Consider the following 51,643-nt stretch of genomic DNA (forward strand, 5'->3'; position numbering starts at 1 on the left):
CTCTACGAGGGTGGACTGCTGGCCGCCGCGCGCCAGGGCACGCTGTTCGTCGACTGCTCGACCATCGACGTCGCCGACGCCCGCACCGCCCACGAACTGGCCGAGCAGGCCGGGCACCGGAGCGTCGACGCGCCGGTGTCGGGCGGGGTCATGGGGGCCGCGGCCGGCACCCTCGCGTTCATGGTCGGCGGCGCCGACGAGGACTTCGAGGCGGCGCGTCCGCTGCTCGAGGTGATGGGCCGCAAGGTCGTGCACTGCGGCGGACCCGGCGTCGGGCAGGCCGCGAAGATCTGCAACAACATGATCCTCGGCGTCTCGATGATCGCGATCAGCGAGGCGTTCGTGCTCGGCGAGAAGCTGGGCCTGAGCAACCAGGCGCTGTTCGACGTCGCGTCCAACGCGTCGGGTCAGTGCTGGGCGCTCACCACCAACTGCCCGGTCCCGGGTCCGGTTCCGGCGAGCCCCGCCAACAACGACTACCAGCCGGGCTTCGCGGCCGCCCTCATGGACAAGGATCTCGGACTGGCGGCGAACGCGTTGCGTGCCAACGGTGTCGACGCCGAACTGGGTATGCGGGCCGCCGAGCTGTACCGGAGGTTCCACGAGACCGGGCACGGCGGCGAGGACTTCTCGGCGATCATCAGGGACATCAGGGACAGGTCGAACGGAGAGACTCGATGACGGACTACCAGACCATTCAGGTCGGACGCACCGGCCGCGTGGGCATGATCACGCTGAATCGGCCGGAGGCGCTCAACGCGCTCAACGCCCAGCTGATGTCGGAGGTGGTCGCGGCCGTCGACGACTTCGAGAAGGACCGCGGCATCGGCGCGATTCTCCTCACCGGGTCGGAGCGGGCGTTCGCGGCCGGCGCCGACATCAAGGAGATGCAGAGCAAGTCCTTCATGGACATGTACCTCGACGACTGGTTCTCGGCGTGGGACCGCCTCGCGGCGGCACGCAAGCCGATCGTCGCCGCCGTGTCGGGCTACGCGCTCGGCGGTGGGTGCGAACTGGCGATGATGTGCGACGTGCTGATCGCGGCCGATTCGGCCAAGTTCGGCCAGCCGGAGATCAAGCTCGGTGTGCTGCCCGGCATCGGCGGCTCGCAGCGACTCACCCGCGCGATCGGCAAGGCCAAGGCGATGGACCTGTGCCTGACCGGCCGCACGATGGACGCGGAGGAGGCCGAGCGCGCCGGGCTGGTCGCCCGCATCGTCCCGGCCATCGGCCTGCTCGACGAGGCGATCGCGACGGCGTCGAAGATCGCGGACATGTCGCTGCCGATCGCGATGATGGTCAAGGAATCGGTCAACCGGGCATTCGAGTCGACCCTGTCCGAGGGCGTCCGGTTCGAGCGGCGCGTGTTCCACTCCGCATTCGCGACCCAGGACCAGAAGGAAGGCATGGCCGCGTTCACCGAGAAGCGCGACCCGAACTTCGGGCACCACTAGGCATACGGCGCAGTGCAACTCGGCCCCGCATCGACGTGATCGATGCGGGGCCGAGGCGTGTCAGGGGCCGGTCAGTGCCACTTGCCGGGCTTGTCCCCGGTATCGAAATCGCCTGCGCGGTAGCGCAGTTCGGCGAGGATTCGGACGAGGGAGTCGAGCCGGTCGGGGGCCAGGCCCGGTTCGGCGAACACCTTGGCGTTCAGTTCCTCCGTGGCGCGCAGCGACAGCTCCCGCCCCTCTTCGGTGATCTCGACCAGCGTCGCCCGGCGATCGGTGGGATGCGGGACGCGGCGCACCAGGCCCGCGGCCTCGAGGCGGTCGACCGCGTTGGTCACGCTCGTCGGGTGCACCTGGAGTCGGGCGCTGGCCTTCGCCATCGGCAGCGCGCCGCTGCGGGTGAAGGTCAGCAGTGTCAGGAGTTCGTACCGGGAGAACGTCAGGCCGAACGGCTTGAGCGTCTCCTCCACGCGCGCCATCATGATCTGTTGTGCGCGCATCACCGACGTCACCGCGGCCATCCCGTCCGCCACCGCGCCCCAGCCGTGCTGCGTCCACTGACGGTGCGCTTCCTCGATCGGATCCAGTGGCAGCGGAGACGGTGACGGCATGCCCCGATCATCCCACGTGCAGGGGACCGGAGCGTGCACCGGTTGCGGTATGACCGGTCATCCCTTCCGGTCGCCGGTTGCCGGTGCCCGAGACGTCCGTCAGACGCCGCGGCGCGCGCTGGCGAGCATCGTCGCCAGCGCGATGGCCAGGCACGCCGTCATGCTCGCGACGACGGCGGTGCTGGTGTTGCCGAGCAGTCCGACCAGCGGCGCGACGACCGCGCCGACCGCGTACTGCAGCGACCCCAGGAGGGCGGCCGCGGTGCCCGCGGCCTCGCCGTGCCGGGACAGCGCGAGCGCGGGGGCGTTGGGCAGCACGAAACAGACGGCGCCGAGCATGATCCACAGTGCGGCGACGAAGCCGGCCATCCCGCCGATCTCGCAGAACGCCACTACCACCGCGACCAGGCCCAGGGCGACCGCCACCGTCAACGACCACTGCACGATCTGTCGCGGCGACCACCGTCGCAGAAGACGGACGTTGAGTTGCGTCGCCCCGATCATCGAGAAGGCGCCGGCGCTGAAGACCAGCGCGAACTGCTGCTGGTCGAGGCCGAACTGGTCCTGGTAGACGAACGACGCCCCCGAGACGTACACGAAGAGCGACGCCATCACCACGCTCGCCACGAGCGTGAGGGACACGAAGGTGTGGTCACGCAGCAGCATTCCGTAGGTGCGAAGCACCGGCCCGAGCCCGCCGGGCCGACGCCGTTCGGGCGGAAGCGATTCCGGCAGTGCGAAGATCGCGATCAGCGCAATGACCACCCCGATCAGCGCGAGGACGACGAAGATCCCGCGCCAGTCGACGGTCACCAGCAGAGCCCCGCCCACGCTCGGCGCGATCACCGGTGCGACGCCGAGAACGAGCATCAGACGCGAGATGACCACCGCGACCGTGTTGCCGGAGTAGAGGTCTCGCACCATCGCCATCGTGATCACCGCGGCCGCGGCGGCCCCGACGCCCTGGAAGACGCGGAGGACGCCGAGCATCGTGACGCTGGTGGCGAAGACCGCGAGGAAGGCGGCGACGACGTGCAGCGCGATCCCGGCGACGAGTGGTCGCTTGCGGCCCAGCGTGTCCGACAGCGGACCGATCACCAGCTGTCCGAGCGCGAGCCCGATGAGTGTGCCGGTGATCGTCAGCTGCACGCCGGACGGCGAGGAATCCAGTGCGTCGGCGATGTCCGGCAGCGCCGGCAGATACATGTCGATCGTGAAGGGACCCAGGGCGGTCATCGATCCGAGGGCCACGATGGTGCCCACGCGCGGATGCTCCTGCCCGCTGGCGGACGCCGTGCCGACCGGGGCGTCGGAGGCGATCGGCTGCAGGGTGTCGTCGGCTGTCATGCGCCGACGATGTCGGATGTGTTCTCCCTCATGCCAGTTCCGTCCCACAGGACGGAAACCCGGGTGGCGCCGCTCCGACCCGGTCCCTGAACGCGGAACGGGCCGGACTCGCTGAGCCCGGCCCGTTCTGCGTGTGTGGGAGCAGTCAGCTCATGGAGCTGAGCTGCTGGAAGATCGCCATGATGGTCTTGACGCTGTCGATGACGGCGCTGAGCGTGGTGAAGGAACCCATGTTTCACTCCTCTGAGGTGAGATCGGCTGGACGTGGCCCTTTGCCACTGGCGGTAAAGCTAGCAGCCGTTCGAGTGTTTTGGGTGAATTGCACGAAAACATCTGGACGTTTGTCCATGTCGGTTTCCGTGTGGACGGAACCGGACGAATGCCGGAAATCCCTCCCTGCGTGCTGTCGTGTGGTGTACAACAGGGCTTCGGCGCCGGTCGGCGTCCATGCACGAGGGGGATCGGTGATGCTGTCCGGGCTGAGTCGAGATGAGGGGCCGGTCGGCTACGGCGGCTATGGAGTCCTCGGAATGGGGATGTACGTCCCGCAGCGGGTGGCGACCAACGCCGAGATCGGGGCCGCGGCGGGCGTCACCGAGGAATGGATCGTCGAGAAGACTGGTGTGCTCGAACGGCGCCGGGCCGCGGCGGGGGAGAACACCGCGGACATGGCGGCCGAGGCCGGACGACTCGCGCTGAAGGACGCGCGCGAGCGGGCGTTGACGCCGGAGGCCGCGGACGACCCGGGGATGTTGATCGTGGCGACGTCGACGCCCGATCGCCAGGTGCCCGCGCCGGTGTCGGACGTGCATGCGCGGATGGGGTTGGGGCCGATGCCGGCGCTGAGTCTCGACGGTGGCTGCGCCGGATTCGCGCAGGCGATGGTCACCGCGGACGCGTATCACCGGATCGGCCAGGCACGCACCGCGCTGGTGGTCGGGTCCCACCGCATCGAGAACTTCGTGGTGCCGTCCGACCGCAAGACCATGCCGCTGTTCGGCGACGGGGCGGGCGCCTACCTCATGGGCCCGGTTCCGCCGGGCTACGGGATGCTCACCTACCAGCTCGTCACGGACAGCACGTTCGTCGACGCATTGCGAACCCCCTACCGCACACCGGATTCGGCAGGAGTCGAACCACTGCACATGGACGGCCACGTGTTGGTGGACGTGTTCGTGCGGGAGATCCCCGAACTGCTCCGGAAGTCGCTCGCCGAGGTCGGACTGACGATCGAGGACATCGATCACCTCTTCGTGCACCAGGCCAACGTGCAGATGGTGCGGACCCTCGGCCGCGTCCTCGGCCTCGCGCCCGAGAAGGTGCCGACCAGCGGGGAGTTGGTGGCGAACACGGCATCGGCGTCGTTGCCGATCGGCACCGTCATGGCGGCGCGGGAGCGGCGGATCGCCCGCGGGGACATCGTCGTGATGGTCACCGCGGGCGCGGGTGTCAGCGGCGCGGTGATCGTCATGCGGTGGTACTGACATGACGACCGAGAAGCGGACCGCGGTGGTGACGGGCGGTGCGGGCGGAATCGGGTCGGCGATCTGCACGAGGCTGGCAGACGACGGATTCGATGTGGTGATCGCATACTGCGCCAACGAATCCGGTGCCGAGGACGTCGCGCGCCGGTGCCGGGATGCGGGTGCGGCGGCGGTGACGGTGCAGGCCGACCTGGCCGAGTCCGCCGGCGTGCGGAGGGTCGTCGATGCGGCGGTGGACGGGGTCGGGCGTCTCGACGCGTTCGTCCACAACGCGGCGACCGCGGTATTCGGGTCACTTCCCAAACTGGCCTCCGAGCGGCACGACGAGTACCTGCGGGTGTTCGCGCTCAACACGCACGCACTGCTGGTCGCCGCGGCCGAGTGCTCGAAGCGGATGGAGGACGGCGGCCGCATCGTGAACATCTCGTCGGTCTCCACCGTGCAGGGGCTGTTCGGCGGGGCGGCGTACGCGGCGAGCAAGGCGGCGGCCGAGTCGATCACCCGCACCGCCGCCACCGAGTTGGGTGCGCGCGGGATCACCTGCAACACAATCCAGCTCGGGTTGGTGGACACCCCGACCGCGCAGGAGGTCACCAACCAGCAGGTGATGGACTTCTACGCCATGCAGGCGCCGGTGCGGCGGGTGGGGGCGCCCTCCGACGTGGCCGCCATGGTCAGTCATCTGTTGGGCGCGGACACCGGCTGGCTCACCGGCCAGACCATCGGACTCAACGGGGGTTACCGGTTCTGATGACGCAGTCTACGATCAGTCGAGCACTCGGCGAGGCCGAGTCCGAGGACCTCTCCCGCTGGCTGGCGGACCGCCTGCCGGGCGCGGGCGCGGTGTCGATCGCGCCGCTGGCGCAGACCGCCGGGCGCAGTCACGCGGTCTACCTGGTGACCCGTGGCGATCTGAGGTGGGTCCTCCGGGTCGCGCCGGATCATCGCGAGGCGTCGGTCGGCGGCGCCTTCGACCTGAGTCGGGAGGGGCGGATCCTGGACGCCCTGTCCGGGAGCGGCGTCCCGCACCCGGCCGCGGTCGTCGTCCGCGACGATTCCGCACCGACCCGGCGGGACTTCCTGGTCAGCGAGTTCGTCGACGGGATCACGCTCGATCGGACGCTGCCGGAACCGTTCGCGAACCCGCGCGACGGAAAGGCGATCACGGAATCGATCGTCGACGTGCTGGCGCGGGTGAACGCCGTCGACTGGCGCGCGACGACCCTCGCCGACACCGCGCGCCCCGACGGCTACCTGGCGCGGCAGTTCGACAAGGCCGCGTCAATGCTCGAGAAGTTCCGCACGCGCGAGGTTCCGGTCCTGGACGAACTCCTGGGCGGGCTCCGCCGGGACCAGCCCACGGACTACCGACTGGGGTTGATCCACGGCGACTACAGCGCGATGAACATCATGGTGGCGCGCGAGCGAGCCGAGGTGAAGGCGGTCCTGGACTGGGAGACGGCGACCGTCGGGGACACCATGATCGACATCGGGTACCTCACCGCGCGCTGGGTGCGGCCCGAGGAGGACCCGCTGATGGCCGCCTTCGCCCTCGGCGGCGGCGACCCGGCGGTGCACGACCTGCTGCCGTCGCGCGACGACGTCGCGGACCGGTACGCGGAGGTCAGCGGGCAGTCGATGGACCGGTTGCCGTTCTACCAGGGGCTGGCGATGGCGCGGTTGGCCGTTGTGCTCGAGGGTCGGGTGGCCGCCGCCGGCCGGCGCGGACGCCCCGAGGTTGCCGGGATGTTCGCGGCGATGGCCGACGGTTGCGCCGCACACGGCCTGCGACTGGCGGGCGTCGATGGCTGAGCCGCTGCTCGCCGGGGTGCGGGTGGTCGAGTCGGCGAGCCTGCTCACCGGCGCGACGGTCGGGATGCTCCTGGCCGATCTCGGGGCGGACGTCGTGAAGGTCGAACCGCCGCACGGCGATCTGATCCGTTGGGCGCTGGGGCAGGTGACGCCCGGGTACAGCCCCGCGCACCTGCAACTGAACCGCAACAAGCGGTCGGTCACCCTCGACATGCGGACGGCGGACGGGGCGGCGCGGTTGCGTCGGCTGATCGAGGGCGCGGCGGTGCTCGTCGACGGCAACGCTCCCGGCACCCTCGCCAAGTCGGGTCTGTCCGACGACGAACTGGCGCAGCTGAATCCGGGTCTCGTCCACTGCTCGGTCAGCGGATACGGAGCGAGCGGCCCGTACGCCGCGATTCCGACGCACGGCCTGATGATGAGCGCGCTGGTGGGTGCGAACCCGACGACGGTGTCGCCCGACGGCGGTCTGCTGCCCGGCGAGTGCGAGGGCGCGTCGATCAGCGGCCGGGGCGGGGACGCCGCGATCGCCGCCGGCAGCGCGGCGGCGATGCAGATCTGCGCCGCGCTGGTACGGCGGGAACGGCGTGGCGTCGGCTGCCGGATCGACGTCTCCGGCGCCGACGCGTTGCTGTCCCAGTCGATGATTCCCGTTGTCTACCAGGCAAACTGGGACAGGATTGCCGACACGACGACGTTGCCGATGCTCAGCGACGGCACCAGCGGTCCCCGGTATCGGCTCTACGCCACCGCGGATCGCCGCGCGGTGGCGTTCACGGCGCTGGAGCCGAAGTTCTGGGCCAGGTTCTGCCGAGCCGTCGACCGGGAGGACCTGCTCGACGCGCGTCCCGACGACGCGAGCCTGGAGGGCCCGCTCGCCGAGATCTTCGCGACCAGGACCCAGCAGCAGTGGATGGACCTCGCGATCGCCGCCGGCCTCGCGATCGGCCCGGTGCGCAGCACGCTCGACGAGATCGTCGGCGACGAGCACCTGCGGCACCGTGGCATGTTCGTGGAGTCGGAACATCCGGTCGCGGGCGCGTTCACCCACGTCGGCATGCCGGGACTGATCGACGACGCGTCCTTCGGTATCCGTCTGCACGCCCCGGGCCTCGGCGAACACAACGACGTCTTCGAGGACGGCTGGCCCGCCTGAGCTCGGCGGAGAGGCCGAAGGCCGGGTTCCGTAGGGAACCCGGCCTTCGCACGTCGTGGGGGACGATCAGCTCAGGGCGCTTGCCACGTCGATCAGCTTCAGGATGGCGCTGACGACGTTGATGACGGCACTGAACGTGGTGATGATGTCCATGGGGGTCCTCTGGGAATGATGCTGAATGTGGCCCGACGCCACCGGCAGTAAAGCTAGCAGGCGTCCGGGCCCAGCGGTGAAGCCCCCGATCGGGCGCGAATGTTTGTTAGGTTAGGCGGTTCGGCGGTGGCCGAACCCGGTCCGGCTCAGTCTCCGACGTGCGCGACACGCGCCGCGGCCACGAGCGCACGACCGTCCTCGAAGCGGAGGAATCCGCCCGCCACCGCTCGATCGGTCGCGTCCGCGAACCGGCTGAGGTACGTACCCCGATCCGGGTACAGCGATGCGAGGGTGTCCGCATCCAGCGGAACGGTGGCACCGTTGTTGGGGACGTGCGTGGTCTCGCCGGTCAGGGTGGCGACCGGGACGTCGACCTGCGGCGTGCGCACTCCGCCGCGGGCGTTGCCGAAGTGGTCACGGACGATGCCGGCGTCCGTCGTCTCGATGGGATCCGTGGACGCGGGCGCGATGCCGTCGGCAACCCAGGTGCGGAGCGCGCGCAGCGCCGAGGACACCACCTGTGCCTGCGGTCCGTCGTTGACGATCGGGATCACGGCGCTCAGGTCGCGGACACTGCCGAACTGTGCGGTGTACTGCGAGTGGAGGATTCGCAGCGCGTGGGCGTCGGAGTGCGCGGTACCGGCGATCTCCCAGGTGCGGATCCGGTCGGTGTCGGGTTGGCGGGCCGCGACGAACGACCGGGGGCCCGCCCCGCCGCCGAGTTCGAAGAGTTCGGTCTCGGTGATCGCCTGGAAGACGGGCACGTCCAGGTCGGTGCGGACACGGGCGGGAGCGACCACCGCGACTCCGTCCGGCCCGTCGAGCTTCGGCAGGCCGGTGCCGGATCCGATCGGCGCCCCGAAGCCGGCACGGCTGTGGACGAAGAATCCGTCGAACACCCGGGTTCTCGGATGAATTGCGTTGACGTAGGTGAGCATTCGCATCGCCGACTGGGACTGGCCCGCCGCGAGGAGGCGTTCGACCGTCCGTCCGGCGAGCGGGTCGGCGCCCCGAGGCGCGCGCAGCGCAGCGCCGGCCTGGGAGAAGATGTCGTACGAGTAGGCGTCGCCCGGGTGGTGCAGCGGGCCGTACCGCTGCGGATCCCACGCCTTGAGCCCGACGACGTCCGGGCCCAGGGGGCTGCCGCCGGTGCTGTTGACACCGGCGGCCTGGGCGGAGACGCCCACCCACGCGTACCCCTGCAGCAGTTCGGGATGCATGTATCCGAACTCGACATCGACGTCGACGTTGCCGCTCACGTTCAACCACTCGACGACGACCGTGCCGTTGAACCGCTCCGGGTCCCGCGGCGCCCGCACGAGAAGTCGCGTGCGGTACGGCGCCTGTCCGGCTTCGGCGACCGCCCAGCGCCCGTCCGCCTCCCACGTGCCGTCCTCGCGGAACGCGGTGGCGGTGCCGCTGAGGAAGAACTCGTGTTCCGTGTACCCGTACGCGGCCAGGTCGACCGACGTGGCGGTGGCGGGGGTGTCGTGCATCCCCTCGGGGAGTTGGCGGCGGTCGGTGTCGAATTGTCTTGCGTGCAGGAACATCCGGATCGAGCCTCTCTGACAGGGGACTGCGCCGTTGCAGGCCCCATGACAGGAGACCTTGCCCGAAATGTGTCCGCGATCACAGTAGGGTCTCGGTGGGTGGGACGTCTTTCTCGGTTCAGCCGCCCGCGTAGTCCCCGAAACGCTCGTCCACTTCCTCGGCCGTGAGCCCGTACTCCTCGAGCGTGTACTTGTGCGCCGGCTTGCGGTTGCCCGAGCGGCTCTCCGCGTGCATGTCCTCCATCGCGCGGTGCGCCTGCTCCGACAGCGGGATCGAGAAGTGCGAATAGACCTTCTCGACCGTGCCCAGGGGATCGGCGACGAAGTCGCGGTAGTCGACGTCGATGAACTGCGCCGGATCATACTTCGCCCGCGCCGCCGTGAAGTCCTCGAGCCCGCGCGCCCACAGGTCGAGCTGGCTGCGGCCGATGACCTCGCCGCGGAACTTGTTCGACCAGCCCTCGGTGGCCTGCTCGGCGAGGCTGCACATCGACGGGACGAGCGTGCGCACCGGCCGGTGCGTCTGGATGATCAGCGCGTCCGGGTACACGGCCATCAACTCGTCGAGCGCGAACAGGTGGCTCGGGTTCTTGAGGACCCAGCGCCGGTCCTGGTCGTGCAGGCCGATCAGCTGCAGGTTCTTCCGGTGCCGCTCGTACGCGTTGGTCCAGTCCTGGCCCTCGAGCCACTTCGAGTACGTCGGCAGGTTCGCCAGGCACTCGTACGACACCGACTTGAAGGTCTGCCGCAGCAGCTGCCAGCACTCCTCGACCTCGCCGGCCGACATGTAGTGCACGCCCATGAACTCGGGATGCTCCACGTGGTGCTTGCTGAACTGCTGCTCGATCGCCTGGAACACCGGGTTGGATTCCCAGGTGTCCCGGGGCGGGCGCGGCTGCGGCATCTCGGTCAGCCACATCTCGAGGCCCTGGTGCGCCGGATCCACGGTGAGCAGCCGGTGCAGCGCGGTGGTGCCGGTGCGCGGCAGGCCGGTGACGAAGATCGGTCGCTCGATCCGCACGTCGGCGTGTCCGGGGTGCTGCTTCCAGGCGGCCTCGGACAGCAGGCGTGCGACCAGGGCACCGCGCAGGAAGACGCGGGAGATCTTGCTGCCGAAGGGGGTGAGGTCCTCGTCCCGCGCGTACGAGTCGAGCAGGACCCCGAGCGCCTCGGTGTAGTCGTCGGCGCCGAAATCGTCGAGTCCGGTCATCCGGGTCGCGGACGCGTGCAGGTCCTCGACCGTGCCGACGGTGGTGCGTTCAGTCATGGTGCTCCTTCAGCCCGGCTCTAGTGGTGGAACTCGCCGCAGTTGACGTCGAGGCACTGGCCGGTGATCGCGCTGGCCATCGGGGAGGCCAGGAAGATCACCGCGTCGGCGACCTCGTCGGTGGTCGGCAGGCGCTTGAGGTCGCTGTTCGCCGCGGTGTGCTCGTAGATCTGGTCGACGGTGATGCCGAACTTCTCGGCCTGGTGCTCGAAGTACTTCTTCAAGGTGTCGCCCCAGATGTAGCCGGGGGCGACGGAGTTGACCCGGATGCCCTGCGGACCCAGTTCGGTGGCCAGCGACTGCGACATCGCCAGCAGCGCCGACTTGGCGAGCTTGTAGCTGCCGTAGCGCTCCTGCGAGTGCCGCAGCACCATCGAGTTCACGTTCACGACCGCACCCTTGGACTCGGCGAGGACCGGCGTGAACAGCTGGGTCAGGCGCAGCGCGCCGAGCACGGTCAGCTCGATCGCGTCGCGGATGTGCTGGAAGTCGGTGCGGCCGAACGGCTTCATCGACGGAACCGTGAACGCGTTGTTGATCAGGCCGTCGACCCGGCCGTAGGCGTCGGTGGTGGCGGCCAGCAGGTGTGCGGCCGAGGCGTCGTCGGTGATGTCGGTCGACACGGTCACCGCGCGTCGGCCCAGATCGGTGACCTCCTTGGCGACCTCGTCCAGTCGCGACTGGGTGCGGGCGGCCAGCACCAGGTCGGCGCCGGCCTCCGCGCAGCGCAGAGCGAGGGTGCGGCCCAGCGCCGGTCCCACACCCGAGATGACGATTACCTTGTCCTGCAGAAGATTTGTCATGTTCTACCCCAGCATCCGGTCGGCGACGGCGGCTTGGCGCGCCGCGATGCGGGCGGCGAAGTCCTCCGGCGTGATCTTGTTGTTTTCGTGGAACGGCAGTTTGGCGGGAATCTCGTCGAACTTCACGACCTCGACGGTCGGGCCGTCCTCGGGCGTGTACTCCCGTGACGTCCGCTGCCACCGGAACTGCAGGTAGCCGCGGGGATGGCCGAGTGCCTCGAGCCAGTTGGTGACGCCCGGGTTCCGCTCGCTCAGGACCATGCGGATCATGCCGTCCGGATCGACCTGTGCCTGAGCGTTGTTCAGCGACGTCTGGTGGCTGATGTAGTCGAGCGAGATGTACCAGAGGCTGCCCAGCTGGAAACCCTGGTACGGCGCATCGGATTTCGGGACGGTGATGATCATCGCCTCGTCGTCGGCGAGTTCGTAGTGCCCCACGGACGAGTACTGCGTGGCCAGGCCGCCCGGGGTGAGCCGCGGTGCGGTGATCGTGTTGACCGGCAGGTTGTCGTAGAACCACTGCGGGAACTGCAGCCACGTCTTGACCCGGCTGACCAGCGCCTTGCCGGCGCGGGCGAAGCGCTTCTCGGTCTCTTCCTTCGTCAGCGGCGGCACCGGGACGCCGATGCGGTCGGCGCGCTCGATCCGAATGGTGCCGCGCTTCTGGCTCCAGTCGCTGTAGACCTCGCGCACCACCAGCTGGCTCGAGCCGGGGGCGAGCGTGAAGTGGTTGCGGCGTCCGTCGGCCGGTCCGGGCCCGAACGTGGCGACGAACGTGCCGTCGTCCTCGATGTGCAGTTCGCGGTCGTCGAAGGCGATCTCGCTGCCGGGGACGTTCGCGTTGGTGTAGTTGCCGCTGAGCACCTGGAAGCTGAGGTCGGCCGTGGTGCCGCGGGTGCCGGTGACGATGTACTCGGCGTCGTCGTTGATCCGGGCGCCCCAGTACAGGGTGTCGGGGTTGTCCAGCCCCATCTTCGTGAACGGGCCCGTGCCCTGGATGAAGAACGGGTGGGTCTTCTCGGTGGCCCAGGCCGCGTGCACGGTCGCGAGGATGCCGCCCGCGAGGTACTGCATTCCCTCCAGTAGGTCCTGCTCCGACCGGATGTGGGGGGCGCTCTCGACGAGCTTCTCGGCCTCGGCGATGGCCTCGGCCAGTGGATCCGTCAGCACATCTTGCTCCTTCGATCCAGTGGTACAAATATGTACCTGAGTGGTAGATCAAGCGTTGATCAGACGATAGAACGTGTTTCAAGGAGTGGTCAATGACTACTGGGATTGCCGAAGCGGGCGAGCCGAGCGGACGCCGGTCCCCGCCGACCGAGCGGGTGGTCCAGGTGCTCGACTTCCTCGTCGCCCGCGAGGAGCAGCGCTTCGGCCTGTCCGAACTGGCCCGCGCGCTGTCGATCAGCAAGCCGACCTGCCTCGGCATCCTCTCGGAACTCGTGTCGGGCGGATACCTCACCCGCGACCCCGTCTCGAAGACCTACGGACTCGGTCCGGCGCTCATCGCCGCGGGGCGCGCCGCGCAGCGCGGATTCGCCGTCGGGCCGATCGCGCGGGCCCAGCTCGACAAGCTCGCCGCCGAGTTCGGTGCGGTGTGCACGGCGTCCGCGGTGGTGGGCGACCAGGTGATGATCCTCGAGACCGTCGCCCCGCCGGGGATGACGCTCGGCCGCACCGCCGCCCGGGCGGGTCAGTCGTACCCGTTCGCGCCGCCGGTCGGCCTCATGTACGTGATCTGGGGCGGTGACGACGAACTCGAGGCGTGGCTGCGCCGGGAACCGGCGCTGCCGGTGGTGCTCGACCGCGACCTGCTGCGGCGCGTCGTCGACGACTGCCGTCGGGCCGGATACCTCGTCGAGCGGCTCACTCCCGTCGGCCGCAAGCTCTTCTCGCTCATGGCCGGTGTGGCAGGGCGGGATCTTCCGGCCGAACTACGCGAGCTGATCGGCGAGATGGTCTCCAGCCTCGGCGAGCGCGTCTACCTCCACAGCGAGACGGAGGACGACGTCGAGTACCCGGTGAGCCTGATCGCCGCGCCCTGCTACGACGCCGACGGCCGGCAGTCGCTGGTGCTGACCCTCGACGTCGGCGGGGCGATCAGCGGCGCGGAGATCGCCCGGCGCGGCGCTGCGCTGGTGGCGGCCGCGGACGCGGTCACTGCCGAGGTCGGCGGGCGCCATCCGTCGAGGCGTTGACCGGCGGGTGGAACGCGTTCTATTCTCGCCTCACAGTCAGTATGCGTACCGAGTCGGTACAAAAATGTACCGATGCGTCGATCCGCCGAGGAGCTGCGCGTGACACCCCTGACATCCCCGCCCGCCTACGAGCTGTCGCACCTGCAGGCGCTCGAGGCCGAGGCGGTCCACATCTTCCGCGAGGTCGCCGCGACCTTCGAGCGTCCCGTCCTGCTGTTCTCCGGCGGCAAGGACTCGGTGGTGATGCTGCACGTCGCGGCCAAGGCGTTCTGGCCGGCGCCGCTGCCGTTCCCGGTGATGCACGTCGACACCGGCCACAACTTCGACGAGGTCATCGAGTTCCGGGACCGGACCGTCGAACGGCTCGGCCTCCGGCTCGTGGTCGCGAGCGTCGAGGACGACATCGCGGCGGGACGGGTCGTCGACGAGACCGGCCCGCGGGCCAGCCGCAACCGCCTGCAGACGCATTCGCTGCTGCGCGGCATCCGGGAGAACAGGTTCGACGCGGTCTTCGGCGGCGCCCGGCGCGACGAGGAGAAGGCCCGCGCCAAGGAGCGGGTGTTCAGCTTCCGCGACGAGTTCGGGCAGTGGGATCCCAAGGCCCAGCGCCCCGAACTGTGGAACCTCTACAACGGGCGGCACCGGCGCGGCGAGCACATCCGGGTGTTCCCGCTGTCGAACTGGACCGAGCTCGACATCTGGCAGTACATCCTCGAGGAGGAGATCGCACTGCCGTCGATCTACTACGCGCACCGTCGTCCGGTCGTCGAACGCGACGGAATGCTGCTGGCGCACACGCGGTTCCTGACCCTGCTGCCGGGAGAGGAGCTGCGCGAGGAGCTGGTCCGGTTCCGGACCGTCGGCGACGCGACGTGCACGGGCTGTGTCGAGTCGTCGGCCGCCACCGCCGCCGAGGTCGTCACCGAGGTCGCGGCGAGCCGGATCACCGAACGGGGCGCGACCCGCGCCGACGACCGGATCTCGGAGGCCGGCATGGAGGATCGTAAGAAGGAGGGCTACTTCTGATGGTGCACACCCGACAGCTCCTCCGCGTCGCGACGGCGGGCAGCGTCGACGACGGCAAGTCGACGCTCATCGGCCGCCTGCTGTACGACTCGAAGTCGATCTTCGAGGACCAGCTCGAGGCGGTCGAGCGCAGCAGCCGCGAGCGCGGCACCGAGTACACCGATCTGGCGCTGCTCACCGACGGGCTGCGGGCCGAGCGCGAGCAGGGGATCACGATCGACGTCGCGCACCGGTACTTCGCGACGCCGCAGCGCAAGTTCATCATCGCCGACACCCCCGGCCACGAGCAGTACACGCGCAACATGGTCACCGGCGCCTCGACCGCCGACCTGGCGCTGATCCTCGTCGACGCCCGCAAGGGCGTGCTCGAGCAGACGCGCCGGCACGCCTTCCTCTCGACGCTGCTGGGGATCCCGCACCTGGTGTTGTGCGTCAACAAGATGGATCTCGTCGACTGGTCGCAGGAGCGGTTCGAGGAGATCAAGGACGAGTTCGGGCAGTTCGCCACCAAGCTCGACGTGCACGACCTGACGTTCATCCCGGTGTCGGCGCTCAAGGGCGACAACATCGTCACCCGCACCGAGAACATGCCCTGGTACGAGGGCTCGTCCCTGCTGCACCACCTCGAGGAGGTGCACATCGCGTCCGACCGCAACCTCATCGACGCGCGGCTGCCCGTGCAGTACGTGATCCGGCCGCAGCGGCAGACCGACGCCGAACTGCACGACTTCCGCGGCTACGCGGGCACCGTCGCCAGCGGCGTGTTCAAGCCCGGCGACGAGGTCGTCGCGCTGCCGTCGGGCTTCACGTCGACGATCTCGGCGATCTGGGGGCCGGGCGGCGAGCCCGTCAAGGAGGCGTTCGCGCCGTCCGCCGTGTGCGTGCAGTTGGCGGACGACCTCGACGTCAGCCGCGGGGACACCCTCTGTCGGCCCAACAACCGGCCGCTCGTCGGCCAGGAGCTCGACGCGATGGTCTGCTGGCTCACCGAGCAGTCCTCACTGGGCCCCGACGCGCGCTACACGGTCCTGCACACCACCCGCTCCACGAAGGCGCAGGTGGTGCGCCTCGACTACCGGCTCGACGTCAACACGCTGCACCGCGACGAGACCGCACAGTCGCTCTCGCTCAACGAGATCGGACGCATCCAGCTCCGCACCCAGCAGCCGCTGCTGTTCGACCCGTACCGTCGCAACCGGGTCACGGGCAGCTTCATCCTCGTCGACGACACGACGGGCAACACCGTCGCCGCCGGCATGATCACCGGACCCACGCTCAAGGAATCGAAGGTGGTGTGGCATGCGGCGGCCGTGTCCCGTGACGAGCGTGCCACCCGCGGCGCCACGGTGTGGCTCACCGGGCTGTCCGCGTCGGGGAAGTCCACCGTCGCGGTCGAACTCGAACGGCGACTCGTCGCGGCGGGGATACCCGCGTACCGGCTCGACGGTGACAACCTCCGCCACGGGCTCAACGCCGACCTCGGGTTCAGTGCCGAGGACCGGGCCGAGAACGTCCGGAGGGTCGGTGCCGTCGCGCAGTTGATCGCCGACGCGGGTCTGGTGGCGGTCGCCTCGCTCATCAGCCCGTACCGGGACGATCGGGACCGAGTACGCCGCCTGCACGAGGAGGCGGGACTGCCGTTCGTCGAGGTGTTCGTCGACACGCCGATCGAACAGTGCGAGGCGCGCGATCCCAAGGGCATGTACGCCAAGGCCCGAGCGGGGGAGATCACCGGCTTCACCGGCGTCGACGACCCCTACGAGACGCCCGAGAACGCCGAGTTGGTGCTGCGGCCCGAGGACGGCGACCCGGTCGCGCAGGCCGCCATGATCATGGAGTATCTGAACCTGTGACCACCGACGCCGAACTGGCCGCCGACCTCGCCGCTCGCGCTGGCGACCTGCTGCTCGGGATCCGGGCCCGCGAGCTGGGGGAGACCCCGCTGGACAAGGCGGCGGCCAAGGAGCTGGGCCGCCGCGGCGACAAGGCGGCCGACGCCCTGCTGCTCGAGGGGCTGGCCGCCGCCCGCCCCGGTGACGCCGTGCTGTCCGAGGAATCCGTGGACGATCCTGCGCGCCTGGATAATCCGCGAGTCTGGATCATCGACCCGCTCGACGGCTCCCGCGAGTACGGCCTGGCCGGACGCGCCGACTGGGCCGTGCATGTCGCGCTGTGGGAACGCGGCGCCGGCATCACCGCGGCCGCCGTCGCGCAGCCCGCGCTCGGCGAGGTGTACGTGAGTGGGACCGCACGAGCGGTGCCCTCGAACCGGGCGCGTCCCCGAATTCTGGTGAGCGACAGCCGACCTCCCGAGTTCGTCGACGCGCTCGCACGGCACGTCGACGGCGACGTCGCGCCCATGGGTTCGGCGGGTGCGAAGGCCATGGCGGTACTGCGCGGTGACGCCGACGCCTACGTGCACGCGGGCGGGCAGTGGGAGTGGGACTCGGCCGCCCCGGTGGGTGTCGCACTCGCGGCGGGGCTGCACTGCTCCCGCATCGACGGCGCACCCCTGCGGTACAACGAGTCGCACCCGTACCTGCCCGACCTGCTGATCTGTCGCCGGGACCTCGCGGTACCCCTGCTCGCGGGGATCGCCGAACTGACCGCGGCGGCCACGCACGACAGCCCGCGGGTGGCGATGGCGCGCGAGTACATCGGTTCGCTCGTCACGCACGATGCGAGCAAGGTGCGCCTCGCCCGGCACTGCCATCGGTACGAGAACGGGCAGCGCACAGGCGATTCCGGCGACGAGATCCGCGCGATGCTCGAAACCGGCGGTCAGTACCGCCCGATCAGCGGGGTGCGCGACCTCGAGTTCCGCGAGTGGGGCTCCGACGTCGTGGCGAGGTTCCTGCTCGACATGAACACCGGGCGCGACACGCTGACCGTCGCGATCACCGAGCACTTCTCGATCCCCAGTGCGGAGATCGACTCGATCACCGCGATCATCGAGCCGCAACCCTAGAGTCCGGGCTGAGCGGTAGGGTCGCCCGCGTGGCATTCGATGACGATGAACGGGCGGCCCTGCTGGCATTGAAGGGTGTCGGGCCCACCGTGGTTCGACGGCTCGAGGAGATGGGCCACGACAGCTTCGACGCGTTGCGGTCCGTGCACGCCGACGACATCCTCGACGCGGGGTCCGCGATCACCGGGTCGACCTGCTGGCGCAACAGTCCGCAGGCCCGGGCCGCGGTCGCCGCGGTCCTCGAGCGAGCACACCGGGATCGACCGGAGTCCGCGGCCCCGTAGTCGGCCCGGTGTGGACGGAAGCTGCGCTCAGGCTGATGCGGACTCCGATTCGAGGGCGGCGCCGAGCGCGTCGAGCAGCAGTTCGGTGCCCTCCTCGCGGGATCCGGCGTCGTCATAGCCGTCGAGGTACGCGCCCTGCTCCGTCATCACCAGGCGGGTGCCGTCGCCCGCCGGGAAGAACTCGATGGTGGCCAGGGACACCGAGATCCGGACGTCGTCCATGTGCATGTCGTAGCTGTAGACGATCCGCTCGTTGGGGACGATGTCCTGGTAGAGCGACGAGAACGAATGCACGGGGCCACCTTTCGGTCCGCCGGCCACGGTCTCGCGGCCGCCCACACGGAAGTCCATCGCGGGTTCGTCCGAGATCCACTCGTCGGGGTGGGTGAACCAGCGGGCCTTCGCTTCCGGATCGGCGAAAGCGTGGAAGACCCGCGCGGGGCTCGCGTCGTAGACGCGTTCGACGACGAACGTGGAATGTGTGACCGATCGGCTGCTCATGGCAACTCCTTGGTTTCGGGTGCTACGTCGGTCTCGGCGAGATACTCGCCGAGTCGGTCCAGGCGGCGCTCGAGACTCGTGCGCCGCCGAGCGATCCACTGCCCGGCCCCGTCCAGCGCATCCGGCACCAGGTGGCACGTCCGGGTGCGACCGACCTTCTCCGACCGCACCAGTCCGCTGGCCTCGAGCACCTGAAGGTGCTGCACGACGGCCGGCAGTGACATGTCGAGCGGAGCCGCGAGTTCGCTGACCGATGCCGGCCCGCGGCTGAGTCGCTCGACCATTCCGCGCCGACTCGGATCCGACAGTGCGTGGAACACCTGGTCCAGTGGTGCGGAATACTTAAGCACGTCCTTAAGTATTCTCGAATGTCAGGTGAAGTCAAGACCCGAACGGCGAAACGCTGGTCGAACCGTCAGAACCGCAGCACCATCGGCCCCGGGTTCCACAGACCCGAGCGACGCTCGGTGACGAGCGTGACCTCCGCCGGCATCGCAGACTCGTCCCGAGGTGTGAACTCCTCGATCGCGCCCCAGTCCTGTCGCCAGTCGTGATTCAGGTACGAGGGGATCGTCCGCGCCGTCAGCAACTGATCGGTCCAGCCGAGCGGTCCGCCGCCGAAGTGGTCCTGCCACAGATTCGTCGAGACCGCACCGCCGCGGTCGGGGAGGATGCGGTACTGCGGCACCTCCGCGACGCCCTCGTGATGCGTGAACGGCTGCTGACACGGGAACTGGAGCCCCACGGCCCAGTCCGCCAACACCGGGGTGTCCGAGCCGACGACGTCGTTCAACGTCCGGGTCTGCGGGACACGCGGGGGAGTGACCGCGAGCCACTGGTCCGGGTCGCGGTTGTCGTCGGAGGCGACCAGGCGGACCGCGTCGGCCTCCGCGGGCAACTGATCGAGCGGCACCCGCAGATTCCGCCACGACGGGGCCGGACCGATGTCGAGCGGGGCGGCCCGTCCGAGCACCGCCACCGATCCGTCGGGCTGCCGGACGCCGTACTCGACCTCGAGAGTCTGGCCGGGCGTGACGATGCCGTCGGGATCGACGGACCGGATCCGACCGGCGGCCGCGATCGAGACGATGTCGCCGCGCGAGCCGTCGTCTCCGACGGCCGGCAGCCCGTACCAGCCGCTGACCAGCGACGCCGGGGTCTGCTCGCCGCGGCTGTAGCTGCCCAGCACGGGGGTCGTGGCGGGGTCCAGCCCGTACGGCAACGCGACCGTGCTGCCGTTGATGCCGACCGCTCCCTCACCGCCGCCCGTTCCGGCCACGGCGTCCGTCGACGTCGGCGTCGTGTCGGAATCGACGAGATTCGCCGCGCCGGTCGCCGCCGTGCCGGCGTCGGCACTGAGATCCGACGCGACGCCGTTCGGCGTGAATCCGGTCGCCGCCTCACCACCGAGCGCGGTCACGACGTTCCCCGAGAGCGGTTGCAGCATGGACGCGTTCGGGTCGGTCTCCAGCAGCACGTCGTTCGCGAGCCCGCAGTTCTGACCCCGCAGTGCGTCGAAGTTGGAACGAGCCAACGAGTAGGCCGGGTACTGGGACACCGCGCCCTTCGCGAGCGAGAGCACCTCGAAGAGCACCACCGCGGCCGCGGCGATCGTCAACGGTGGGAGCGCCCACACCCACCGGGTGCGGGAACCCGGCGCGGGAACCCGGGACTCGCGCACATGGCACCAGGCCGCCACTGCGAGCATGAGGAGCGCGCCGCCGAACAGCAGGGTTGCGGCGCCGGTACCGGCGATCGACGGCGGCTTGTCCCACCACGGCACACCCCAGGCCGACACGTACCAGTAGTTGTTGGTTCCGGTGAACGACATCGCCATGACGAACAACACCGCGGCCGCGAACAGTGCCCGGTTGCGCGGCGAGCGCAGCACCGCCGTGCTCACGGCGACTGCGGTCAGCACCGCCAACGCGCCTGCGAGGCCGGCGAAGACGCCGAGATGGTGCGTCCACTTCGTGGGCGTGAACATCATCAGCGCGACGGCGCCGAGCGTGACCCCGACGATCCGGCGCGACGGACCGGCCGCCATGCCGGGAACGCGCCCGCCCTTGCGCAGCATCGCCAGGATGCCGACCAGGAGGCCGAGGAACATCACGAAGATGCCGAACCGTCGCGAGAGCGAGCCGTCGGCCGTGTAGTTCAGCAGCCACTGGTAGCGCAGGTACTCGGTGAACCACTTCTCGTTGGGGCCGCCCGCGACGTGCGCGTCCTGCATCGTCGGGACGATCGCGAGTGTCTGATCGCCGAAGATCGCCACGAGGATCGCCGTGCCGGACGCGACCAGCGGCAGCAGGAGCGCGGCGTAGCCGACGGTCTTCGCGCGAGCGACGAGGATCCGCAGCAGGGGCCCTATTCCGGCGAGCAACGCTGCGAAACAGATGATGCCGGAGGGGCCGACCGAGAGGGTCGCGGCCGCGACGAGGATCGCGACCGCCGCAGGCAACAGGCGCCGGGTCGCGATCGCGCGCTCGACCGAGCACCAGGTGAGCAGCACCCCGGCCGCGACGATCGGTTCGGGCCGCAGGCCGTTGTTGTACGGCAGCCACACCGCGAGGAACGCCAGCGCGCCGGTCCACAGGGCGATCCTGCTGGTGCGGGCCGCGACACCCAGTCTCGGCACCACCTCGCGACTGAGCACCAGCCACGTCGCGATGCCGGCGAGGAGGGCGGGCAGGCGCACCCAGATGCTCGCGCTCCAGACGTCGTCGAGCAGGCCGAAAATGTAGTAGTACGGAGTGCCGAACGGCGTCTCGGGAACAGCGAAGTAGCGGAAGTAGTTCGACATGTAGCCGGACGACTGCGCCGAGCGGGCCATCGTGTACTGATAGCCGTCGTCGGCGGTGGTCGCGCCGATGAAGTGCCACAGCACGAGCGTCCCGAGGACGACCCCGTCGGCGACGCCGAAACGCCACCAGCGGGCCGGCAGGAAGCGTCGGGCACGGCGGCCGTCGGAGCAGTCGAGTCGGTGCAGCGCAACCAGACTCACGAGTGTCGCGAGGACGGCCATGATCATCGCGACGAGCTTGATCGGTGTCGGCGACGAGGAGAAGCGCGAGTCGATCTCGGCGTTCACCTGCAACCCGGCCGGGGCGGCGCCGTCGAGATCACTGAAGACGCCGACCATCTGGGGGCGGAAGTCGCCGTCGAGAGTCTTGGACGGAATCGCCTCGGCTGCCGGAGATCCGGTGACCGATGCGACGGTCCGGGTGGCGTCCGAGGAGATCGTCACGGCGCAGTCGGCGCCGGTGAGTTCCGACAGGGGAGCGGAGAACAGTGCGGTGTCGCGCAGGATCACCTCGAGCCGCGCGGGCGAATCCCCGGACGCCGCCACGGTCTTCGCGATCAACCCGTAGCGCTCCGCTCCTGGTGCACCCGCCGGCATCGTGGCCGCCACGAAGCCGCCGTTCTGGAGACGCTGCGCCGCCGAACACGGGATCCGGGCATCGAGCGTCAGCGGCGCGTACGCCACCAGTGGCGCCTCGACGCTGGCCGTGACACCGTTCTGCGGCCACGACAGGGAAGCCTGCTGCTGATCGACCGGGAGCAACGGAATCGCCACCGCCGACAGCACACCGATCACCGCCGCGACGATCGCGATCACGCGCGCCCGCGCGAGCCCCCACCACCCCGGGCGTGCCGGTTCGGCGCGCCGTGTCGGATCTCCTGCGGATGTTTGCTCCGCCCCCACCATGCTCTCGACCACGAGAAGCGATGGTAACGGCAATCACACCGGCCGCGGGCGTACTCACCGTGCCGCCGCGAAATCCGGCAATTCGACGGGTAGAACGGACGGATGAAGGTCTACACGGGAACCGATGCCGCCATCGATCCGACCGCGGTCGCCGACTTCGCCCGTCGCGCGGAGGCGGCCGGGTACGACGGTCTGCACGTCTCGGAGACCGTCCACGATCCGTTCCTCCTCGCGCTCCTGGCACTGCAGGCCACCGAACGGATCGTCGTCCGCACGTCGGTGGCGCTGGCGTTCGTGCGCAGTCCCTTGCTGACCGCGTACACGGCGTGGGACCTCTCGAAGCTGTCGGGCGGGCGCTTCCACCTCGGACTCGGCAGCCAGATCCGTCAGAACATCGAGGAGCGGTACGCGATGGAGTGGTCCGCGCCCGCGGCCCGCATGCGCGAGTACGTCGGTGTGGTGCGCGCGGCGTTCGAGACCTTCCGCACCGGCGAACTCGTTGCCTACGAGGGGGACCGATACCGGTTCACCAGGATGCAGCCGTACTTCAATCCCGGACCCGACCACGACACCGCGGTCCCGCCGATCTACCTCGGCGGCGTCGGCAGACGGATGTGCCACGTCGCAGGAGAGGTGGCCGACGGGTTGGTCACGCACCCCACCAACTCCGATCCGCGGTATCTCGCCGACGAGTGCCTGCCGGTGCTGGCCGAGGGTGCCTCCGCGGCCGGGCGTTCGCTCGACGGCTTCGACGTGGTCGCGGGACTGCAGGTGATCGCCGGGGCGACCGACGCGGACGTGGCCGTGGAGCGGGAACGGCGACGCCGCCTCTTCGCCTTCCTGTACTCGACGCCCGCGTACCGAGGTGCCCTGGAGCGTCACGGATTCCCGGACCTGCAGGAGCAGTTGGCCGCCCTGGTGCGACGCGACGAGTGGGACCGGCTGCGGTCGGTGGTCACCGACGACGTCCTCGCCGAGATCGTGCCCACCGCGCGATACGACGAACTGGCCGAGGTGATTCGGCGACGACTCGACGGCGTGGCGGACGGGTTTCGTCCGGCCGTCACCCTCGCATTGCCGGAGAATCCCGACCACGACCGGTGGATGGCCGGTGTGGTCGCCGAACTGCAGGCGGGATAGCCGCACAGGGGAGGAGAGCAGGGTGGTTCGTCTCGCTCGGATCGCGGGGGTCGTGGCCGCGCTACTCGGTGGGGTGCTCGCCGGCCGGGTTCTGTGGTCGCCACTGCCCGACGACTACGTCAGGACCGAGAGCGCGCTTCCCGCGGTGCTGGTCGCGAACGGGGCGGCCGTCGCGTGTGCGGCGGTCGTCGGACTGCTGGTCACGGTGGCGTTGACGCGCCGACGCTCGATGGCGCTGGTCGCGAGCGTCGCCGTCGCGGGGCTGCTGCTCCTCGCACTGCCGGAGTTGGTGCAGTACCCGGGCGAGCCCGCCGCGCTGCTGTACTCGAATGCCGTTGCCGCCGGACTGGTCCTGGGGGGTGTGTCGCCGCTGGCGGCCCGCGACGCGAGCAGCCAGGGCGCCCTCGCCGTCGGTGCGCTCGGCGCGTTCCTGCTGTCGGGCGCCGTCGTCGACCTGCGCAGGTTCGGTGCGGGCGACACCGGTTGGGCCGCGTACACCGCGCTGTCCGAAGCGGAACCCACGGGCGTCGTCGGCCTGTGGCCCGCGGTCGTGGCCGCGGCGATCGTGGTCGTGGCGGCCTTCGCCGATCGTCGACCGTCGTGGTCCGCCCGCGTCGACACACGGTGGCTCGCAGTCGCTCTCGCCCTACCGGTCGGCGCCTTCGTCGCCAACTGGGTCCTGATGGAGTCGGGGGCGCAGCCGCAATGGTGGTACCCGTATGTAGGCCTGACGGTGGCGCTCGTCGCCTGGATCGCCTGGCGACTACCGGGGGCCGACGGGCGGGTGATCTTCGCGGGGACGGCGGTCCTCGCCGCGGCCACCGGAGGCGTCCCCGCCACGCCCACGAACTGGTGGACCCTCGCCATCCCCTCGGCCTTGATCGTCGCCGGTGTCGTGGTGGGCATCCGATGGCCGGTCCCGGCGGTCGGGTTCGTGCTCCTCGCCGCGACGGCCGCTGCCTCCGTGGCGAACCCCGATCAGTGGGACGTCCCGGCGATCGCGTACCTGCTCGTGCTGCCTGCCGCGGCCGGGTACGTCATCGGGGCCTGCCTTCCCACGTCCGCTCCCGCGGCGACCGTCGGGCTGTCGCTCCCGTTCACCGTCGGGATCCCGGGCGCCGCGGCGGCCGCCTGGACGATCGGTGAGCGATACCTGGACCACGCGTCGGTTTTCGAGGAGCAGGCCACGGTCTCGGTGCCCGCCGCTGTCGTTGCCGTCGCGGTGGTCGTCGTGTGCGGTGTCGGCGCGTGGGGACTCGACCTGCGGTCCGGGGCACGCTGAATCGGATTCGGTCCGGAAAAGGCCGAAGGCCCCACTCTCGAACGAGAGTGGGGCCTTCCCGGTGCCCCCGGCAGGATTCGAACCTGCGGCCTTTCGCTCCGGAGGCGAACGCTCTATCCCCTGAGCTACGGGGGCGCACCGTGATTTCCGGTGTGCCAGTGGGCGGAGTTAGCGTAGCGCATTGTCGGCGATCATCCACATCGCCTGGTAGATGGGCGTTTTTCGCGTCGCGCCGAGACGGTGGGCCACGAGGATCGAACGAGGCCGGGCGGCGCCCCCGCTGGGGAGCGCCGCCCGGCGACGAGTCGCGGCAGACCGACTAGTTCATCGGCAGCGGCGCCGCGCCGCGCTCGGCGAGCATGCCGGTCATCAGCGTCGATTCACCCTGCTGCGTCTCGACCATCGTCTTCGCCAGGTTGCGGACCGCGGGAACGTCCGCGTACTGCGCGCCGTACTCCATCATCGGCAGCCCGCCCTGATGATGGCGCAGCATCAACTGCAGGAACATCACGTCGAGATCGCGGCCCGACGCCTGACCCAGCGCCGACATCTCGTCCGGCGTCGCCATACCCGGCATCTTGCCGGGGTCGTGCGCCGCCGGCGTCGCGGTCCCGGTCGCGGCGTGACCCGAATGGCCGCCGTGACCGTCCGCCTCGGACATCCAGGTCATGTACCCGCCGGTCGGCAGCGGTGCGCGGTCCCACAACGCCAGCCAGCCCTGCATCTGCCCCACCTGGTTCTGCTGTGTCGTGAGGATGTCGTACGCGAGGTTCTTCACGGCCGGATCGCTTGACTTGGTTAGCGCGATCGTGGCCATGTCGATCGCCTGGTTGTGGTGCACCGTCATGTCCTGCGAGAACCCGACGTCGACCGAATCGGCTGCGGGAGCGGCAGATTCGCCGTCGTCGATCGGGAGGCGCGCGAAGAACCCGAGCGCGAACCCGATGGCGAGGACGCCGATCAGCCCGACGACCGCGAGCGCGGTGCGCTGGCTGCGCTTACTCGGTTGTACCTCGTTCGAGGTCTGTGTCTCGATCTCGGTCATGTTGCGTCCGTCAGCCGTTTCCGCCGGCGCCAGGCTGCGGTGCGCCCGCCGGGAGCTGCATGTCGGTCGGGAGGCCCGCGGCGCCGCCGAGCTCGCTGCTGTCAGGCGCGATGCCGCCGCCGTCCATCGGCACGGCGTCCGGGCCCGGAGCGCTCGCATCGAACGGCGGCGGGTTCTTGGGATCGAACGAGTCGGGGATCGTCGAGCAGCTCGCGCCGACCTCGGGGTACGCGTAGCGGTTCAGGCGCAGCGCGGTGATGAACTGGTCGATGCGCTTGTCGTCGGCGCTGTCCAGCTTGAGCTGGTGGCCCCACGACTGCAGCGAGATCGGGGTGTCGAGGCCCGGGTACGGCGACATCAGCATGTAGCCGGAGTTGTCCTCGACCCGGTTGGCGAGCTGCTGACGCTGATCGTCGCTGACCTTGTCGGGGTTGTAGGCGATCCAGATGGCGCCGTGCTCGAGCGAATGGACGGCGTTCTCGCTACGGATCGGATCCGCGTAGACGGTGCTCATGCACGTGGCCCAGATCGCGTCGTGCGGCCCTCCGAACGGGGGCGTCTGATCGTAGGCGACGCGCTGCGTCGGCTGGATGTGCACGCCGGCCGGGTAGTCGACCTTCACGACGCCGTCGATCCCGGTCGACGGATCCTGGTTGGATTCGGACGGCGCGAACTTGTCCGCCTCCGTCTTGGCCTGGTATTTCGGCACCAGGTTGACGGCGAGGACGGCGATGAGAGCGACGACCGCCACCACGGCGCCGATGGTCAACCAGGGCAGCTGGCGCGGCGTGCCACCTCCGCGCTTGGACGCGGGCACGCCACCCTGCTTCTTGGCCGCCTTGATGGCCTTGGCTGACTTGGCCCCCGTTTTACTGCTGCCGGGACCGCGATTTTCCGAACCGCTGGGCATCGATGAGTGCTCTTTCGGTGATTGGACAAGGGCGTCCCCGAGGGGTAATGCGCCTCGTGGGCTCAATCACTGTACGTTCCGAGCCTGAGGGAAACCTGGGAGAGGCCGATCCTGGTAATCGGCACTGGTTATCCGGCCCGGGGCTTCACGCAATAAGATGGACTCCTGTGACTCCAGCCGACCTTGCCGAACTGCTCCGAGGAACCGCCGCGAAGGTGCTCGCCGAGCACGGACTCGACGTTTCCGTACTGCCCGCGACGCTCACAGTCGAGCGTCCCCGCAACCCCGAGCACGGTGACTACGCCACCAACGTGGCGATGCAGGTCGCCAAGAAGGCCGGCACCAACCCGCGCGATCTCGCCACGTGGCTGGCGGCGGCTCTCACCGCAGCCGACGGCATCGAGTCGGCCGAGGTCGCGGGCCCGGGCTTCCTCAACATCCGCCTCGCCGCCGACGCGCAGGGCGCGATCGTCGCGAAGGCGCTCACGGAGGGTGCGGCCTACGGCGCGGGCGACTCGCTCGCCGGCAAGCGCATCAACCTCGAGTTCGTCTCGGCGAACCCCACCGGCCCCATCCACCTCGGTGGCACCCGCTGGGCGGCGGTCGGCGACGCCCTCGGCCGGATCCTCACCACGCAGGGCGCGGACGTGACCCGCGAGTACTACTTCAACGACCACGGCGCCCAGATCGACCGCTTCACGCGCTCGCTGATCGCCGCGGCCAAGGGTGAGCCGGCCCCCGAGGACGGCTACGCCGGCGACTACATCGTCGACATCGCCGCCGAGGTGCAGAAGCAGGCGCCCGGCGCGCTCGACCTCCCCGAGGCAGAGCGTCACGAGACCTTCCGGTCCATCGGCGTCGAGCTGATGTTCGCGCACATCAAGCGCACCCTGCACGAGTTCGGTGTCGACTTCGACGTCTACTTCCACGAGAACTCGCTGTTCGAGTCCGGAGCGGTGGAGAAGGCTGTCGAGACCCTCAAGGACTCCGGCAAGCTCTACCACGAGGACGGCGCATGGTGGCTCAAGAGCACCGACTTCGGTGACGACAAGGACCGCGTCGTCATCAAGTCCGACGGCAACGCCGCCTACATCGCCGGCGACATCGCCTACGGCCAGGACAAGCGTGCCCGCGGCTTCGACCTGTGCATCTACATGCTCGGCGCCGACCACCACGGCTACATCGGTCGCCTCAAGGCCGCCGCGGCCGCGTTCGGCGACGACCCGGACACCGTCGAGGTCATGATCGGTCAGATGGTCAACCTTGTCCGCGGCGGCGTCGCCGTGAAGATGAGCAAGCGTGCCGGCACCGTCATCACGCTCGACGACCTCGTCGAGGCCATCGGCGTCGACGCCTCCCGCTACGTGCTGGTGCGCTCCTCGGTGGACCAGAGCATCGACATCGACCTCGAACTGTGGACCAGCACCAGCAACGAGAACCCGGTGTACTACGTCCAGTACGCCCACGCGCGCCTGTGCTCGATCGCGCGTAACGCCGCGGACCTGGGCCTCAGTGCCGAGAACCCGAATCTGGGCCTGCTCACGCACGACCGCGAGGGCGACCTGATCCGCACGATCGGCGAGTACCCGCGCGTCGTCGCCAAGGCCGCCGAACTGCGTGAGCCGCACCGCATCGCGCGGTACCTCGAGGAGCTCGCCGGCACCTACCACCGCTTCTACGACGCGTGCCGCATCCTGCCGCAGGGCGACGAGGAGGCCACCGACCTGACCACCGCGCGCCTGGCGCTGTGCGACGCGTCGCGTCAGGTCCTTGCCAACGGCCTCGAGCTGCTCGGCGTCAGCGCACCGGAGCGGATGTGAACGCGCACCCCGCCGGACCCCGGCACGCCGAGATCCAGCACGCCCCCGGGCTGCCCCCGCGTCCGGTGACGTCGTCCGAGATGACGACGCTGCCCGCGCAGGTGTGGCCGCGCGGGGCCGAGCGCGGCGAGGACGGCGTCGTCCGCCTCGCCGGCGTCCCGGTCACCGAACTCGCCGAGACGTACGGCACCCCGCTGTTCGTGATCGACGAGGACGACTTCCGCTCCCGCTGCCGCGAGATGGCGAGTGCGTTCGGTGGCGCCGAGCGCGTGCACTACGCGTCCAAGGCATTCCTGTCCGCGGAGATCGCCCGCTGGGTGCGCGACGAGGGCCTGTCGATGGATGTCGCGTCCGGCGGTGAACTCGCCGTGGCGCTGCACGCAGGCTTCCCGGCCGAGCGGATCACGATGCACGGCAACAACAAGTCCGTCGCCGAGCTCGAGACCGCGGTCACGGCCGGCGTCGGGCACATCGTGCTCGACTCGATGGTCGAGATCGACCGCCTCGCCGAGGTCGCGGCCCGCCACGGCATCGTGCAGGACGTCCTCATCCGCATCACCGTCGGTGTCGAGGCCCACACGCACGAATTCATCGCGACCGCCCACGAGGACCAGAAGTTCGGCTTCTCGCTGTCCGGCGGCAAGGCCATGGCAGCCGTCGGTCGGGTCTTCGCGACCGACAACCTGCGCCTGGTCGGTCTGCACAGCCACATCGGTTCGCAGATCTTCGAGGTCGACGGCTTCGAGTTGGCGGCGCACCGCGTGATCGGCCTGATGCGCGAGATCGTGGACCGGTTCGGCGCCGAGAAGACGGCGCAGCTGTCGATCGTCGACCTCGGTGGCGGCCTCGGCATCTCGTACCTGTCGAGCGACAACCCGCCCCCGGTCGACGAGCTCGCCGCCAAGCTCACGCACATCGTGGCGACCGAGTCGAAGGCCGCAGGCCTGCCGGTCCCGACGCTCATGGTCGAGCCCGGCCGCGCCATCGCGGGCCCCGGCACCGTCACGCTGTACGAGGTCGGCACCATCAAGGACGTCACGCTCGACGCCGGCGCGACCCGCCGCTACATCAGCGTCGACGGTGGAATGAGCGACAATATCCGCACGTCGCTGTACCAGGCGGAATACGATGCCCGTCTGGTCTCGCGCGACAGTGACGGCGAGCCGGTGGTCGCGCGTGTCGTGGGCAAGCACTGCGAGAGTGGTGACATCGTCATCCGCGACGCGTGGATGCCGGATGATCTCGGTCCCGGGGACTTGCTCGCTGTCGCCGCGACCGGCGCGTACTGCTACTCGATGTCGAGCCGGTACAACCTGCTCACGCGACCCGCGGTGGTCGCGGTGCGGGACGGTGCTTCGCGCCTAATCTTGCGTAGGGAAACTGTGGAAGATCTGCTCAGCTTGGAGGTTACGGAGTGACCAGCGAATCGGCGCAGCGCGCCATCGGGGTGGCTGTTCTCGGCCTCGGGACCGTGGGCAGCGAGGTGGCCCGGATCATCCGGGAACACTCGTCGGACCTCGAGGCCCGAGTCGGTGCACGCCTGGAACTGCGGGGTGTGGCTGTGCGCCGCATCGACGGAGATCGCGGCGTGCCGCAGGAACTGCTGACGACCGACGCCGAGGCGTTGGTGACACGCGACGACGTCGACGTCGTCGTCGAGGTGATCGGCGGCATCGAGTTGCCACGCAAGTTGGTGCTCGCCGCGCTCAACGCCGGCAAGTCGGTCGTCACCGCGAACAAGGCGCTGCTCGCCGAGTACACCGGTGAGCTGGCCGAGGCGGCGGAGCGCGAGAGCGTCGACCTGTACTTCGAGGCGGCGGTCGCCGGCGCGATCCCCGTGATCCGTCCGCTGACGCAGTCGCTCGCCGGTGACCGGGTCGACCGTGTGCTGGGCATCGTGAACGGCACCACCAACTTCATCCTGTCCGCGATGGACGAGACCGGCGCCGACTACGCCGAGACGCTCGCCGAGGCCGGACGCCTGGGCTACGCCGAGGCCGACCCCACCGCCGACGTCGAGGGCTTCGACGCCGCGTCGAAGGCCGCGATCCTCGCGTCGATCGCCTTCCACACCCGCGTCACCGCCGGCGACGTGTACCGCGAGGGCATCTCGAAGATCTCCGCCGCGGACCTCGACGCCGCCAAGTCGCTCGACTGCACCATCAAGCTGCTGTCGATCTGCGAGCGGATCGTGGACGGGGACGGCAGCGAGCGCGTCTCCGCGCGCGTGTACCCGGCCCTCGTCCCGCGCGAGCACCCGCTCGCCGGCGTGAACGGCGCGTACAACGCGGTCGTGGTCGAGTCGGCCAACGCCGGTCGGCTGATGTTCTACGGCCAGGGCGCCGGCGGCGCCCCCACCGCGTCCGCCGTCATGGGTGACCTGGTCATGGCCGCCCGCAACAAGGTGCACGGCGGGCGCGGTCCGCGCGAGTCCAAGTACGCGGACCTGGCCATCGCGCCGATGGGGGACATCCCGACCCGCTACTACGTCAACATGCAGGTGGCCGACCGGGCCGGCGTGCTCTCGGCGGTCTCCGCCGAGTTCGCCAAGCGCGGCGTCAGCATCTCCACCGTCCGCCAGGAGGGCGCCGGCGACGGCGCACGCCTGGTGGTCGTCACCCACCTCGCGACCGACGCGGCTCTGGCGGAAACGGTTGCCGCCCTTGCCGAACTCGAATCTGTAACCGCTGTGACCAGCGTGCTCCGACTGGAAGGTACCTCCGAATGACCGCGGCCGAGAAGAAGACCACCCCCGTCCACACCCCGTGGCCGGGACTGATCGAGGCCTACCGCGACCGGCTCGCGATCGGACCGAACTGGAAGACCGTCACGCTGCGTGAGGGCGGCACGCCGCTGCTGCCGGCCGCGCACCTGTCCGAGCTCACCGGGTGCGACGTGTACCTCAAGGTGGAGGGCCTCAACCCGACCGGTTCGTTCAAGGACCGCGGCATGACGATGGCCGTCACCGACGCCCTGGCCCGCGGCCAGCGTGCCGTGCTGTGCGCGTCCACCGGCAACACCTCGGCCTCCGCGGCCGCGTACGCCGCGGTCGCCGGCATGGGCTGCGCCGTGCTGGTCCCGCAGGGCAAGATCGCGATGGGCAAGCTCGCGCAGGCCGTCATGCACGGTGCGCGAATCATCCAGGTGCAGGGCAACTTCGACGACTGCCTCGAGCTGGCGCGCAAGACCACCGCGGAGTTCCCGACGATCGGTCTGGTCAACTCCGTGAACCCGGTCCGCATCGAGGGCCAGAAGACCGCCGCGTTCGAGATCTGCGACGCGCTCGGCAAGGCCCCCGACGTGCACGCGCTGCCCGTCGGCAACGCCGGCAACATCACCGCCTACTGGCGCGGCTACTCCGAGTACTACGCCGACGGCATCACCTCGGTGCGTCCGCGGATGCTCGGTGTCCAGGCCGCCGGCGCGGCGCCGCTGGTCCAGGGTGCCCCGGTCAAGGATCCGGAGACCATCGCGACCGCGATCCGCATCGGTGCGCCCGCGTCGTGGGACGGTGCCATGGCCGCCAAGGAGGAGTCGAACGGTGCGTTCCGCGCCGCCACCGACGAGGAGATCCTCGAGGCGTACCGCCTGATCGCCGCGACCGAAGGTGTCTTCGTCGAGCCGGCGTCCGCAGCGAGCGTCGCCGGTCTGCTCGCCGCCCGCAAGGAGGGCTGGCTGGACTCGGGTCTGACCGTCGTGTGCACCGTTACCGGCAACGGGCTCAAGGACCCGGATACGGCTCTCGCGGGTATGCCTGCCGTGCAGCCGATTCCGGTCGATCCCGTTGCGGTGGCGTCGGCCCTCGAGCTGGCGTAGTGACCACGACTCCGGACACGGCAGTGGACCAGACGATGACTCAGACCCTCCCCACCGGACTCACGGTGACCGCGCGTGTACCCGCGTCGAGCGCGAATCTCGGACCGGGATTCGACACGCTGGGTCTCGCGCTCGGTCTGTACGACGAGATCACTGTCACGACCACGGATTCGGGTCTGACGATCCGAGTCGAGGGCGAAGGTGCCGACGACGTGCCGTGGGGTCCGTCCCACCTCGTCGTCCGGGCCATCGAGCGGGGCCTCGAGGCCGCCGGCCTGTGGGCCGACGGCCTGGACGTGGTGTGCCGGAACGTCATTCCCCACTCGCGGGGACTCGGTTCGTCGGCGTCGGCGGCGGTCGGTGGCCTGGCCGCCGCCAACGGCCTGGCGCGGAAGGCGGCGCCCGAGTTGGCGCTGACCGACGCCCAGTTGGTGCAGCTGTCGTCCGAGTTCGAAGGCCACCCCGACAACGCCGCCGCGAGCGTCCTCGGCGGCGTGGTCGTGTCCTGGAGCGAGACCGAGGTCGACGACGAGTCGCAGCGTCTCTACAACGCGGTGCGGTTGCCGGTCCACCCGGACATCCGGGTCGTGGCACTCGTCCCCTCGGAGCGGTCGTCGACCGCGCTGACCCGGGGGCTGCTGCCCGAGACCGTGCCGCATCGCGACGCGGCGTTCAACGTCAGCCGCGGCGCGCTCGCGGTGGTCGCGCTCACGCAGCGTCCCGATCTGCTGATGACCGCGACCGAGGACAAGCTGCACCAGGCGCAGCGCGCGCCGGCGCTGCCGCTGACGACGCGGTGGATCGCGAAGCTGCGCGAGGCCGGGATCGCGGCCACCGTCTCGGGTGCCGGTCCGACCGTGCTGGCACTGTCCGACCAGCCGTTCCCGGACGGTCTCCGCCGCGACGCCGAGCAGGACGGACTGCGAGTCCTCGAGCTCGAGATCGCCGACGGCGTGCAGGTGAACTGAATCGGACGCGCTCAGGATTGGTTACCGGCCGGTTCTTGCCGAGTAGGGCATTCGCCGCTATCCTGAGCGTGTCCGTACATCGTGCGCTTCAGACGCCGGTGCTTCACCAGGGCGATCACTCCATTTCTTCGGGGTATACCTGGCATGATCCTCACGCAATTCTCTGCGTTGATCGATCGACAGCACTCGCCTTCTCGGGTGATGTGATGGGGGACAAGCCGAAATTCCATCCAGCGGATACGGCACATCCGAGTTCAGTTGTCGACTGAACTGCGGGACGAACCCTCGACTTTGCGCAGCGCGAGCGAGGGAAGGAAAGGACCTCCGTGACCGATACGGACCTGATTGCCACGCCTGTTCAAGATTCCCCGGCAGAGGCCGCGGGTGCCCGGGCTGGTAATCCTCCACAGACTTCTGACGCTGCACCGCGCGAGGGCGCGGTCGCCGCGTCGACCAAGCGCGCCGATGCCCGTCGTGGCGCCGGACTCTCCGGAATGGTGCTCGCGGAGCTTCGTTCGCTCGCGGGCGAACTCGGTATCAAGGGCACCTCGGGGATGCGCAAGGGCGATCTGATCGCCGCGATCAAGGAGCGGCAGGGCGGCGGCGCCGCCAAGTCCGCGAACGGCACGCCGGCGCCCGCCGCCGAGGCGCCTGCCGTGGAGAAGTCGGCCGCGCGCAAGGAGCAGGCCGCATCTGCGCCTGCCGACGCCGACACGCAGGACGCCGACGCCGACCAGTCGCCGCGCCGGGCCCGTCAGCGCCGCGGGGCGTCCCGCCGCGCGGGTGCCCCCGAGCAGGCGGGTGCGGATTCCGCAGACACCGCGTCGACCAGCACCGCGACCGAGGCCGCGCCGGCCGAGAGCCGCGCCTCCGAGGTCAAGGACGGCGAAGCCAAGCAGGGCGAATCGCGCGAGCAGGGCAAGGACCAGCAGGCCGACGAGCGCGGCGGCCGTCGCGAGCGCGGCGAGCGCGGCGACCGTGGTGAGCGCGGTGAGCGTGGCCAGGGCGGCGACCGTGGCGACCGCGGTGACCGTGGCGACCGTGGTGACCGTGGCGACCGTGGCCAGGGCGGCAACGGCCCGCGCGGCGAGGGCCGCGGCGAGCGCCGGGACGGCGACGACGAAGAGGGCGGTCGCGGACGTCGCGGACGTCGCTTCCGCGAGCGTCGTCGTGGTCGTGACCGCGGCGAGGCGGGCGAGGGCCGCGAGCCCGAGATCCGCGAGGACGACGTCCTGCAGCCCGTCGCCGGCATCCTCGACGTCCTCGACAACTACGCGTTCGTGCGGACCTCCGGCTACCTGGCCGGCCCGAACGACGTGTACGTCTCGATGAACCTCGTGCGCAAGAACGGCCTGCGCCGCGGTGACGCGATCACCGGTGCGGTGCGCGTCCCGCGCGAGGGTGAGCAGAGCAACCAGCGGCAGAAGTTCAACCCGCTGGTCCGCCTGGACACCGTCAACGGCCACGATCCCGAGGCGGCGCGCAAGCGTCCGGAGTTCAACAAGCTCACGCCGCTGTACCCGAACCAGCGTCTGCGCCTCGAGACCACGCCGAACATCCTGACGACGCGCGTGATCGACCTGGTCATGCCGATCGGCAAGGGGCAGCGTGCGCTGATCGTGTCGCCGCCGAAGGCCGGTAAGACCACCGTCCTGCAGGACATCGCGAACGCGATCTCGGTCAACAACCCCGAGTGCTACCTGATGGTCGTCCTGGTCGACGAGCGTCCGGAAGAGGTCACCGACATGCAGCGGTCGGTGAACGGCGAGGTCATCGCCTCGACGTTCGACCGCCCGCCGGCCGATCACACCTCGGTCGCCGAGTTGGCGATCGAGCGCGCGAAGCGTCTGGTGGAGGCCGGCCGTGACGTCGTGGTGCTGCTCGACTCGATCACCCGACTGGGCCGCGCCTACAACAACTCGTCGCCGGCGTCCGGACGCATCCTGTCCGGTGGTGTCGACTCGACCGCGCTGTACCCGCCCAAGCGTTTCCTGGGCGCCGCGCGCAACATCGAGAACGGCGGCTCGCTGACGATCATCGCCTCCGCCCTGGTGGAGACCGGATCGACCGGCGACACCGTGATCTTCGAGGAGTTCAAGGGCACCGGCAACGCCGAGCTCAAGCTCGACCGCAAGATCGCTGAGCGTCGGGTGTTCCCGGCCGTCGACGTCAACCTGTCGAGCACCCGCAAGGACGAGCTCCTGATGAGCCCCGACGAGTTCGCGGTCGTGCACAAGCTGCGGCGCGTGCTGTCCGGTCTGGACAACCACCAGGCGATCGACCTGCTCGTCGACCGGCTCAAGAAGAGCAAGAGCAACGTCGAGTTCCTCATGACCGTCTCGAAGACGGCCCCGGGCTCGCTCGCGGACTGACGTCCGTTCGTCACCGGGTGGGAATCTTCCCGCCCGGTGACGTGTTTAGGAGAATGCACCGGCGATCTGGCAGAATGATCGACCGCGTGACAACTATGTCCGGTTCCGGTTCACGGCCTCGAACGGCGAGGTCGACCCGGCGGCCATTGAAAGGGACACCATGAAGGCTGGAATCCACCCCGAATACGTTGCGACCACCGTCGTGTGCGGTTGCGGCAACACGTTCGAGACCCACAGCACCGCGCAGAGCGGACGGATCACCGTCGAAGTTTGCTCGCAGTGCCACCCGTTCTACACCGGCAAGCAGAAGATCCTCGACACCGGCGGACGCGTCGCTCGCTTCGAGGCTCGCTACGGCAAGCGTGCCCCCAAGAAGGCCGCTGCCGACCAGTAGCTGCCCCGCCGACGCCCGTCCTGCGAACCGCAGGCCGGGCGTCGGCTTTTTTGTGCCGTCCCCGAACCCCGCTTTGCGCGCTTGCCGCCGTTCGGAGGGCCTCGACAACACCGACAAGTGCGCGAATCGCGGAAACAGGAGCCAACCATGGCAGGGACGACGCAGCCGTCGGCGATCGACGACATCCTGGCCGAGCACGCGGGTCTGGAGCAGCAACTCGCTGATCCGGCGTTGCACAACGATCCGGCAGCGGCGCGCAAGGCGGGTAAGCGCTTTGCCGAACTCGCACCTGTCATGGCCACCTATGCCAAGCTCACGGCCGCGCAGGAGGACCTCGAAGCGGCCCGTGAACTGGCCGCCGACGATTCCGCTTTCGCCGCCGAGGTTCCGGTCCTCGAGGAGACGGTGGCCGAACTCGACAAGACGCTCACCGATCTGCTCGCCCCGCGTGACCCGCACGACGCCGACGACGTCGTGCTCGAACTCAAGTCCGGTGAGGGCGGCGAGGAGTCCGCGCTGTTCGCCTCCGATCTCGCGCGCATGTACGTCCGGTACGCGGAGCGCGCCGGGTGGCGTGTCGAGATCCTCGACGCCACCGTGTCCGACCTCGGCGGCTACAAGGACGCGACGATCTCGATCAAGTCGAAGGGCGACGTCCGTGACGGCGTCTGGTCGCGCCTCAAGTTCGAGGGCGGCGTGCACCGCGTGCAGCGCGTTCCGGTGACGGAGTCGCAGGGCCGCGTCCACACCTCGGCGGCGGGTGTCCTGATCTACCCCGAGCCCGAAGAGGTCGAGGAGGTGCAGATCGACGAGACCGACCTGCGCATCGACGTCTATCGGTCGTCGGGCAAGGGCGGCCAGGGCGTCAACACCACCGACTCCGCGGTCCGTATCACCCACCTGCCGACGGGCATCGTCGTGACCTGCCAGAACGAGCGCTCACAGCTGCAGAACAAGGCTCGCGCCATGCAGGTGCTCGCGGCGCGACTGCAGGCCGCTGCGGAGGAAGCCGCGGATGCCGAGGCGTCCGCCGGCCGCCAGAGCCAGATCCGCACGGTCGACCGCTCGGAGCGCATCCGCACCTACAACTTCCCCGAGAACCGCATCACCGATCACCGCATCGGGTTCAAGGCGCACAACCTCGATGCCGTGCTCGACGGCGACATGGGCGCCCTGCTCGACGCCCTCGGCCAGGCCGACCGGGAGGCCCGCCTCGCCGCGGAGTGAGCGGCGTCAGGGCACGACGGTCGTCGCGACACCGCCCTGCACGAGGACGCACGGCTGGCCGGCGCCGTTCGTGTAGACACCGTCGAGGACGGTGACGACGGTGCCGGGGCCGGTGTCGGCAACGAACTCGGCCCGGCTGCCGGTGTTGGTGAGTGTGGCGATGCCGTTGGCGCCGGTGCTGGTGTTCGTCCAGACGACCCGGCCCCCGCCGGCCGGCGGGCCTTCGGGGACGCTGATCAGGAGTCGACCGCCCGGTAGGGGAGTGGCGTCGGCCGGGGCCATCCCGTTGGGGCAGATGGCAGGGGCGGGTTGCACGTTGAACGGCGCGGCGAGCGCGATCGCCGGTCCGATCGACACGGTGGCAGTGGTGAGAAATGCGGCGGCGAGAACGCGGGCCGCGGTGGCGGAGAACATGGGACGTTCCTTAGTCCGACCTCGGTCTGACGATATTCAGACCGGTCGCATTTTATCTCCGATGGGCGCCCGAAAGACGGGACGCAAGCCGACCGGCACCTATCCGTGCTGTGTCCGTGACCCACGTGGCAGGCTGTACCCGTGAGTCGACAACCTCTCCGCCTGGCCATCATCGAGGCAGCCGCCGAGTTGGAACGGGCGGGGGTTCCCTCGGCCCGCGTGGACGCCGAACTGCTCGCCGCGCACCTGCTCGGCGTGGAACGTACCCGACTGGGCCTAGTGCCGCTCGTCGATCCGTCGGTCATCGAGGAGTACCGCGCACTGGTCGCCCGCCGCGCGGAGCGAATCCCACTGCAGTACATCACCGGTTCGACGGCGATGGGCAACATCTCGCTCGAGGTGGGGCCCGGGGTGTTCGTGCCGCGCCCGGAGACCGAGCTGCTGCTCGCGTGGGCGCTCGCCGAGCTCGAGGCGTGCGGCCGACGTGCGCCGGTGGTGATCGACCTGTGCACCGGATCCGGGGCGCTCGCCCTCGCGATCGCGCACGCCCGCCCCGACGCCGTCGTGCACGCCGTGGAACTCGAACCGCGCGCGCTGGCGTGGGCCCGCCGCAACGCCGATCGTCGCGGGGCGGCCGGGGATACCCCGATCAACCTGGTGCAGGGCGACGTCACCGACCGCGGTCTGCTGACCGCACTCGAGGGCGGCGTCGACCTGATCGTGTCCAATCCGCCGTACATCCCGGAAGGCGCGGTGCTCGATCCCGAGGTCGCCGATCACGATCCGCACTCGGCGCTGTTCGGCGGCGCCGACGGTCTGTCCGTGATCAAGCCCATGATCAACAACATCGCGAGGTGGCTGCGAATCGGCGGCGTCGTCGGCATCGAGCACGACGACACCAACGGTTCACAGGTCGCGGAGTTGTTCCGGTCCCGTCGCGTGTTCGGTCACGTGGTCGAGCATCCGGACCTCGCGGGCCGTCCCCGTTTCGTCGTGGCGCAGCGCGTCGCGACGGATGTCGAGGCGGCGCGATGACGGCGGCTCGAACGTGAGTGCAAGGATGGGGGAGTGAGCACTGTCTACGACTGCAAGGATCCCGACAACCGCGAAGCAGGACTGACCGCCGCGAAGAACGCCCTCAAGGCCGGTCGGCTCGTCGTCCTCCCGACGGACACCGTGTACGGCCTGGGCGCCGACGCGTTCGACGGCGATGCCGTCGCGAGCCTGCTGCGCGCGAAGGGTCGCGGTCGTGACATGCCGGTACCCGTCCTGGTCGGCTCGTGGACCACGATCGACGGTCTCGTCTACTCGGTCCGCCCGCAGGCCCGGGACCTCATCAAGGCGTTCTGGCCCGGTGGACTGAGCGTCGTTGTGCAGCAAGCGCCTTCGCTCGCGTGGGATCTCGGTGACAGCCGCGGCACCGTCATGCTCCGGATGCCGCTGCACCCGGTCGCGCTCGACCTGCTGCGCGAGGTGGGGCCGATGGCGGTCTCGAGCGCGAACATCTCGGGACGACCCGCGGCCACGACCGTGGACGAGGCGAGGGACCAGTTGGGCGGTGCGGCCAGCGTCTACCTCGACGGTGGACCGGCCACGCATGCCGTCGCCTCGACGATCGTCGACCTCACCGCGGACGAGCCGCGGATCCTGCGCGAGGGTGCCGTCGCCGCGACCGACGTCGCCGAGGTGCTCGGCGTCACCGTCGAGAGCCTGCTCCCGGAGGGGAAGTGACCGTGATCGAACGCGTCGCCCTCAATCACCTCGGTGGGCTGACGTGCCGGTAGCGTCGTCGAGGTGAGTTCTGCGGATACGGCGGTGCTGGCGCTCGCCCAGGGAGGAAACGGGGCCGGTGTCCCGCTGCGTGAACTGCTGCTGGTGCTGTTCACGGCGGCTGTGGTCACGTTCCTCGGGACCGGTGCGGTCCGGGTGGTCGCCATCCGGTTCGGGGCCGTTGCGGTGCCGCGCGATCGCGACGTGCACGTCCAGCCCATACCGCGACTGGGCGGCGTCGGCATGTACATCGGCATGCTCGTCGCGCTGCTCTTCGCGCAGCAACTCCCCGCCCTGACCCGCGGGTTCGAGTTCACCACCGACATCAGTGCCGTGCTGGTCGCGGGTTTCGTGATCGTGCTCGTCGGCATCATCGACGACCGTTGGGGGCTCGACGCCCTCACCAAGTTCGTCGGTCAGGTCACCGCGGCCGGAATCCTCGCGGTGATGGGGGTGAGCTGGTACATCATCTACCAGCCCTTCGGTGACACCACCGTGATCCTCGATCAACTCCAGGCGGGTCTGGTGACCGTCGCGGTGACGGTCGTGATGATCAACGCGATGAACTTCGTCGACGGACTCGACGGTCTGGCCGCCGGGCTGGGTCTCATCGCCTCGCTCGCGATCTGTGCCTTCTCGGTGGGGCTGCTGCACGACCAGGGCGGCGACGTCAGTGCATATCCACCGGCGATGATCGCGGCCGCGCTCGCCGGCGCCTGCCTCGGCTTCCTGCCGCACAATTTCCAGCCCGCGCGGATCTTCATGGGCGACTCGGGGTCGATGCTGATCGGTCTGACCCTGGCCGCCGTGTCGACGAGCGCATCGGGCCGGATCAGTCTGAGCGCGTACGGATCCCGTGACCTGTTGGGTCTGCTCACGCCGCTCCTGCTCGTCAGTGCCGTCATGTTCATCCCGATCCTCGACCTGTTGCTCGCGATCGTCCGGAGGACGCGGGCCGGCGTCAGCCCGTTCAGCCCCGACAAGATGCATCTGCACCACCGGTTGATGCAGATCGGTCACTCGCACCGGCGCGTGGTCCTGCTGATCTACTTGTGGGTCGGTGTTCTCGCATTCGGCGCAGTCGGTTCGGCGCTCATCGACCGGCGTGTGGTCGTCCTACTGGTCGCGGCGGGGCTGGTGTTCGCGCTCGTGGTGACGGCGGTGCCGTCGTGGCGGGGGCTGCAGCAGGATCGCCGCCGGTAGCGAACGGCGGCGGCAGAGGCCCTCCACCGGTGTTCCTCTAACCTGGGTTCCGTGACTTCGACGCCAGAGCCGTATTCCTCCGATCCCACCGCTGCACTCCGTCGCGGGCTCCGTTACGGAGTCCTCGGTCTGCTCGCGCTCGCGGTCGTCAGTGCGATCATCGCGAGCCTGTTCGCCGGTACGGCCGGATTGTGGGGTGCGCTGCTCGGTGCCGCGGTCGGCGGCGGATTCATCCTGTGCACGGCGCTGGCCGTGCTGCTGACCGCGAAGCTGCCGGCGGTGACGGCGGGTGCGGTGCTGCTCGGAAGCTGGCTGCTGAAGATGATCCTGGCGATCACGGTGCTCGCGATCCTCGATCCGCTCGATTTCTACAACCGTCAGGCGATGGTGATCGTGATCGTGCTGTCGCTCGTGATCGTGCTGGGCGCCGAGACCTACGGTGTGCTGCAGACGAAGGTTCCGTACGTGACGCCGACCGAATCCGACGAGGATTCGGGGACGGCCTGACGGGTCCCGGGCATCGATTCCTGGAACATGTTCCAAAGTTCTGGGGTACCCCGTCTACACAACGTCGTAGATGTCTTGATAGTCTCTGGTCCAAGCAAGTGCGCAGATGCCGGGAAAGTCCAGATGGCCCGGCGTCCCGGTAGCGCTTGCAGGCGACCGAGGCTGTCGGAGTTGCCCGGATTTCAGATTCGGGTGGGACCGCCCTCTAGTTGCCGAGTCGACGACAGTCGCCGACACCGACAGACGCCAGGACGGGTTCGCCCGAGTCTCCAGCTGCTGACGAATACGCGAGCCGACCTGGTCGACTTGTTAGATCGTCAATGTCCGATCGAACCGCAGACAGCGATGCCTGCGGCCGACTACGGGAGAGACCGCTGAGCGTCACCTTCATGGCCGCGGGTGAATATCATCCGCCGTCACTCGATGATTTCTACCCGCCCGCAGTGCTGTTCGAGGGCACCGCCTTCGAGCTCGACCGTCTGATGCTGATCCGTCTGCTGATGTCGGGTCTGGTCGCACTGTTCTTCATCATCGCGATGCGTAGCCCGAAGATCGTTCCGCGCGGTGTCCAGAATGTCGCCGAGTACGCGCTCGATTTCGTTCGGATCAACATCGCCGAAGAGATCCTCGGCAAGGAACAGGGCAAGCGCTTCCTGCCGGTCATCACGACCATCTTCTTCATCGTGTTGGCCAGCAATATCGCGAGTGTCACGCCTTTCTTGAACATCTCGCCGAACGCGCGAATCGGTATGCCACTCGTGCTCGCTGCGCTGGCATACATCACGTTCAACTACGTGGGCATCAAGAAGTACGGCTTCTTCAAGTACGTCAAGTCGAGCGTCGTGGTCCCGGGCGTGCCGCTGCCGCTGCACTTCCTGCTGATTCCGATCGAGTTCCTCTCGACCTTCGTGCTCCGGCCGTTCACCCTGATGGTCCGACTCATGGCCAACATGCTGGCCGGGCACATCCTGCTGGTGCTCTTCTTCAGCGCCACGCAGTACTTCTTCTTCACCTCCGGTGGGTTCCAGGCGATCTTCGGCGTGCCGTCGATCATCGCCGGCGTCGCGATGACGTTCTTCGAACTCCTGGTGATCGGCCTGCAGGCATACGTGTTTGCACTGCTCACCGCGGTGTACATCGACCTGGCACTCCACGCCGACTCGCACTGACCAGTCACATCGATAGACCTGCCCCATTCGCCGACCGGCGGTGGGCAACAGAAAGGGAACGGAACACCAAATGAGCGTTGCGCTTCAGGCAGTCGAGATCCTCGCGCAGGAAGAGACCAAGTTCAAGGGTCTCGGCGCTGTCGGCTACGGTCTCGCAGCCATCGGCCCCGGCATCGGCGTGGGTATCGTCGTCGGTAAGGCGATCGAGGGCATGGTCCGTCAGCCCGAGATGGCCGGACAGGTTCGCACCACGATGTTCCTCGGTATCGCGTTCACCGAGGCCCTGGCGCTGATCGGTCTCGTCGCCGGCTTCATCTTCTAAGAACACACCATGTCAACCACCATCGCATTGCTCGCGGCCGAGGGGGAGGAACACAACCCCCTCCTGCCCGCGACGTATGACATCACTTGGTCGATCGTTGCCCTGGTGGTCGTCGGGTTCGTCTTCTGGAAGTTCGTTCTTCCGATGTTCCAGAAGGTTCTCGCCGAGCGCACCGAGCAGATCGACGGCGGCATCAAGCGTGCCGAAGAGGCTCAGGCCGAGGCCAAGGCCGCGCTGGAGCAGTACCATGCCCAGCTCGCCGAGGCTCGCACCGAGGCCGCACAGATCCGCGAGGAAGCACGTACTCAGGGCCAGCAGATCATCGCTGAGATGAAGGCACAGGCTCAGGAGGAAAGCGACCGCATCGTCGCCGCCGGTCACAGCCAGCTGGTCGCACAGCGCCAGCAGATCGTGACCGAGCTGCGGGCCGACCTCGGCAAGACCGCGGTCGACCTGGCCGAGAAGGTCATCGGTGAGTCGCTGGCCGACGACGTCAAGCGCGCCGGAACGGTCGATCGCTTCCTCAACGAGCTGGACGCAGTCAGCGCCGATTCCGCAGCAGGAAAGTGAGCACCATGTACGCAGCGAGCCGTGAAGCCCTGACGCAGACCCGTGCTGCGCTCACCGCGGCGTTGGATTCCGTTTCCCCCGGCGCGGCCACTGCGGCCGCGGCGCAGGCCGGATCCGAGCTGTTCTCGGTGGTCGAGGTTCTCGACGGCCAGCGCACTCTCCGGAGTGCGCTCGCCGACGCGTCCACGTCCGCCGCTGCTCGACAGGGCCTGGCCCGCCAGGTGTTCTCGGGGAAGGTCGGCGCCGAGGCGCTGGCAGCCCTCGAGACCGCCGCGGGCCAGGACTGGTCGGCTTCGGCGGATCTGCTGAACTCGCTGGTCACGGTCGGACGTGAGTCCCTGCTTCGTGCCGCGGCGGATCAGAACCAGAGCGACACGGTCGAGGACGAGCTCTTCCGCCTCGGCCGCATCGTTGCCGGAAATCCGCAGCTGGAGCAGGCCCTTTCGGATCGTTCGACGCCCGTCGCCGGCAAGCGCGAGCTGCTGTCGAAGCTGCTGTACGGCAAGGTCACCGCGATCACGGAGGCCCTCGCCATCCAGGCCGTGGGTCGCCTGCGGACCGCTCCCGCGGACGCGCTCGACGAGCTGTCGGCCCTGGCCGCGGCTCAGCGAGACAAGGCCGTTGCGCACGTGCGTAGCGCCTCTGCGTTGTCGAGTGAGCAGGTCGAGCGGCTCGCGGCGACGCTGACCCGCACCTACGGCAAGCCCGTCACCGTGCACGTGGAGGTCGAACCGACCCTCCTCAGCGGCATGGTCGTCCGGGTGGGCCACGAGGTCATCGACGGGAGCGCGGCCGGTCGCCTCGCTGCCCTGCGGAAGACCTTCAAGTAGCCGACGACCGAACACATACTCCCGATCTTTTCGAAGACCAGATACCGAGAGCAGGAAAAACATGGCGGAGCTGACGATCTCCTCCGACGAGATCCGTAGCGCGATCGAGAACTACACCGCGAGCTACTCACCGGAGGCCTCCCGCGAGGAGGTCGGCGTGGTGTCCGACACCAGCGACGGCATCGCTCACATCACCGGCCTGCCGTCGGCGATGGCCAACGAGCTGCTGGAGTTCCCGGGCGGCGTGCTCGGCGTTGCCCTGAACCTGGAAGCCACCGAGATCGGTGCCGTCGTCCTGGGCGACTACGAGCACATCGAAGAGGGCCAGGAAGTCAAGCGGACCGGCGACGTTCTGTCGGTGCCGGTCGGCGACGGCTACCTGGGTCGCGTCGTGGACCCGCTGGGTCGCCCGATCGACGGCCTCGGCGACATCGAGACCACCGAGACCCGCGCTCTCGAGCTGCAGGCCGCGACGGTGCTCGAGCGTCAGCCCGTCGAGGAGCCGCTCCAGACCGGCATCAAGGCCATCGACGCCATGACCCCGATCGGCCGCGGCCAGCGTCAGCTCGTCATCGGTGACCGTAAGACCGGCAAGACCGCGGTCTGCGTCGACGCCATCCTGAACCAGAAGGCCAACTGGGCGACCGGCGACCCGAAGCAGCAGGTTCGCTGCATCTACGTCGCGATCGGCCAGAAGGGCTCCACCATCGCGGGCGTCAAGGCTGCCCTCGAGGAGCAGGGCGCGATGGAGTACACCACCATCGTCGCCGCCCCGGCTTCCGACTCCGCCGGCTTCAAGTGGCTCGCCCCCTACACCGGTTCGGCCATCGGCCAGCACTGGATGTACCAGGGCAAGCACGTCCTCATCGTGTTCGACGACCTGACCAAGCAGGCCGAGGCGTACCGCGCCATCTCGCTGCTGCTGCGTCGTCCGCCGGGACGTGAGGCATACCCGGGCGACGTCTTCTACCTGCACTCGCGTCTGCTGGAGCGTTCGGCCAAGCTGTCCGACGAGCTCGGTGGCGGTTCGCTGACGGCGCTGCCGATCATCGAGACCAAGGCCAACGACGTCTCGGCGTACATCCCGACCAACGTCATCTCCATCACCGACGGTCAGGTCTTCCTCGAGTCCGACCTGTTCAACAAGGGCATCCGTCCGGCGATCAACGTCGGTATCTCGGTTTCCCGCGTCGGTGGCGCCGCGCAGACCAAGGGCATGAAGAAGGTCTCCGGTTCGCTGCGTCTGGAGCTGGCTCAGTTCCGTGAGCTCGAGGCCTTCTCGGCCTTCGCCTCGGACCTGGACGCCGCTTCGAAGGCTCAGCTCGAGCGTGGCCAGCGCCTGGTCGAGCTGCTCAAGCAGGACCAGTACTCGCCGATCGCGGTCGAGGACCAGATCATCTCGATCTACCTCGCCGGCGAGGGCGTGTTCGACTCGGTTCCCGTCGGAGACGTGCGCCGCTTCGAGTCCGAGCTGCTCGAGGACCTGCACCGCAACGCCGCCAGCGTGTACGAGGCGATCAAGGGCGGCAAGGCCCTCGACGACGCTTCGATCGCGACCCTGACGGCTGCGACGGACAAGTTCAAGGCCGGCTTCCTCGCCTCCGACGGCAGCCGTGTCGTGAACGAGGCCGAGGCCGAGGCTCTCGACGCCTCCGAGGTCGGCCAGGAGAAGGTCACCGTCAAGCGCACCACTGTCAGCAAGTGAGCGTGGACCCCATGACTCAGCGTCACCCGAAGGGAGAGTGATCGATCGATGGCAAGCATCCGCGAACTGCGTTCTCGCATCAAGTCGGTCAACTCGACCAAGAAGATCACCAAGGCGCAGGAACTGATCGCGACCTCGCGCATCACCAAGGCGCAGGCCCGGGTTGCGGCTTCCAAGCCGTACGCCGAGGAGATCACCAAGGTGCTCTCCGAACTGGCCAGCGCCTCGGCGTCGCTCGATCATCCGCTGCTCAACGAGCGGGCGAACCCGAAGCGTGCTGCCGTCCTGGTCGTCACCAGCGACCGCGGTATGTGTGGCGGTTACAACTCCAATGCCCTCAAGGAGGCGGAGGAGCTGTTCCAGCTGCTGCGCTCCGAGGGCAAGGAGCCCGTGATCTACGTGCTCGGCTCGAAGGGCCTCGGCTACTACACGTTCCGTGGTCGCAACATCGGTGGTGCGTGGACCGGCTTCTCCCAGGAGCCCGGCTACGCGGATGCCGCCAAGGCGAGCCGTCACCTGGTCGAGCTGTTCATGGCCGGATCCGGCACCGAGGTCGAGGCCCCGAACGGGGAAGGCACGATCGAGGGCGTCGACGAGCTCCACATCGTCTACACGCGCTTCGTCTCGATGCTGACCCAGAAGCCGGAAGTCCGGCGGATGGCCCCGCTCGAGGTGGACTACGCCGAGGATCACATCGAGCTGGGCGAGGACATGCTGTCCAACGGCCAGCACGACGGCAAGTCGGGTCCGGTGGCCGGCTACGACTTCGAGCCCGAGGCCGGCACGCTGCTGTCGGCTCTGCTGCCGAAGTACGTCAGCACGCGTATCTACTCCGCTCTGCTGGACTCCGCCGCCTCGGAGTCTGCCGCCCGTCGTACCGCCATGAAGGCCGCGACGGATAATGCGAACGAACTGGTGAACACCCTGAGCCGTCAGGCAAACCAGGCTCGCCAGGCCCAGATCACCCAGGAAATCAGCGAGATCGTCGGTGGCGCGAATGCGCTGGCCTCGAGCGCAGGAAGTGACTAGCACATGACCGCAGCAGTAACCCAAACCAACGCGAACGGCGCGGACACCACGTCCGGCCGGGTCGTGCGGGTCATCGGTCCCGTTGTGGACGTTGAGTTCCCGCGCGGCCATGTTCCCGACCTGTTCAACGCCCTGCACTCGCAGGTCACCCTCCCGTCGGTGGCGAAGACGCTGACGCTCGAGGTTGCTCAGCACCTGGGCGACAACCTGGTGCGCACCATCTCGATGCAGCCGACCGACGGCCTGGTCCGCGGCGCTGCGGTGACCGACACGGGCAAGCCGATCTCGGTTCCCGTCGGTGACGTCGTCAAGGGCCACGTGTTCAACGCCCTCGGTGACTGCCTCGACGCCCCGGGCACCGGTCGCGACGGTGAGCAGTGGGGCATCCACCGCAAGCCCCCGGCCTTCGATCAGCTCGAGGGCAAGACCGAGATCCTCGAGACCGGCATCAAGGTCATCGACCTGCTGACTCCGTACGTCAAGGGCGGCAAGATCGGTCTGTTCGGTGGTGCCGGCGTCGGCAAGACCGTTCTGATCCAGGAGATGATCACCCGTATCGCCCGCGAGTTCTCCGGAACCTCGGTGTTCGCAGGCGTCGGTGAGCGCACCCGTGAGGGCACCGACCTCCACCTCGAGATGGAAGAGATGGGCGTCCTCCAGGACACCGCCCTTGTCTTCGGCCAGATGGACGAGCCGCCGGGAACGCGTATGCGCGTCGCCCTGTCCGCGCTGACCATGGCGGAGTACTTCCGCGATGTTCAGGGCCAGGACGTTCTGCTGTTCATCGACAACATCTTCCGGTTCACCCAGGCCGGTTCCGAGGTTTCGACCCTGCTGGGTCGTATGCCTTCGGCCGTGGGTTACCAGCCGACGCTGGCCGACGAGATGGGTGAGCTGCAGGAGCGCATCACCTCGACCCGTGGCCGCTCGATCACCTCGCTGCAGGCGATCTACGTCCCCGCCGACGACTACACCGACCCGGCGCCGGCCACCACCTTCGCGCACCTCGATGCGACCACCGAGCTCTCGCGTCCGATTTCGCAGATGGGTATCTACCCCGCTGTGGACCCGCTGACGTCGACCTCGCGCATCCTGGAGCCCGGCATCGTCGGTGCCGAGCACTTCCGCGTCGCGAACGAGGTCAAGCGGATCCTGCAGAAGTACAAGGAACTGCAGGACATCATCGCCATCCTCGGTATGGACGAGCTGCAGGAAGAGGACAAGGTCCTCGTCGGCCGCGCCCGTCGTCTGCAGAAGTTCCTCGGCCAGAACTTCATCGTCGCCGAGAAGTTCACCGGTGAGCCCGGCTCGGTCGTGCCGCTGCGCGACACCATCGAGGCGTTCGACCGCGTCTGCAAGGGCGAGTTCGACCACCTGCCGGAGCAGGCGTTCAACAGCTGCGGTGGACTCGACGACGTCGAGGCCGCTGCCAAGAAGATCGCCGGAAAGTAGACCGACATGGCTGAGATGACCGTTGAACTCGTTGCCGTCGAGCAGCGACTCTGGTCGGGATCGGCGAAGCTCGTCAGCGCCCAGACGACCGAGGGCGAGATCGGTGTCATGCCCGGGCATGAGCCGGTCCTCGGACAGCTGGTGGAAGGCGGCGTGGTTGCGATCACGACCGTCGACGGCGAGCGTGTGGTCGCAGCCGTGCACGGCGGTTTCCTCTCGGTGACCGCCACCACGGTGACGATCCTGGCCGAGTCCGCGGACATGGCACAGGACGTCGACGTCGAGGCGGCCAAGGCCGTCCTGGCGGAGACCACCGAAGACCTCGAGGCGATCGCGGTCGCCAAGGGTCAGCTGCGTGCGGTCGAGCGCGCCTAGTCAGTTCACGACGAGCCGCGACGGAGCCGACGAGCAGTGACGATCGGGATGGTAGTTCTCATCATTCTGGTCGTTCTGCTCGCGGCCTTCGTCGCGGCTTTCGTGTATCGACTGACAGTGTTGCGCCGGGGTGGTACCGCGGCGATCCTGCGGATCACGCCCGCGCCCGGCGGTAGCGGCTGGCGCCACGGGGTGGTGCGGTACGGCGAGGATTCGCTCGTCTTCTACAAGTTGTCGAGCCTGCGTCCGGGACCGGACACCCGGATGAGCCGGCAGGGTATCGAGGTCGGCGCCCGGCGCGGTCCGGTCGGCAACGAGTACGACATCATGACCGACGAGATCGTGATTCTCGAGATTGCCGACGGGGACCGCACGTACGAGATCGCTCTCGATCGTGGCGCACTGACCGCGTTCCTGTCGTGGGTGGAGTCGAGGCCGTCGGGACGCTCCATGCGGGGGCGCCCGGCCTGAGCCGGTGGCTCCGGGTGAACGACGACGATCCGATATGACAAAGGGAGGCCCTGCGGCCTCCCTTTCGTCGTTTCCGTGCCGGTTCAGGCGTCGCCGCCGGCTCCGGGCTTCCAGAGCACGTCGCCGCCCGGATTCGCGAGTCGGCTGACGATGAACAGCAGGTCGGAGAGCCGGTTGAGGTACTTGGCGGGAAGCACGCTCGTGTCGTCGGGGCTGGCCTCGACCGCTGCCCAGGCCGACCGCTCGGCCCGACGCGCGATGGTGCGCGCGGAGTGCAGGAGGGCACCCAGGGGAGTTCCACCCGGCAGGATGAAGGAATTCAGCGGTTGGAGGCGCTCGTTGAACGTGTCGCACCAGCCCTCGACCCGGTCGATGTAGGTCTGGGTGACCCGCAGCGGCGGGTACTTGGGTGCGGCGACGATCGGGGTCGAGAGGTCGGCGCCGGCGTCGAACAGATCGTTCTGGATCTGCCGCAGCACCTCGACGATCTCCTCGGACGGCGCTCCCAACGCGAGTGCGACGCCGATACTCGCATTCGTTTCGTCGCAGTCCGCGTAGGCAACCAGACGGGGATCATTCTTGGAAACTCGGGAGAAATCGCTCAGCCCGGTGGTTCCGTCGTCGCCGGTCCGGGTGTAGATCCGCGTCAAATGCACAGCCATGGGCTTACGGTACCGCTCAGCGGTGAGGCGGTCGCCGTGGTTAGGCTGTGCGACTGTGAGTGAGCGCTTTCTTGTCACTGGTGGAAACCGACTCGTCGGTGAGGTGCCAGTGGGTGGGGCGAAGAACAGCGTCCTGAAGCTGATGGCCGCGGCGTTGTTGGCCGAGGGCACGACTGTCATCAGCAATTGCCCCGACATCCTCGACGTGCCACTGATGGCCGACGTCCTGCGCGGCCTCGGCTGCGAGGTGGTGCTCGAGGGCGACGTCGCAACCATCACGACGCCGGCGCAGCCGAAGTACCACGCCGACTTCGCCGCGGTTCGGCAGTTCCGCGCCTCGGTATGCGTGCTCGGCCCGCTCGTTGCGCGATGCCGGAAGGCGGTCGTCGCACTGCCCGGCGGGGACGCGATCGGATCGCGGCCGCTGGACATGCACCAGTCCGGCCTACGCCTGTTGGGTGCCCACAGCGAGATCGAACACGGCTGTGTCGTCGCCGAGGCGGACGACCTGCACGGCGCGAACATCCGTCTGGCTTTCCCGTCCGTCGGCGCGACCGAGAACATCCTCATGGCCGCGGTCCTCGCCAAGGGGGAGACCGTCATCGACAACGCCGCGCGGGAACCGGAGATCGTCGATCTCTGCAACATGCTGACGCGCATGGGCGCGAAGATCGGCGGTGCCGGCTCGACGACTCTCACCATTCGCGGAGTCGATCGACTCCAGCCGACCTCGCATCGAGTGATCGGCGACCGCATCGTCGCCGCGACGTGGGGCATCGCCGCGGCGATGACGCGGGGCGACGTGTTCGTGCGGGGCGTCAACCCGAAGCACCTGGCGCTGGTTCTCGACAAGCTGCGTGCGGCGGGCTCGCAGATCAGTCTGGAGGCGGACGGCTTCCGCGTCGTGCAGACGAATCGTCCGCAGGCCGTCAACTTCGCGACGCTGCCGTATCCGGGTTTCCCCACGGACCTCCAGCCGATGGCGATCGGTCTCGCCGCGATCGCGGAGGGCACGTCGATGATCACCGAGAACGTCTTCGAGGCGAGGTTCCGCTTCGTCGAAGAGATGATTCGGCTCGGCGCGGACGCGCGGACCGACGGCCACCATGCCGTCGTGCGCGGGGTGCAGGAGCTGTCGAGTGCACCGGTGTGGTCGTCCGACATCCGTGCCGGCGCGGGACTGGTGCTGGCCGGCCTGGTCGCCGACGGTGTCACCGAGGTGCACGACGTCTACCACATCGACCGCGGCTACCCGCGGTTCGTCGAGGACCTTGCGGGTCTGGGCGGCGACATTCGTCGAGTGACGGGGGAGTAGGAGCCGCGGATAGGCGTTGTGCTGGGCGTCACAAATCGCGGTTTTGACGAATCTGTGGCGTTTCGGGCCGGCCGACCTGGGGAAACGGAGTCGGACGAACGTCCGACCTGGCGGTTTGACGCTCCGTGAACACTCGCGTAACTTATTCCAGGTCAGAGCGACACGGACACCGACCCGGACGCGATCTTCACAGGTCAGCGAGGGAAAACGAGGTTGTACGGGGAGCGCCTGGTAATCCGAGTGTGAAACATCCTGTAGGGTTGTGGAGCGCCTTCGGGTGGCCGAGAAAGTGCCGGATTTGCTTCCGGAACTTGATCGGGTTAGGCTTGAACGGTTGCCCCAAAACGAGGAACTGCAAAGTTTCGAGTGATGGTGTGCGCGTGTTCTTTGAGAACTCAACAGTGTGTCGATGAATGTCAGTGCCAAATTTTTTTGGTACTCCACTCACCATTTTCGGTGGGTGGGTATTTGCTGGCTGTCTCATTCTTCCGTCTGAGATGGTCAGTGCAAGCTAGTTTGAGTTTTTACGCTAGTGATTTGACTCGATGTCTATGG

At 68.8% G+C, this 51,643-nt stretch carries 49 protein-coding genes and 1 tRNA gene (1 of these 50 running past the window's edge); 35 read left to right on the forward strand and 15 right to left on the reverse strand.

Annotated features, from left to right (window positions below; all coding sequences use genetic code 11):
• Both mmsB and EGT67_RS18005 read left to right on the forward strand, forming a co-directional pair.
• Positions 1 to 681, forward strand: partial view of a 3-hydroxyisobutyrate dehydrogenase gene (gene mmsB, locus EGT67_RS18000; protein WP_127917454.1) — the 3' portion only. Its footprint begins 231 nt before the window's first position; the window shows 681 of its 912 coding nt (coding positions 232-912); its start codon lies off the left edge, out of view; the stop codon is at positions 679 to 681.
• On the forward strand, positions 678 to 1,454 hold the full coding sequence (locus EGT67_RS18005; protein ID WP_127917455.1) for an enoyl-CoA hydratase: 777 nt from the start codon (positions 678 to 680) through the stop codon (positions 1,452 to 1,454). Before mmsB ends, EGT67_RS18005 begins: the two co-directional genes overlap by 4 nt.
• Before the next feature lie 71 nt (positions 1,455 to 1,525).
• Here EGT67_RS18005 and EGT67_RS18010 read toward each other — a convergent pair whose 3' ends face one another.
• Positions 1,526 to 2,062, reverse strand: a complete 537-nt coding sequence (locus EGT67_RS18010) for a MarR family winged helix-turn-helix transcriptional regulator (RefSeq protein WP_127917456.1) — start codon at positions 2,060 to 2,062, stop codon at positions 1,526 to 1,528.
• A 99-nt stretch (positions 2,063 to 2,161) separates the two neighbouring features.
• Positions 2,162 to 3,409: a multidrug effflux MFS transporter gene (locus EGT67_RS18015; protein ID WP_127917457.1), complete on the reverse strand. Its 1,248-nt coding sequence runs from the start codon at positions 3,407 to 3,409 to the stop codon at positions 2,162 to 2,164.
• A gap of 530 nt (positions 3,410 to 3,939) precedes the next feature.
• Here EGT67_RS18015 and EGT67_RS18020 point away from each other — a divergent pair.
• The 4 genes from EGT67_RS18020 to EGT67_RS18035 are packed head-to-tail and all read left to right on the forward strand — an operon-like array spanning position 3,940 to position 7,861.
• On the forward strand, positions 3,940 to 4,893 hold the full coding sequence (locus tag EGT67_RS18020; protein ID WP_164877600.1) for a 3-oxoacyl-ACP synthase III family protein: 954 nt from the start codon (positions 3,940 to 3,942) through the stop codon (positions 4,891 to 4,893).
• 1 nt (position 4,894) lies between these two features.
• Positions 4,895 to 5,644, forward strand: a complete 750-nt coding sequence (locus EGT67_RS18025; RefSeq protein ID WP_127917459.1) for an SDR family oxidoreductase — start codon at positions 4,895 to 4,897, stop codon at positions 5,642 to 5,644.
• Positions 5,644 to 6,705 carry a phosphotransferase family protein gene (locus EGT67_RS18030; protein WP_127917460.1) on the forward strand — a complete coding sequence of 354 codons (1,062 nt, stop codon included), beginning with the start codon at positions 5,644 to 5,646 and terminating at the stop codon, positions 6,703 to 6,705. The genes EGT67_RS18025 and EGT67_RS18030 overlap by 1 nt, the downstream gene beginning before the upstream one ends.
• Positions 6,698 to 7,861: a CaiB/BaiF CoA transferase family protein gene (locus EGT67_RS18035; protein ID WP_127917461.1), complete on the forward strand. Its 1,164-nt coding sequence runs from the start codon at positions 6,698 to 6,700 to the stop codon at positions 7,859 to 7,861. Before EGT67_RS18030 ends, EGT67_RS18035 begins: the two co-directional genes overlap by 8 nt.
• A gap of 66 nt (positions 7,862 to 7,927) precedes the next feature.
• Here the strand turns inward: EGT67_RS18035 and EGT67_RS25485 are convergent, their stop codons facing one another.
• The 5 genes from EGT67_RS25485 to EGT67_RS18055 all read right to left on the reverse strand — a co-directional run bounded on the left by EGT67_RS25485 (position 7,928) and on the right by EGT67_RS18055 (position 12,804).
• Positions 7,928 to 8,056, reverse strand: coding sequence for a hypothetical protein (locus EGT67_RS25485; protein WP_277750159.1), 129 nt, complete (start codon positions 8,054 to 8,056; stop codon positions 7,928 to 7,930).
• Between the two features lie 104 nt (positions 8,057 to 8,160).
• Positions 8,161 to 9,564, reverse strand: coding sequence for an alpha/beta hydrolase domain-containing protein (locus EGT67_RS18040; protein ID WP_127917462.1), 1,404 nt, complete (start codon positions 9,562 to 9,564; stop codon positions 8,161 to 8,163).
• A gap of 118 nt (positions 9,565 to 9,682) precedes the next feature.
• On the reverse strand, positions 9,683 to 10,831 hold the full coding sequence (locus EGT67_RS18045; protein WP_127917463.1) for a sulfotransferase family protein: 1,149 nt from the start codon (positions 10,829 to 10,831) through the stop codon (positions 9,683 to 9,685).
• Positions 10,832 to 10,851: 20 nt separating this feature from the next.
• A complete protein-coding gene (locus EGT67_RS18050; protein WP_127917464.1) occupies positions 10,852 to 11,634 on the reverse strand; it encodes an SDR family oxidoreductase in 783 nt (260 codons plus the stop codon).
• A 3-nt stretch (positions 11,635 to 11,637) separates the two neighbouring features.
• A complete protein-coding gene (locus EGT67_RS18055) occupies positions 11,638 to 12,804 on the reverse strand; it encodes a hypothetical protein (RefSeq protein ID WP_127917465.1) in 1,167 nt (388 codons plus the stop codon).
• Between the two features lie 92 nt (positions 12,805 to 12,896).
• Here EGT67_RS18055 and EGT67_RS18060 point away from each other — a divergent pair, with 92 nt between their 5' ends.
• The 5 genes from EGT67_RS18060 to EGT67_RS18080 all read left to right on the forward strand — a co-directional run bounded on the left by EGT67_RS18060 (position 12,897) and on the right by EGT67_RS18080 (position 18,110).
• The gene (locus EGT67_RS18060; RefSeq protein WP_127917466.1) at positions 12,897 to 13,832 is read left to right on the forward strand and encodes an IclR family transcriptional regulator; all 936 of its coding nucleotides are present in this window, start codon (positions 12,897 to 12,899) and stop codon (positions 13,830 to 13,832) included.
• A gap of 72 nt (positions 13,833 to 13,904) precedes the next feature.
• Entirely contained in the window at positions 13,905 to 14,858 is a 954-nt protein-coding gene (gene cysD, locus EGT67_RS18065) for a sulfate adenylyltransferase subunit CysD (protein WP_127917467.1), read from the forward strand.
• On the forward strand, positions 14,858 to 16,711 hold the full coding sequence (gene cysC / locus EGT67_RS18070; protein ID WP_127917468.1) for an adenylyl-sulfate kinase: 1,854 nt from the start codon (positions 14,858 to 14,860) through the stop codon (positions 16,709 to 16,711). The genes cysD and cysC overlap by 1 nt, the downstream gene beginning before the upstream one ends.
• A complete protein-coding gene (locus tag EGT67_RS18075) occupies positions 16,708 to 17,826 on the forward strand; it encodes a 3'(2'),5'-bisphosphate nucleotidase CysQ (protein WP_127917469.1) in 1,119 nt (372 codons plus the stop codon). Before cysC ends, EGT67_RS18075 begins: the two co-directional genes overlap by 4 nt.
• A gap of 29 nt (positions 17,827 to 17,855) precedes the next feature.
• The gene (locus EGT67_RS18080; RefSeq protein WP_127917470.1) at positions 17,856 to 18,110 is read left to right on the forward strand and encodes a Rossmann-fold NAD(P)-binding domain-containing protein; all 255 of its coding nucleotides are present in this window, start codon (positions 17,856 to 17,858) and stop codon (positions 18,108 to 18,110) included.
• Between the two features lie 27 nt (positions 18,111 to 18,137).
• On the opposite strand, the gene EGT67_RS18085 is transcribed toward EGT67_RS18080, so the two are convergent.
• From EGT67_RS18085 to EGT67_RS18095, 3 genes are all read right to left on the reverse strand, one after another.
• Complete coding sequence (locus EGT67_RS18085; RefSeq protein ID WP_127917471.1) at positions 18,138 to 18,611, reverse strand: SRPBCC family protein; 474 nt, start codon at positions 18,609 to 18,611, stop codon at positions 18,138 to 18,140.
• Positions 18,608 to 18,961 carry an ArsR/SmtB family transcription factor gene (locus tag EGT67_RS18090; RefSeq protein WP_127917472.1) on the reverse strand — a complete coding sequence of 118 codons (354 nt, stop codon included), beginning with the start codon at positions 18,959 to 18,961 and terminating at the stop codon, positions 18,608 to 18,610. Before EGT67_RS18090 ends, EGT67_RS18085 begins: the two co-directional genes overlap by 4 nt.
• A 65-nt stretch (positions 18,962 to 19,026) precedes the next feature.
• Positions 19,027 to 22,320 carry an arabinosyltransferase domain-containing protein gene (locus tag EGT67_RS18095; protein WP_127917514.1) on the reverse strand — a complete coding sequence of 1,098 codons (3,294 nt, stop codon included), beginning with the start codon at positions 22,318 to 22,320 and terminating at the stop codon, positions 19,027 to 19,029.
• 102 nt (positions 22,321 to 22,422) lie between these two features.
• Between EGT67_RS18095 and EGT67_RS18100 the strand changes: the two genes are divergently transcribed.
• Positions 22,423 to 23,460 carry a TIGR03617 family F420-dependent LLM class oxidoreductase gene (locus EGT67_RS18100; protein ID WP_127917473.1) on the forward strand — a complete coding sequence of 346 codons (1,038 nt, stop codon included), beginning with the start codon at positions 22,423 to 22,425 and terminating at the stop codon, positions 23,458 to 23,460.
• Between the two features lie 22 nt (positions 23,461 to 23,482).
• On the forward strand, positions 23,483 to 24,742 hold the full coding sequence (locus tag EGT67_RS18105) for a hypothetical protein (RefSeq protein ID WP_127917474.1): 1,260 nt from the start codon (positions 23,483 to 23,485) through the stop codon (positions 24,740 to 24,742).
• A gap of 62 nt (positions 24,743 to 24,804) precedes the next feature.
• Here EGT67_RS18105 and EGT67_RS18110 read toward each other — a convergent pair.
• The 3 genes from EGT67_RS18110 to EGT67_RS18120 all read right to left on the reverse strand — a co-directional run bounded on the left by EGT67_RS18110 (position 24,805) and on the right by EGT67_RS18120 (position 26,697).
• A tRNA-Arg gene (locus EGT67_RS18110) sits at positions 24,805 to 24,877 on the reverse strand.
• Positions 24,878 to 25,061: 184 nt separating this feature from the next.
• A complete protein-coding gene (locus EGT67_RS18115) occupies positions 25,062 to 25,787 on the reverse strand; it encodes a DUF305 domain-containing protein (protein WP_127917475.1) in 726 nt (241 codons plus the stop codon).
• A gap of 10 nt (positions 25,788 to 25,797) precedes the next feature.
• Positions 25,798 to 26,697, reverse strand: a complete 900-nt coding sequence (locus EGT67_RS18120; protein ID WP_127917476.1) for a DUF3105 domain-containing protein — start codon at positions 26,695 to 26,697, stop codon at positions 25,798 to 25,800.
• 167 nt (positions 26,698 to 26,864) lie between these two features.
• Between EGT67_RS18120 and argS the strand changes: the two genes are divergently transcribed.
• The 8 genes from argS (at position 26,865) to prfA (ending at position 37,294) form a co-directional block, all read left to right on the forward strand.
• Positions 26,865 to 28,517 carry an arginine--tRNA ligase gene (gene argS / locus EGT67_RS18125; protein WP_127917477.1) on the forward strand — a complete coding sequence of 551 codons (1,653 nt, stop codon included), beginning with the start codon at positions 26,865 to 26,867 and terminating at the stop codon, positions 28,515 to 28,517.
• Positions 28,514 to 29,935, forward strand: a complete 1,422-nt coding sequence (gene lysA / locus EGT67_RS18130) for a diaminopimelate decarboxylase (RefSeq protein WP_127917478.1) — start codon at positions 28,514 to 28,516, stop codon at positions 29,933 to 29,935. Before argS ends, lysA begins: the two co-directional genes overlap by 4 nt.
• Positions 29,932 to 31,245 (forward strand): homoserine dehydrogenase, encoded by a 1,314-nt coding sequence (locus EGT67_RS18135; protein WP_127917479.1) that lies wholly within the window; start codon positions 29,932 to 29,934, stop codon positions 31,243 to 31,245. The genes lysA and EGT67_RS18135 overlap by 4 nt, the downstream gene beginning before the upstream one ends.
• Positions 31,242 to 32,333, forward strand: coding sequence for a threonine synthase (gene thrC / locus EGT67_RS18140; RefSeq protein ID WP_127917480.1), 1,092 nt, complete (start codon positions 31,242 to 31,244; stop codon positions 32,331 to 32,333). The genes EGT67_RS18135 and thrC overlap by 4 nt, the downstream gene beginning before the upstream one ends.
• A 35-nt stretch (positions 32,334 to 32,368) precedes the next feature.
• Positions 32,369 to 33,301 (forward strand): homoserine kinase, encoded by a 933-nt coding sequence (thrB, locus tag EGT67_RS18145; RefSeq protein WP_127917481.1) that lies wholly within the window; start codon positions 32,369 to 32,371, stop codon positions 33,299 to 33,301.
• 326 nt (positions 33,302 to 33,627) lie between these two features.
• Positions 33,628 to 35,673 (forward strand): transcription termination factor Rho, encoded by a 2,046-nt coding sequence (gene rho, locus EGT67_RS18150; RefSeq protein WP_127917482.1) that lies wholly within the window; start codon positions 33,628 to 33,630, stop codon positions 35,671 to 35,673.
• A 160-nt stretch (positions 35,674 to 35,833) separates the two neighbouring features.
• A complete protein-coding gene (rpmE, locus tag EGT67_RS18155; RefSeq protein WP_127917483.1) occupies positions 35,834 to 36,067 on the forward strand; it encodes a 50S ribosomal protein L31 in 234 nt (77 codons plus the stop codon).
• 147 nt (positions 36,068 to 36,214) lie between these two features.
• Complete coding sequence (prfA, locus tag EGT67_RS18160) at positions 36,215 to 37,294, forward strand: peptide chain release factor 1 (RefSeq protein ID WP_127917484.1); 1,080 nt, start codon at positions 36,215 to 36,217, stop codon at positions 37,292 to 37,294.
• 6 nt (positions 37,295 to 37,300) lie between these two features.
• Here the strand turns inward: prfA and EGT67_RS18165 are convergent, their stop codons facing one another.
• Entirely contained in the window at positions 37,301 to 37,708 is a 408-nt protein-coding gene (locus EGT67_RS18165; RefSeq protein WP_127917485.1) for an amidohydrolase, read from the reverse strand.
• A gap of 141 nt (positions 37,709 to 37,849) precedes the next feature.
• Between EGT67_RS18165 and prmC the strand changes: the two genes are divergently transcribed.
• The 13 genes from prmC to EGT67_RS18230 all read left to right on the forward strand — a co-directional run bounded on the left by prmC (position 37,850) and on the right by EGT67_RS18230 (position 49,111).
• A complete protein-coding gene (prmC, locus tag EGT67_RS18170; RefSeq protein ID WP_127917486.1) occupies positions 37,850 to 38,743 on the forward strand; it encodes a peptide chain release factor N(5)-glutamine methyltransferase in 894 nt (297 codons plus the stop codon).
• A 33-nt stretch (positions 38,744 to 38,776) separates the two neighbouring features.
• A complete protein-coding gene (locus EGT67_RS18175) occupies positions 38,777 to 39,439 on the forward strand; it encodes an L-threonylcarbamoyladenylate synthase (RefSeq protein ID WP_127917487.1) in 663 nt (220 codons plus the stop codon).
• Between the two features lie 63 nt (positions 39,440 to 39,502).
• The gene (locus tag EGT67_RS18180) at positions 39,503 to 40,681 is read left to right on the forward strand and encodes a glycosyltransferase family 4 protein (protein WP_127917488.1); all 1,179 of its coding nucleotides are present in this window, start codon (positions 39,503 to 39,505) and stop codon (positions 40,679 to 40,681) included.
• Positions 40,682 to 40,723: 42 nt separating this feature from the next.
• On the forward strand, positions 40,724 to 41,188 hold the full coding sequence (locus EGT67_RS18185; protein ID WP_127917489.1) for a Cg1360 family ATP-synthase-associated protein: 465 nt from the start codon (positions 40,724 to 40,726) through the stop codon (positions 41,186 to 41,188).
• 389 nt (positions 41,189 to 41,577) lie between these two features.
• Positions 41,578 to 42,357 (forward strand): F0F1 ATP synthase subunit A, encoded by a 780-nt coding sequence (gene atpB, locus EGT67_RS18190; protein WP_206612429.1) that lies wholly within the window; start codon positions 41,578 to 41,580, stop codon positions 42,355 to 42,357.
• 70 nt (positions 42,358 to 42,427) lie between these two features.
• Positions 42,428 to 42,679 carry an ATP synthase F0 subunit C gene (locus EGT67_RS18195; RefSeq protein WP_127917491.1) on the forward strand — a complete coding sequence of 84 codons (252 nt, stop codon included), beginning with the start codon at positions 42,428 to 42,430 and terminating at the stop codon, positions 42,677 to 42,679.
• Positions 42,680 to 42,688: 9 nt separating this feature from the next.
• On the forward strand, positions 42,689 to 43,249 hold the full coding sequence (locus EGT67_RS18200) for a F0F1 ATP synthase subunit B (RefSeq protein WP_127917492.1): 561 nt from the start codon (positions 42,689 to 42,691) through the stop codon (positions 43,247 to 43,249).
• Between the two features lie 5 nt (positions 43,250 to 43,254).
• Positions 43,255 to 44,079 (forward strand): F0F1 ATP synthase subunit delta, encoded by an 825-nt coding sequence (locus tag EGT67_RS18205; RefSeq protein WP_127917493.1) that lies wholly within the window; start codon positions 43,255 to 43,257, stop codon positions 44,077 to 44,079.
• A gap of 61 nt (positions 44,080 to 44,140) precedes the next feature.
• The gene (gene atpA / locus EGT67_RS18210; protein ID WP_127917494.1) at positions 44,141 to 45,784 is read left to right on the forward strand and encodes a F0F1 ATP synthase subunit alpha; all 1,644 of its coding nucleotides are present in this window, start codon (positions 44,141 to 44,143) and stop codon (positions 45,782 to 45,784) included.
• Between the two features lie 48 nt (positions 45,785 to 45,832).
• Positions 45,833 to 46,813, forward strand: coding sequence for a F0F1 ATP synthase subunit gamma (locus EGT67_RS18215; protein ID WP_127917495.1), 981 nt, complete (start codon positions 45,833 to 45,835; stop codon positions 46,811 to 46,813).
• Positions 46,814 to 46,816: 3 nt separating this feature from the next.
• Positions 46,817 to 48,265 (forward strand): F0F1 ATP synthase subunit beta, encoded by a 1,449-nt coding sequence (gene atpD, locus EGT67_RS18220; RefSeq protein ID WP_127917496.1) that lies wholly within the window; start codon positions 46,817 to 46,819, stop codon positions 48,263 to 48,265.
• Positions 48,266 to 48,271: 6 nt separating this feature from the next.
• The gene (locus tag EGT67_RS18225) at positions 48,272 to 48,640 is read left to right on the forward strand and encodes a F0F1 ATP synthase subunit epsilon (RefSeq protein ID WP_127917497.1); all 369 of its coding nucleotides are present in this window, start codon (positions 48,272 to 48,274) and stop codon (positions 48,638 to 48,640) included.
• A gap of 48 nt (positions 48,641 to 48,688) precedes the next feature.
• Positions 48,689 to 49,111: a DUF2550 domain-containing protein gene (locus EGT67_RS18230; RefSeq protein WP_127917515.1), complete on the forward strand. Its 423-nt coding sequence runs from the start codon at positions 48,689 to 48,691 to the stop codon at positions 49,109 to 49,111.
• Positions 49,112 to 49,194: 83 nt separating this feature from the next.
• Here EGT67_RS18230 and EGT67_RS18235 read toward each other — a convergent pair whose 3' ends face one another.
• Positions 49,195 to 49,773 carry a cob(I)yrinic acid a,c-diamide adenosyltransferase gene (locus EGT67_RS18235; RefSeq protein ID WP_127917498.1) on the reverse strand — a complete coding sequence of 193 codons (579 nt, stop codon included), beginning with the start codon at positions 49,771 to 49,773 and terminating at the stop codon, positions 49,195 to 49,197.
• 55 nt (positions 49,774 to 49,828) lie between these two features.
• Between EGT67_RS18235 and murA the strand changes: the two genes are divergently transcribed.
• Entirely contained in the window at positions 49,829 to 51,088 is a 1,260-nt protein-coding gene (gene murA / locus EGT67_RS18240) for a UDP-N-acetylglucosamine 1-carboxyvinyltransferase (protein ID WP_127917499.1), read from the forward strand.
• Positions 51,089 to 51,643 lie beyond the last annotated feature (555 nt).

Source organism: Prescottella agglutinans, assembly GCF_004011865.1.
GTDB lineage: Bacteria > Actinomycetota > Actinomycetes > Mycobacteriales > Mycobacteriaceae > Prescottella > Prescottella agglutinans.

Excerpts from the sequence above, each read along its gene's own strand:
- EGT67_RS18005 (WP_127917455.1), top strand. The coding sequence starts at position 678 with ATGACGGACTACCAGACCATTCAGGTCGGACGCACCGGCCGCGTGGGC.
- EGT67_RS18010 (WP_127917456.1), bottom strand. The coding sequence starts at position 2,062 with ATGCCGTCACCGTCTCCGCTGCCACTGGATCCGATCGAGGAAGCGCAC.
- EGT67_RS18015 (WP_127917457.1), bottom strand. The coding sequence starts at position 3,409 with ATGACAGCCGACGACACCCTGCAGCCGATCGCCTCCGACGCCCCGGTC.
- EGT67_RS18020 (WP_164877600.1), top strand. The coding sequence starts at position 3,940 with ATGGGGATGTACGTCCCGCAGCGGGTGGCGACCAACGCCGAGATCGGG.
- EGT67_RS18025 (WP_127917459.1), top strand. The coding sequence starts at position 4,895 with ATGACGACCGAGAAGCGGACCGCGGTGGTGACGGGCGGTGCGGGCGGA.
- EGT67_RS18030 (WP_127917460.1), top strand. The coding sequence starts at position 5,644 with ATGACGCAGTCTACGATCAGTCGAGCACTCGGCGAGGCCGAGTCCGAG.
- EGT67_RS18035 (WP_127917461.1), top strand. The coding sequence starts at position 6,698 with ATGGCTGAGCCGCTGCTCGCCGGGGTGCGGGTGGTCGAGTCGGCGAGC.
- EGT67_RS18040 (WP_127917462.1), bottom strand. The coding sequence starts at position 9,564 with ATGTTCCTGCACGCAAGACAATTCGACACCGACCGCCGCCAACTCCCC.
- EGT67_RS18045 (WP_127917463.1), bottom strand. The coding sequence starts at position 10,831 with ATGACTGAACGCACCACCGTCGGCACGGTCGAGGACCTGCACGCGTCC.
- EGT67_RS18050 (WP_127917464.1), bottom strand. The coding sequence starts at position 11,634 with ATGACAAATCTTCTGCAGGACAAGGTAATCGTCATCTCGGGTGTGGGA.
- EGT67_RS18060 (WP_127917466.1), top strand. The coding sequence starts at position 12,897 with ATGACTACTGGGATTGCCGAAGCGGGCGAGCCGAGCGGACGCCGGTCC.
- cysD (WP_127917467.1), top strand. The coding sequence starts at position 13,905 with ATGCGTCGATCCGCCGAGGAGCTGCGCGTGACACCCCTGACATCCCCG.
- cysC (WP_127917468.1), top strand. The coding sequence starts at position 14,858 with ATGGTGCACACCCGACAGCTCCTCCGCGTCGCGACGGCGGGCAGCGTC.
- EGT67_RS18085 (WP_127917471.1), bottom strand. The coding sequence starts at position 18,611 with ATGAGCAGCCGATCGGTCACACATTCCACGTTCGTCGTCGAACGCGTC.
- EGT67_RS18095 (WP_127917514.1), bottom strand. The coding sequence starts at position 22,320 with ATGGTGGGGGCGGAGCAAACATCCGCAGGAGATCCGACACGGCGCGCC.
- EGT67_RS18100 (WP_127917473.1), top strand. The coding sequence starts at position 22,423 with ATGAAGGTCTACACGGGAACCGATGCCGCCATCGATCCGACCGCGGTC.
- EGT67_RS18115 (WP_127917475.1), bottom strand. The coding sequence starts at position 25,787 with ATGACCGAGATCGAGACACAGACCTCGAACGAGGTACAACCGAGTAAG.
- EGT67_RS18120 (WP_127917476.1), bottom strand. The coding sequence starts at position 26,697 with ATGCCCAGCGGTTCGGAAAATCGCGGTCCCGGCAGCAGTAAAACGGGG.
- thrC (WP_127917480.1), top strand. The coding sequence starts at position 31,242 with ATGACCGCGGCCGAGAAGAAGACCACCCCCGTCCACACCCCGTGGCCG.
- thrB (WP_127917481.1), top strand. The coding sequence starts at position 32,369 with ATGACTCAGACCCTCCCCACCGGACTCACGGTGACCGCGCGTGTACCC.
- rpmE (WP_127917483.1), top strand. The coding sequence starts at position 35,834 with ATGAAGGCTGGAATCCACCCCGAATACGTTGCGACCACCGTCGTGTGC.
- prfA (WP_127917484.1), top strand. The coding sequence starts at position 36,215 with ATGGCAGGGACGACGCAGCCGTCGGCGATCGACGACATCCTGGCCGAG.
- EGT67_RS18165 (WP_127917485.1), bottom strand. The coding sequence starts at position 37,708 with ATGTTCTCCGCCACCGCGGCCCGCGTTCTCGCCGCCGCATTTCTCACC.
- atpB (WP_206612429.1), top strand. The coding sequence starts at position 41,578 with ATGGCCGCGGGTGAATATCATCCGCCGTCACTCGATGATTTCTACCCG.
- EGT67_RS18195 (WP_127917491.1), top strand. The coding sequence starts at position 42,428 with ATGAGCGTTGCGCTTCAGGCAGTCGAGATCCTCGCGCAGGAAGAGACC.
- EGT67_RS18200 (WP_127917492.1), top strand. The coding sequence starts at position 42,689 with ATGTCAACCACCATCGCATTGCTCGCGGCCGAGGGGGAGGAACACAAC.
- EGT67_RS18205 (WP_127917493.1), top strand. The coding sequence starts at position 43,255 with ATGTACGCAGCGAGCCGTGAAGCCCTGACGCAGACCCGTGCTGCGCTC.
- atpA (WP_127917494.1), top strand. The coding sequence starts at position 44,141 with ATGGCGGAGCTGACGATCTCCTCCGACGAGATCCGTAGCGCGATCGAG.
- EGT67_RS18215 (WP_127917495.1), top strand. The coding sequence starts at position 45,833 with ATGGCAAGCATCCGCGAACTGCGTTCTCGCATCAAGTCGGTCAACTCG.
- atpD (WP_127917496.1), top strand. The coding sequence starts at position 46,817 with ATGACCGCAGCAGTAACCCAAACCAACGCGAACGGCGCGGACACCACG.
- EGT67_RS18225 (WP_127917497.1), top strand. The coding sequence starts at position 48,272 with ATGGCTGAGATGACCGTTGAACTCGTTGCCGTCGAGCAGCGACTCTGG.
- EGT67_RS18230 (WP_127917515.1), top strand. The coding sequence starts at position 48,689 with ATGGTAGTTCTCATCATTCTGGTCGTTCTGCTCGCGGCCTTCGTCGCG.
- EGT67_RS18235 (WP_127917498.1), bottom strand. The coding sequence starts at position 49,773 with ATGGCTGTGCATTTGACGCGGATCTACACCCGGACCGGCGACGACGGA.